Here is a 56,023-nt window from a genome sequence, read left to right as displayed (position 1 = left end):
TCTAACCGCGGTTTGACCGAACCAATCAATAAGTTTCGTTATTGAGTTCATTCTTCCTCTGCCAAGCTCCTCAACCAAAAACTCGGTCATCGCTTGTTGGAGGGAAATATTAATACTGAGACGGCTAGCGTTACTTCGGCCAATCGCAGGTTGCCAATCGACCCAATCGTAAGTGGCAAGCTTTTTCATCACAATAGAAACATTGCGCCTCGACGTGCAAATCACCGCTTCTAGCTCAGAAAGCGTAACAAGGTGATACTGGTGAGGTTCAAAGTGCTTTAACAGTAGATCCAGATACCTAAGATTGACATCGTTCACAAAGATTCCTAAGAGTTATTCCAAAGCAAAAAAATAGCACAGGACGCTTAGCAACTAAACTTCCTGTGCTATATCTAAACAAATTCAAAGCTTGGACTCAGCTCGACCAACAGAAGTCAAAAACGTTTACTAAGCCAAGAGGTAACTTGAATAAGTATTCTTAGAAACGGTAGCTCATACCTACAGAGAATACATTGATGTCTGCATCAACCGTTACTTTTTCATTGCCAAATTTCGCAATGTCTAGCTCAGGCATCATGTATTCCCATTCAACTTGTAGAGCAAAGTTTTCAGTAATAGCGAACTCTGCACCTAAACCGTACATGCCTGTTACAGTGCTGTCAGAAATGGTGGTATGGCCTGCGCTACCGTCAATCACAGAGTTGCTAATTTTGAATTCAGCATTGAAGTAAGAAAGACCAGCTTTAGCAAAAAGGTTGAAACGATCGCCAATCGGTAGAGTCGCTTTTGGCTGAATCGATAGATACTTCATATCACCAACAGTAACAACTTTGCCGTCTAAAGCATCGTAGCCACCAATGGCTGCTTCTAGAGAAATGTATTCGTTGAATTTGTAACCACCGAATACTTTGCCTGAAAGGCTTGAGTCATCTTCAAGTTTAAGTTTAGTGCTAGCGTTAGTACCACCACCATTGATAGAGCCATTAACATCACCAAACGATGCTTGACCTACAGATGCACCAACGTAAGGAGCTGCGTTTGCAACAGAACATGTTGCTAGAAGGGCTGTCATTAGCCATGTTTTTTTAAACATTGTATTTCACTGCCTGTTAATTATTGAGGTTGTGTTTTGCCCATCCTTAAGCATGCCATGCTGTCCATTTCACTTGGTTTCAAAACCAAGTGGATGTTAATGAATAAAAACTCAATAAAACATGAAATATTTAGACACAACTTTGCCACTTTCTTTCTTAATTTTGACAATTTAGTCATTTCACAAGCATTGCTGCTTCAACCAGTTAGTGAGCTTGATGATTTCCGCTTGCTTGGCTCGACTCTTTTTATGAATAAAATAAAAGCTGTCTCCGGTTTCCAATCCATGAGAAGGGATATACACCAAATCGTGCGCTTTATCTCTTTCATTGAGCATAAAATCATTCGCAAATGCGATGCCTTGGTCATAACGCGCCGCCTCTATTGCCAACAACATATGACTAAAATGTTGAACATCGACATCTTTCGGCAAGGTGTAACCGCCCGCTCTGCACCACTCAGCCCAGTCTTTTCCTCTCTCACGATAAATTGAGTCTGTCGACAAAATAGGGTATCGCCAAAGCGCTTCTGGAATCGGTTGATCTTGCAACTCTTTCCAAATTTTATGGCTGCAGACCGGATACAGCGTCTCCGCGTATAACTTTACCGACATGTAGTTTCGCTTTGGCTTTTCTACCGTGATAAAACAATCGCCAACGCTGTCTGTCTGTTCAGGATCACCAACGACCATATTGAGTGTCAGATCGATTTCTGGATGTAAGCGCTTAAAATCAGACAAACGCGGAATAAGCCACTTTACGGCAAGCGAGCTATAAATCGCCAACCGTATGCTGCCTTTGTCCCCTTCTCGCACCTTTTGGCTGGCCATCGCAATTGAGCTAATTGCTGGGCTAATATCCTCTAAATAGCGGGTGCCCGTATCGGACAAAGAGAGCTTTCTGCCTTGACGGATAAATAATGATTCACCCAAATAATCTTCTAATAATCGTATCTGGTGGCTAACGGCACTTTGCGTCACATTGAGTTCTTCAGCAGCAAGCGAAAAGCTAGAGTTTCTGGCAACAGATTCAAAACAGTGAACCGCTCTGAGTGGTGGCAATTTCATTATCTAAAAATCTCATACTTAAACTAATAAATATCACTTCACTTCATCCTATGACATCACCTACTCTTTGGCAAAGAAAGAGGAGAGGAAAAGTGAAAGTTACATCGGTCGGAGCAGCGATGCTGCTATTAATTGTTGGAAATCTCATTGCGGTGCTTTCGGACTCTTTAATTAAAAGTGTCGGAAATGAAGTGCCTATTTTTCAATTTGTCTTTTTCCGACAAATTTCAGCGGTGCTTTTCCTGCTGCCAGTCTACTTGCTAACAAAAAATGCGCCTTTTCTTGAAGGGTTTAAGTGGCATGCTGTTCGCGCTCACGTATGGTTACTTGGTGCAATATTCATGGTTTTGGCGATCTCATCTTTACCGCTCGCAACTGCGAACGCGATCTTTTACGCCGCGCCATTGATCATGTTGCCGCTTGCAGCAATCTTTTTTGGAGAACAGTTGTCTAAGCAATCGGTCGCCGCAGCGATAATGGGCTTTGCCGGTGTATTGGTCATCATTCGTCCAGACCAAATCGATTGGGCAGCGATTTCAGCTTTAGTTGTTGCAATTACTCTAGCAATCAATAACTTGCTCATTCGAAAACTGCCAAAAAATCAGTCTGTGATGCAAACGTTATTGATGACAAACTTGGCAGGTATTCCAGTAGCCTTCTTGCTTGTTCTGATCGAAGCAGAACCTTGGGACTGGAGTGCTTTCCCTGTTGCTGCTGGCTCAAGTTTGTTCATCATGATTTATGCAGCAACATGTGTCATCGCTTACCGCTCGATCGATAGCAACAAAATTGCCAGCGCTGAATACAGTGGCTTAATTGGTGCCGTGTTTGTGGGATTGATTTGGTTTGGAGAAGTGCCTGATATATTTATGGCAATAGGAACCATTATGATTGTTGTGCCTCTGGTTTGGCTTTCTAAACGAGAGCGTCGCAAGAAAAAGTTGCAAGAGCAACAAGAAGCGCACGTTACTTAAAGTTGTGCTCTAACCCAAAGACTAAAAAACCGAGCCGTAAGTGCTCGGTTTTTTTATGTGGCTCTAATCGGTTTTTACGTAAGCGACTACGTGAGATAAAAACTGCCTTGCAAAGCGATCATTAAACCGGATGCGATATTCATGATCGGCTTCCGACACTAGACGCCAGCCTTCAGCAAAGTATTCTTTGATATCATCAACCGCCTCTTCTTTATTTTTGATGTGTTTCGCGTTCCACTGATAAGTGCAAGAGACAACGATCAGCCCACCCACCTTGGTGGTTTTTTTTAGAGCATTGATCACGCTAAGTGGCGACTCACATTGATCAATCACATTTAAACATACGACTAAATCAAAGCGAGATTGGAGAGTATCAAGCTCAAAAGGCTGGTTAATTAGCGTCAAATCAACATGAGCACATTTCTGTACGATATCTCTATTCTCTACCTCTAAAGTGTTTAAGGTGTTCACATCGTGAAGGTAAGTAAGCTCGACGCGTTGTTCTTCTATTAATAGTTGCTTCAAGCCATCCATTAACCTATTTGAAGGCTCCACAAGCGTCGCTTCTCTAAGGTTAGGTAAGCGTTGCACTAACTCATAATAATTTCTTCCCAGCGCCGCCCCAACCTCAAGTAGGGAATACGGCTGAACGCTGCTTTCGATTACCGCCTGCGCAATAAAATCAGCAACTTGGGAGCAGTGAGGTGATGACAAAAAAGAAAGTGGGACTTGTTTTGAGCGACTGGTTATCATCTCAATCTGTTGATCCTCAATGAACTTGTCGAACCATTGCGCTTCGAAATAACCAGCCAAACCGTGCTCGGTCAGGTAAAAATCTTCCATGTTTTTTCCGTTCGTACTTTTAGAAAAGTGATTGTATCGAACACGGAAATTAACGGGTATTTCTGGCCGCACATTCCAATAGGAAAACAGATGAAAACGCCGCTTGTGTGAAAAAGCCCTTTCATCTCAAAGATAAAAGGGCTTGTTAATCGCTTCGGTTAAGTCGCTAACTATTGTGGTAGAACAACGTTACCATCTTGAATTGGGAACGTTTTTGTCGCTGGCTTGCTCGCCAAACGAACCGTCGTTGGTGCACCTGAAACTTCGTAAGTGACGTCGTAACCCACTACTTTATCAGATGTCGTATATTCTGTATGACACTGTTTTTTCGTCGTTGTTACTACATCACCTTTTTGCACATTCTCCTGGATCTTACGACCTGTCAGTGCACCAGCAATCGTACCAGCTGCAGTTGCAATCACTTTACCTGAGCCACCACCGATTTGGTTGCCCAGCGCTGCTCCAGCTGCTGCGCCACCAACCGTACCAATAATTTTATTGTCATCCGCAGGGGCAACTTGCTCGGTTACTACCACGTCTTTACATACTTGGTGCGGCTTTTTCACCGTTTCAGTCACCGCTTCAACCAAAGTAATGTTTGCTTGAGTTGGAGCTGGTGGCGTTTTGTCTTTACAGCCTGCTAGTACAGCAACAACTGCCGTTGCAATTGCGATAGATTTCATATTCATGATTTACATCCCAGTATGGTTTGCTTTGATGAGCGTTATGGTAAATCGCAAAAGGGAAATCACATCAGACGAAAACAAACCCTCTGTTATTAACAAGTAAAGAAACACTGTTTTATAAGAGGTACGTCAAGAAACACTCAGCAGAATGTCAACAGAGCTAAAACTGTATCACTACTGATTATGATTGGGCTGGACTAGTCTATGAGATTTATTTTTAAGCCAAGCTCAAAAATAGTTCGTCATCCGTTAAATACTTATGACGGTGGCTTAGATTACGCACGTGCATAAACATAAAATCAGGGAAACCAGGCGCTATAATGTTATTTGGTTCCCAGCATACACCGCCAACAAACACATATCGCCCCTGCTTGTCATCTTCGTGAAGGGGGTTATTAAGAGGAGAAGAAAACTCTGCTCGGCAACCTTCAACCACACAAACAATTTGTCCTTTAAAAAGGCCAATCACGCGCTTTACAAGATTTGCCTTGATACCACACTTCCATGCTTGGCGAGTGGCCATCTCATAGCCATATTTTCGGATCGCTTTCTTTTGCAAATGTACTACTAGGTTCATTTTGACTCCTGATTCAAGCAACTACGTGAAGCCCAAAGTCATAAAAGCAGATAGACGTCTATACCCGAGTGAGCTCATGGTACGTGGGAATAAACTACGTGATTAGACTGAGTTTAGTGTCGGATGAGATACACCGTCCACGATGCTGTAACGTATCGATTTACACCAATCAAAGGCAGATAACACATCAACTTTTGAGTGCTTTCCTGCGCTGTGTCTGGTTACTTCTGTATATTACTATAACGAAATCACCCTCCACGTTTACCTATATAAATTTGTCGTAACGATAGAGGGTGCTTATCATGGAGAGAGGATAACGCCTACGCGTCGATGAGATAATTTTGACCTTCAGTTTCTAAACGATCGATCATTTTACGACACTCATTTAAATCAAGAGGTTGTTCAAAGCGGCGCTTGAGATTCATCAAAAAGAAGATATCTTCACACATGGCTTTCTCAGGTTCGTCACTGATTTTGGCGACCGGTGAACCATTGCACGTGACCATTTTTATCACGATAGAAAGTGGCTGGTAGGCTTCACCATCTTTATTGACATAATCACCCATATCATTGGCAAGAAAAGTACCGATACCAAAACTCACCTGAATACGTCCTTGGAAATACTCGCAAATATCTAACGCTTGTTCGAAGTTAAGTCCGTCGGTAAACACCAGTGTTTTTGTTAATGGGTCTATATTCAGCGACTGGTAGTGTGCAATCATTTTTTCACCCCAGCTATAAGGGCAACCACTATCGTGACGTACACCGAAGTACGCGTTACTTAGTTCTTCATCAAAGTCTTTAAGGAAAGCATCGATACCAATCGTATCGGTTAACGCAATACCTAGTGCACCATTAAACATTTTTTGCCAACGTTGCAACGCCACTTTTTGCGAATCTCGCACATTCACCAGAGCTTGGTGTCCCATAAACCATTCATGAGCAACCGTGCCGATAGGCGTCAAGTTTAGCTCTTTTGCTAAGTGATAGTTGCTTGTTCCTGTCAAACATTCCGGCACTTCCTGGCACAAATATTCCAGCATAGTGCGCTGAGCTTGAAAGGAAAAACGTCGACGCGTCGACATGTCAGAAAATTTAAAGTTAGTAATGTTACGACGTTTTAGTTCCGACTTTAGGTGTCGAACTTTCTCTTCTAAAACAGTGGTAAATTGCGCAACAGGGATATCTGACCAACGCTGACGGCTACGAACTTCAGACACGATACTCATGATGATCGTTTCGTACAAGATGGTATCTCGCCACAAACCGTTAATGGTAATTCTTAACTGGCTTGAGCCATCAGCCATGGCTTTATTATGGAAAGAGACATCACTTTGTGGGTTGAAACGGAAATGGCGCAGTGCATCAACAAAGTCAGGATTCAGGTAAGGCGCGACACGCTTAATATATTCAATTTCTTCTTGCGTAAATTGAATATCTTGCAGTTTAAGGACTTCGGCTTTTACCTCAGGCAAAAGCTCAGAGAGGTCTTCCTCACTGCGCACGATAAACTTATATGACACCATCGCATCAGGGTAAAGCGCTGTTACAGCGCTCATCATATTGACTTTGTAGACATCGAAATCCAAAGCGCTTTGAATGATGCGGGAAGAAAATAGTTTGGTGGTCATTAGGTGCCCTTCTACATGCCCTTCCTGGGTATATAACTTTTTGTTACTAACTAATTTGCGTAAACAATAAACACCCATCTATAGTTTGTCAACTTTTGTTACTAACCACTCATTTTTATAAGGTTTTTTTGTCTAGAATTCGAGCAAGCATTGTGAATAAGTCAGAGTCATCCGTAAATTTATGCTCAAACCGTATTACGAACACTACCAAAAACGTTTCTAACAACTCGTTACTTACCCATTGATTGACCACTTGTTATGCGCTAGATTATTTACAAATCAATATTAGGACCCAACCATGATCGTATCTGTCGACATTATTCCATTCAGGCTATCTGGCTGTGCCGATAAGGGATTGGAAGTGTTGTTGATTAAACGTTCAAATCCAAATCGGCCATACCATGGAGTCTGGGCACTACCGGGCGGATTTGTCTTTGATAAAGACTTAACCAGTGAAGGCGGACGCCCGGCCGATGAAAACTTTGAAGCGGCGCGTCGCCGAATTTGCCGTGAGAAAATCCATACCTACCCTCGCCATTTTAGCGAAGCGTTTATCGACGGTGATCCAAAACGCGATCCAGAAGACTGGAGCTTAAACATTACGCACTACGCCTTAGTTGATCGTAACAATGTAGAGCAAATAAATAATGCAGGTGTACCGGAATGCCAACTTAAATGGTTTTCGCTACAGGCTATTCTCAATGGAGAAGAGACTCTCGCATTTGATCATCAAAAAACCATTGAAAAAGCGTGGCAAAAGCTTCGTGCATCCATTGAATACACATCGGTTCTTTTGTTTGCATTAGACAAAGAGTTTTTGGTTGCGGACATCATTTCTGCTTATCAAGAGTTTGGTATTGATATCAGCCGAATGACGATTAAGCGCCGCTTGATAGATTCAGGCGTACTAAAACCCACTAATAAAGTCGCTTCAACCAACAAAGGCAAAGGTGGAAAACCCGCAATGGTATATACGCTGACTAGCGACGAAGTAACCTTTTTTCAAAACTGTTTGCGTGGATAAACGCAGACAATCAGACAGACAAGGAGTCTGCCATGACTGTTCGAGTAAACTATCAAACTACAGCAGTGATCGACGTTGATCCAGAGAAAGGCTTTAGTGAGTTATGTCCAGATGAACTGCCCGTTGCAGGTGCGTTGGAAATCGTACCGGAACTTTTGAACAATCATGCCAAAGGCCGATTAAAACTGGTCAGTCGTGACTTACACCCACCAAAAGCAAAGTGGGATGCAGAATCGCCATCCAATATGCTTGAGCCCGTTGGTTTACCGAATGTGGATATAAAGTGGAACCGTCACTGTGTGCTTGGCACAACAGGTTCTGAGCTGCTAGATGGCTTACCACCCGTGTTGGACTATGATTTTCAAGTTAATAAAGGTATGGATCCTGACGCACACCCTTACGGTATTTTTTTCCATGATATTGCCGACACCAAAACGACAGGCGCGCATGAATTTCTAAAGTTCAACGGGATTGATACCTTAGTTATCGGTGGCCTTGCCTTAGACTTTTGCGTGAAAAAATCCGTCATGCAAGCGCTGGAACTTGGCTACAATGTGGTAGTTAATCTTGCTTCAACTCGTGCGGTGCTGCCTGATAATGTAGAGAATGTGCTGACAGAGCTCAGAGATAATGGCGCATTATTTGTCGAAAAAGCGGACGACATCATCGTAGAAAAGTTCGCTTAGAAACGATAGTAACCGAGAAGGATTTCACCATGCATCAACATGAAAAATTGAATTACGTTGAATTTGGTTCCACTAATGTCAGTGCGACCAAACAATTTTTTGAGCGTGCTTTTGACTGGAGCTTTACCGATTATGGTCCAGAATATTCTGCATTTTCAGGACAAGGGTTGGATGGCGGATTCTTCAAATCTGAGTTTATAAACCAAACCGCAAATGGTGGCGCACTTTTAGTATTTTATAGCTCAGACATTCAGGCCACTCAGACAAAAGTAGAGCAGTATGGTGGAAAAATTATCCGCCCTATTTTCGAATTCCCCGGCGGCTGTCGATTCCACTTCACTGAACCGAGTGGAAATGAATTCGCAGTATGGTCAGAGAGCCATTAAGTCATCACACATCAACAACACACCATCAACGTGAGCCCAAGCTAGCCAGATCCGGAACTGGTATTACATTTCTGGTTGACCTCATCCTTGGTTTAATTCACTGTTAGCGCAACAATTAATCGATGAGGCGCTAGACCTCGACCAAGGATGTCAAATGACTGCCGTCAGTTTTTTTCGCTTACTCTGCCTCGCTGCTATTTGGGGTGGCTCGTTTCTGTTTATGCGAGTCGCCGCCAACACATTCGGGCCGGCTTACTTAATCGAATTTCGAGTTACATTTGCCGCCGTCGCTTTGTTATTGATCGCCGTATATTTGAAGAAGAAACTCACGTTAACTGCGCATACTAAACACTTCTTTATTATTGGCTTATTCAATAGCGCAGTTCCATTTTTACTCTTTGCGTACGCAGCCCAGACACTGAATGCATCAACTTTAGCAATATTGAACTCAACCGCCCCAATATGGGGAGCACTAGTTGGCTTTGTTTGGTACCGCAGCCCACTCACAGCGAAATCTGTTCTCGGTATGCTAATAGGCATTGGAGGCGTTGCAGTCTTGGTCGGCTTAGATACTTCAACCATAGGTGAAGAAGCCATGCTCCCTATTGCCGCCAGTTTGATGGCTTCTTTCAGCTATGGCATTGCTACCAACTACACTAAAAATGCGCCACAAGTACCAGCTTTTGACAATGCTCACGGCAGCATGTGGGCGGCGGTTATTTGGGTACTGCCGCTGCTACCATTCTTACCAATGCGTGCAGAACCAAGTCATTTCGAATGGAGCTCTGTTGTCACGCTCGGCGTTGTATGCACAGGGTTCGCTTATTTGCTCTATTTCCGCTTAGTTTCTGATATCGGCCCAGCGTCAGCACTGACTGTCACTTTTCTTGTTCCTGTTTTTGGTATCTTATGGGGCTACTTGGTGCTAGATGAGCCCGTCGGCTCTAACACCATCATAGGAACAATTCTAGTGCTTAGCGGCACTATGCTAGTCACCGGTTTCTCCCCAACAGCAATGCTCGCGAAGCGAAAACAAAGCGTTGCTTAATCAGCCTAATATAACTTCCACACCTCGCTTTTTGATTTGTTCAAGGTCGCTTTTCGGAGCGGCTTTGTCAGTCAGCAGCACTGATATTTCGTCAGTCTTACCAATTGATGAGGGATAAATTTGCCCAAATTTACTAGAATCCGTTAGAACAATATTGCGCCTTTTTTTCGCAATGATGGTTTCTGCGATCTCAGCACGCATCATGTCGCGGCTAGTAAAGCCAGTGTCTTGATGGAAGCCGTCAATACCCAAGAAGGCTGTGCTGAAATGAATGTTCTCAATACACAACTTAGTCAGCGGTCCGACCAAGCTCTCGCCTTGGTGCTGATACACGCCACCAAGCAAGATAATGTTGGCAGAAGTGTTACGGATGAGATGGGCGATATACGCCGATGGCGTAATGATGGTCACATCGCCGCGCTCAGCCAAAGTCCGAGCCAACAACGCATTGGCACTGCCCCCTTCAATCAGCACTGTCTCATTCGATGCGACCAAATCCGCAGCTTGGTTTGCGAGCGATTGTTTAATATCGAAACGAACTTCCAGGCGGGCATCAATGTCATCACTTTGCAACGCGGTAGCTGCGCCGTGAACGCGCTTTAGGTAGCCCTGTTGCTCCAGAAAGTTCAAATCCTGTCTGATGGTCACGCCCGACACGCCAATGATGTCAGAAAGCTCCGTGACTTGAACGCGTTTACGGTCGTTCACTAATTGCAGAATTTCATTTTGTCTTGGGTTCACAGATTCGCTCCTTATTGATGAGCTTACAGTATACTCACCTGATGTTTCATATGAAAAGAACTTGAAAGTAAAAAGGAAAAAGCACGTGGTCTGATTAGCCAAGCTGCACCTTGCGAATATCGCTCCCATCAACAGATAATAGGGCAACGAAAATGGGATGGAAGAAGAGGGGTTAGCTCCCTACATCCCAACAACGGTAAAGACTAGGATAAAAGTGATGGAAGAAATTTACTTCGCTGGCGGCTGCCTTTGGGGCGTGCAAGAATTTATGCGCCACCTTCCGGGCGTAATCAACACAGAAGCAGGGCGAGCAAATGGCACAACGGATAACACTCAATCCGAATACGATGGCTACGCAGAGTGCGTGAAAACCCAGTTCGACCCTGAGCAAGTTTCGGTTGAAACTTTAATGGGGTATTTGTTTGAGATAATCGACCCTTACAGCGTTAACAAGCAAGGTGAAGACGTAGGTAAGAAGTACCGTACTGGTGTTTATAGCCAAAACGAACAGCATCTCACCATCGCGAAAGCGTTTATCGCAGCGCGACCGGACGCCGACAAGATCGCCGTAGAAGTACTGCCACTTACAAATTATGTGCCAAGTGATGATGAGCACCAAGACAGACTCACAAACTTTCCGAATGATTACTGCCACATCCCATTAGATTTACTACATAAATACAGGGATAACTCGTAACCATTCAGTCAGCATCGCTTTAAAAGGCAAGATGCATATCAGTTTAAATCGATGCCTTCCACTAATGACAATGTCATTTCTGCCGCCGATATTTCCTTACAACCCGACGAGTTTTGTCCGCACCACAACGGTGTGAATTCATCTCGGTTTTGCTTTTCCATAAGCGCTCTTAGTTGAGCCATTTCAATGGAGGCGTATGGGAATTTCGGCGCAAACTCACTGATGTAGCCTAGCTCCGACATCGCGCGATTCACAATGCCTCTCGCTGGTCGGCCCGAGAAAACATTGGTCACAGCGGTATGTTGCGCGCGTTCACTGGCAATGGCATATCGATGTAAAGACGATGTTTTCGCCTCATCACACAACAAATAGGCGCTGCCAACTTGAACGGCACTCGCTCCTAATCTCAACGCGGCTTCCACCCCTCTTCTATCAGCGATTCCGCCTGCAGCAATAACAGGCAAATTCACCCGTTTGGCGATTTGTGGTAATAACGCAATCAAACTTAATTGAGTAGTTAAATCATCCGATAAAAACATACCTCGGTGTCCACCAGCCTCCAAGCCTTGGGCGATAATACCGTCAACGCCTTTTGCTTCTAGCCAAAGTGCTTCGTCCACCGTGGTCGCTGACGAAAGGATCTTCCCTCCCCACCCTCTAATTCGAGCTAACAGATCATCGTCTGGCAAACCAAAGTGGAAACTGATCACTGGCGGTGCAAATGGTTCAATCGCGTCAGCAATATCATGATTGAAAGGCATCCTTGTCGGAGCGTTTGGCTGAGCCTGAACGGTTGCATCAACCTCGGAAAAATACGGTTGCAGCGTTTTTTGCCACTTTTCGTGCTTGTTGCCGTCATACTCCGGCATTTCATGGCAAAAGAAATTGAGGTTAAACGGTCGGTTAGTTGCCTGCTTGATAAGTTGAAGTTCTTTTACGATGGCGTCTTTGTTCAGCATTCCACAAGGTAACGAGCCAAGCCCGCCAACATTACTGACGGCTATGGTCATTTGGCTGTCTTGCACACCGGCCATTGGTGCTTGAATAATCGGTAACTCTGTTCCCAAAAGTGTATTAAATACCTTATTTATCATGATCTTTCCTTGAAAACTTAACCTTTACCTGTGATGGATTTGCGCCATCGTTATCCAGACTAGACTTTCACATGATTAAACACTTATAAAGTTAAAGTGATGCATTTGTGCGCTATGCACTTTTGATAGAAATGACAAAGGGAGCCTATGGCTCCCTTAATATGCTGAATAACAAGAATCAAAGTGACTATCGTACGACATCTGATTCAAGCTCTAGCTCTGCCACAGACAGCATGGCAAACTCTTCCTCGGCGGTTGCTGCCACCAATTTGTTGCGGCTGTATAACCCATAATAAACACCACCGATAAGAAACAATCCCATTGTCATGAAAAAGGCTGAGGGATCAAAAGCATAAACACCTGTCATTGCGATCAAAGAAAGCACCAGAGAAATACTCGAAGTAATTATCCCACCAGGCGTTTTATATGGACGAGTTAATTCCGGCTGTTTAATTCGCAATAAAATATGGCTCAAGGACATTAATGCGTACGATACAGTCGCACCGACAACAGCCATCGCCAAGATTAAGTCCCCCTCACCCGTAAGTGAAACCAAGAACCCAAAAACGCCCGGAACCAAAAGCGCACGAGAAGGCACTTTTTTGTCACTGGTTAATGACAAAGTTTGCGGTAAATAACCCGCGCGGGAAAGCGCAAACACCAAGCGACTGTAACCATAAATGATTGAAAAGAAAGAAGCGATAAGGCCAGCCAATCCAAGTAAGTTCACGGCCATTGCTACCGTTGAATTGCCCGTAAGCTTTAGGGCGTCAACTAATGGCACCGCGCTATCGCCTATGACCTTTGAGCCAACCGCACCAGCCAAAAGGAAGACTACGAGAGTTGCGGTTAGCAATAAAAACAGCATCGCACCAATGATGCCTTTGGGAACATCTTTTGCCGGATTTTTTGCCTCCTCTGCCGCTAAAGGCACACCTTCAACCGCAAGAAACAACCACATTGCAAATGGCAACGCAGCCCATACGCCATACCACCCAAACGGCAAGATTTCTGTTGCCTGAGCCGTCGCCGGAGCAATATCGAATAAGTTATTAACGTCAAAGTGACCAATAAGCACAGCAGCAGTAATTAGAATAGCTAGCACAGCCAAACCGCTGATGACCATCATTACTTTGAGAGCTTCGCCAACCCCTGCCATATGAATAGCGATAAAGACGGCGTAGAAAAGTGCGTAAACAACAGGACCATCGATACCAACCAATTCATTAACTGCTGAGCCAATAAAAATCACTATCGCAGCAGGCGCGAGCGCATATTCAATCAAAACTGATAAGCCAGTGAAAAAGCCACCTGTCGGCCCCATCGCCTGTCTTGCGAAGCTGTAACCACCACCCGCAGCAGGAATAGCCGCAGACATTTCAGCTAAAGACAATACTAGCGTGAAATACATTACTGCCATCGCGATAGCAGCAATAAGAAAGCCTCCCCATCCTGCTTGAGCGATGCCAAAGTTCCAACCGGCGAAGTCACCAGATATAACATACGAGACACCTAAGCCCGCAAGTAAAATCCAACCTGCGGTGCCTCTTTTTAGCTGCCTTTTGGCCAAGTACTCCTGATGTTTAGACATAGTAAATCCTTCTACTTTGATGAAATTAAAAAGTTGTCGCTGTGTTTATCTTCAACGCTTGCGCCACTTGGCTCATTGATATCTGAGCGATCTTTCAGATTCACTCCTGACAGTTGTAATTTTCGAGCCTCCTTGAGCAAGTAAAATGCGCGTTCACAGGCATCGTCATAGTTGAGTCCCTGGGGACGCACATTGGAAATGCAGTTTCTTTGGGAATCTTTAGAGCCTCGTTTAGCCCCCCAAGTGAGATACATACCCATGCTATCCGGAGAAGTTAGACCGGGTCTCTCTCCAATTAAAACCAGCACGGCCTTGGCGTTAAAACATTCACCAACATCATCCCCTACCGCTACTCTTCCTTGCTTTACGATTGTGATAGGTGCGAATTTCCATTGATGTTCATCATCAGCGCTTAAAAGAGAAATCAATCGAGTAACAACAGGCACGGCATGGTTTTGAATTGCGACGGAAGAAAGTCCATCAGCAATAACAATCGCAAGATCAATGTCAGTGTTATGCTCATTTGCTATCAAGTTGAGCGTTTGCCAAGAAGATTCATCGAGTTGCCTTCCTAAATCGGGCCTTTGCAGGTACATAAGCCGATCACTTACTCGGCTGCTCACTACCACTGGAGGCTCTAAGGTATTTTCAAGAATCGAGTAAGAGTCCGACAAACCAGCAACGAGAGACTCAATATTCAAACTGCAATGCACTGCATCCATAGCTTGGGCATGATCCAGCTGAAATGAGAGTAACTCGTTGGTTGGTACACTGTTCCCGCTACGACCCAGAGCGATCCGAGCAGAGGTGAAGTCACGTAACTTGCCCCACGGGTTGTATGTGACAACTTCAGACTCATCTTGTGGGGACTGAGCAATGGTGATTACTTTACCCATGAGAATACCCCTTATTCAGTTGGTTAATTGCTCCCGAAAACGAGCGAGAGATTTGCTCACTTAACCGAACGTCTTGCACGCTCTCGAAAATCTGCATCTCCATTAACCATTGTTCAAACTCTGGAGCTGGCTTCAGACCGAGTACTTTTCTTGCGTAAAGGGCATCGTGAAATGAGGTAGTTTGATAGTTGAGCATGATGTCATCAGACCCTGGAATACCCATGATGAAAGAGCACTCGGCCACGCCTAACAGTGTCAGCAAATTATCCATGTCATTCTGATCGGCATAGGCATGATTGGTGTAACAGATGTCGCAACCCATGGGTAAACCAAGCAGCTTCCCACAAAAATGATCTTCAAGCCCAGCACGAATGATCTGTTTGCCATCAAACAGATACTCAGGGCCAATAAACCCAACAACTGTATTAACCAACAAAGGATCGAACTGTTTCGCGACAGCATAAGCACGGGCTTCACAAGTCTGTTGATCGACCCCATGAAATGCATTCGCAGACAGCGCGGTACCTTGTCCGGTTTCAAAATACATCACATTGTTTCCTACGCTACCTCGATTCAAAGACAACGCGGCTTCATGGGCCTCTTTCAAAATCGACAAGTCGATTCCGAAGGTATCATTCGTCCCTTGCGTGCCGCCTATCGACTGAAAAACGAGATCGACTGGTGCGCCCATTTCAATGGCTTCGATCGTGTTCGTTACATGAGTTAACACACAAGACTGAGTCGGTATTTGATAGTGTTGAATCACCTCATCCATTAAGTTCATTAACTTGATAGCTTGAGGCACATTATCTGTTGCCGGATTGATACCGATAACCGCATCGCCATTTCCGTACATCAGACCATCAAAAATGGTCGCTGCGATACCGTTGAGAGAATCAGTGGGATGATTCGGCTGTAAGCGAGTAGACAGGCGACTCGGCAAACCTATCGTATTCCGAAAAGCCGTGACAACTTGGCATTTTTTAGCAACGAGAATCAAATCCTGGTTGCGCATAATCTTACTGACTGCGGCCACCATTTCTGGTGTTAAACCTTGACGAATTTTAGCCAACGTTTCACCATCGGCTTCTTCACTCAGCAGCCAATTTCGAAAATCTCCGACCGTCAAGTGCTCAATCTGCTTAAAGGCTTCAAGGTCATGCGTATCGATAATTAGGCGAGTGATATCGTCGCTTTCGTATGGAATAACCGCCTCGTTAAGAAACGTTTTAAGTGGTAACTCAGACAGCGCCATTTGTGCGACTACACGTTCTGCCGCTGACTGAGCACAAACCCCGGCTAACGCATCGCCTGAGCGCTCCGGTGTCGCTTTCGCCATCAAGTCAGCTAATGACTTAAAGGTATAGACTTTACTTCCTTGTTGCCGACGATAAGTTGCCGTCATTGCTCTTCCTCTTCACTATTTGGTTCGCTTTTTGCTGAACTATCAATAAGCTTTAAGAAAGTATTGCCAAATGTGTTCCGTAGCGTTATCAAAAACTGGCAACATTTATAAACCAATAATAAACAATGAGTTATGTAAATACTGCTCCAACATGACTCACAAAAAAGGAATGAGCATCACAAGGATGAGTAACCAAATGCCCCAAACTGCACCAATGCTGTGCATCCATCACACTAAGGATGCAAACCAACAAGCTGCGAGTCTGATAAACTGGCAACAGGAATATGACCAACTCAGCGATGGTCGATTTTTAGGTCAAATTCGAGAACGACGATTTCCCAATTTCCATGTGTTTCGTGAAGACAGTAACCGCTCGCTAAGACAGCAATGCAGGGTTGAAGAGGGAGGTATTTGGTTGGGTTTGAGTGCGGAAAATAAGCCGCTACACCTAAATCACAGTCAGTTTAATTCAAGCCAACTTTTGCTTAGGCAAGGTGGCGCTGATTTTGAGTTAATGACACCGGAGCAGTTTTCTATCTATGGAATAGTGCTCGACAAAAACTTCGTTCACATCATAGAAAATCAACTTGAGCTTGGGAGTATCCAAAACAACACATTACACTTAACGGGTTTGACGGAAAAACACATTCAACAACTTAAATACTACTTAGGCACGTTACTTGGTTCCGCCGAGCCAAGATGGTCTGAAACCACACATCAAGCAATCTTAAAAGATATTGTGCTGGAGTTGTTCTCACTCAGTTCACTGCACACGAGCCATCCGATATCAATCTCTCATCGTCAACACGTGATGCACCGTATAAAACAACAGCTACAGGATCTAGACTACCGTACACCGATAACCGTCAGTGAACTGTGTGACGCAGTACACGTCAGTCGTCGCACACTACAGTACACCTTTGAACATTGCTGTAATACTTCCCCAAAGCAGTTCATACATCGAATGCGCCTGAATCAAGTACGTAGAGTGCTACAAAACCCTGAAGATAATCGAACAATTGCAGAAATCGCTTTTGACTTTGGTTTTTTCCATCTCGGGCAGTTCAGTCAAAGCTACAAGCGGCTATTTGGTGAGACGCCAACTGAAACGAGAAAATGGGAGCCCAGCAAATAAAATGACAGGCAGTATATTCTTTCAGATCCTGCGTTGGGGCCATGTTATGCAGTCGCAATGATTTGCTGAAACTTAGCATGAAGCTCTTCAAGTGCCGCTTCAACATCCGGTTCTGCACGGCTCAAGTGCGAGATTAACGTCATAAAATAGCAGTCAAAAATCAGCGGTATTTTTCCCTCAAGGACGGAGCTTCCGTTTACAGATTGAAACAAAGCTTGGTTAAACGACTGATAATAATCCAAATCCCAAATCACTTCTTTCAACAAAGCTCGGCTCAGCTCAACGTTCGCAAAATAGTAGCGATAGTATTTCTCCGTCAGCGCCAAACCAATGTCGATATCGGTTTTACCTTCCACACTGACTAGCGTTTCTTGGCTGATCTGTTGCAGTTGCGCCAGCATCCCTTCGCGCAAAATCGACAGTTTAGTCGGGAAATGGCTAAACACTGTACCATCGGCTACTCCTGCTTCTCTCGCTATCTGCCTTGTGGTCGTCATGTCATAGCCATTTTGAGCAAAAGATGCCCATGCGGCTTTTAGAATTTTATCTCTGGTTTGTTGTCGCTTCGTCATTGATGTGTCTGCTTAATGAGCCTGAAAGGATCATACCTTGCGTGGTTGAGATTGACAAATTGAGCGCGCTCATTTATAAGATTGAGCATGCTCATTTTATATAAAAACAAAAGGAATCGCTCATGTACGTATTAAACAAACTAGGCCAAGGATTGATTTTCTTCCCGACCATCTTCTGCTTTTCGTATATTTTAAGACCGATATTAATGGTCATCCTTATTCCAGGAGGACTCGCACTTTTGGCGTTAATCGGTGGCGCAGAAGTCAGAGCGGAACTCAAAGCCATGCTGCTTGAGGAGTTTTTTGGCGTTAGCCCATCGCACACCACCTCGAAAAAGGCGTGAGTGCGCTACAAACGTTGGCAAGGCTAAGTAAAAAAGAAAACGCGCAGATATCGAGATCTCAATACCTGCGCGTAGATGCGGTGAAAATAAGACTGGCTTTAGTCAGTATTCATGTTCTGGCCAATTCGCCATAAAACGCCACTAGGGTCAAACAAACAACATTCGCGCATGCCCCAAGGTTGCTCGACTAGCTCTGTCAAACGCGAACCAAATTCCTCATGACCCACTTTGGATAAGTGTTGATGCCAACTTTCTGCGTCTTCTACGAGCAAGTGCATCATGAAGTTATTGCCGTGTTCTGGCTCATAAAAATTCTGTAAAAGAAACGCGCAGCTACCTTGAGAGAAGTATGCTACATCACCGAAGTCCGACGCCATTTCAAAGCCAATCGCCTCATAAAAGCGTTTTGATAGCGCGTAATCTTTCGCCGGAACAAATGATTTGATTTCAACAATATTGAGGTTTTCCATTTCCAATTTCCTAAGCCTTTTTCCATAAAACTGACTGACGTAATCTCGCTCTATGCCTTCTATTCGCCTTGCGTAATCTGCTGTGATGACAGTGGCACACACTCTGCCATTTGCGTTTGTAACCACGTGATAAATTTATGTTCGAGTTCTGTACGCTTTTTATCTTGACTCAATAAAACGTAATTGCAACTTGATGGAGAAAACCCAAATGGTGCGACCAAATTACCACGCTTAATATCGTCCATGACAAAAGGATACGATCCCATTGCGACGCCTAAGCCATCCACTGCGGCTTGTATGCAAAAATAAAAATGCGCGAATGATTGCTGAGTGTTGCCGTTGAAAGTTTCACAACGTGTTGATTGCTGCCAATCCGCCCAAGCATTCGGTCTGGTTTGGCTATTCAACAATCGAGCTGCTTTCAAATTGTCTTTAATGGATTGCCAATACTCAGGAGAAAATACCGGCCCCACCCACTCTTCCACAAGAATGGTTTTGTCGTAATCGTGATGCTGCGCAAAATCGTCTCGACGAATCGCCATCGAAAGCCCAGTTGATCCTAATGTTACCGGGCCACCAGCCGTCGACAAACGAACATCAGCACGGTGTTCATCATTAAACGCGGCCAACCTTGGCATCAACCAGCGCATGGTTAATGTCGGTTCACAAGACACTTCAAGATGCTGATGCTTCTCTTGAATAAGCGTATTCACGCCTGTTTCTAGCGTTTGGAATGCCGTTTCTGTGTATGTCTTGAGTAATTCGCCTTCTGCCGTCAACACGACTTTCCTGCCCTCTTTGAAGAACAAAGGTTGAGACAGATATTGCTCAAGTTGCTTGATCTGCTTACTCACGGCTCCGTGGGTAATGTTCAGTTTGTCAGCCGCTTCAGTGTAGCTTGAAGAACTCGCCGCAACGTGGAAGACATAAAAAGATTTCAGGTGACGCATCTGTGAGTTTTTCTCACCAATATGGGAATGTTTTTCGATTATAGTCAGTAATAAAGACGCCTACAATTCCGCTACATCCCAGACTTCATCATTCAAACAGGAAATCGATATGGAATTTGTAACTCTTGCGTTATTAGGTGTGCTTATTGTCATTAGCCCTGGCGCAGACTTTGTTTTGGTATTAAGAAATAGCTTAAATCAAGGACGAAAAGCAGGCGTATACAGTGCGATTGGTATCAGCATGGCGATCAGCATCCACATCGCTTACTCCATGCTAGGGATCAGTTACTTAATTTCACAAAATGAATGGTTGTTTAATCTCGTGCGCTATCTTGGGGCCGCTTATCTTGTCTACCTTGGGATTAAAGGAATATTCTCCTCGCAGCCTGCGTCAAACTCAGAAACCATTCAACAGAGCGAGTATTCAATGTGGCGATTTTTCATGCAGGGATTTCTGTGTAATTTACTCAATCCCAAGACGATGCTGTTTTTTCTGAGTATTTTTAGCCAAGTGATTTCTCCCGACTCTAGTCAGCAACACATCGCCTTGTTTTACGGGATTTATATGATTGCGCTGCATGGTATTTGGTTTTCTATCGTTGCTGTTTTATTCACGTCATCCCAGCTACAAGCTTTCTTGTTGAAGATTAAGCATCGACTCAATCAAGCATGTGGGGCGGGATTAATCATTTTCGGCGCAATGCTGGGCTTAAAGGTGTAGTGCGCTTGCGGTCCGATTACCCCAGTTCAAATTGATCATTGAACAAGTGGCAGTAATCAAATAAAAATCTACATTATCAATACTTTAAATTAGAAAAAAACAGCCAACGTGCGCTGGCTGTTTCGATACAGTTAATGGATGACCCGAGCGTCCCCTTTAAATAACTGAGACAGATCGATAGTGAATATCGTCACTGTCGGACGTTTAGGCAGAGCATTTTCGATCGAAAACTCTGGCCCAGCTGGAACGAGGGGGAAGTGAATAGCAGTCGGCCACGTTGACGAAGCTTCATTACCGCCCGGCTCAGATATTGAGAAAGAAAACGCAGGTAAACGGGTCATAACACTTACCTCAAATGACTGATTAGCGGGCTCAAGCGAGCCCGCTTAGGTTTTGCAATGTTATTGTTATTTTAACGCTTACTTAATCACTAACGATTGATGACGTTAGATATCAAGTTCTTTGTCTTCAACGTGGTTGGTGATCATCGCTTCAGTGGTGATCATCAAGCCAGCAACAGACGCTGCGAATTGAAGCGCTGAACGTGTTACTTTCGCAGGGTCCAAGATGCCCATTTCGATCATGTTGCCGTATTCACCTGTTGCAGCGTTGTAACCGTAATCGGAATCACCAGCTTTGACAGCGTTCGCCACAACAGAAGCTTCGTCACCTGCGTTAGTTGCGATTTGACGAAGAGGCTCTTCCATTGCACGTAGCGCAACTCGGATACCCACGTTTTGGTCATCATTGTCGCCTTTTAGATCCGCCAATTCTTTCGCGATCTTAGTTAGGGCAACACCACCACCAGCAACAATACCTTCTTCAACCGCTGCGCGAGTAGCGTGTAGCGCATCGTCCACGCGGTCTTTCTTCTCTTTCATCTCAACTTCGGTTGCAGCGCCGATCTTGATCACCGCTACGCCGCCAGATAGCTTCGCAACACGTTGTTGAAGCTTATCTTTGTCGTATTGAGAAGTGGTTGTTTCGATTTGTTTTTCAATCGAAGCCACACGATCAGCAATCGCGCTTGCTTCTGCTGCGCCACCCACAATGGTTGTTGTGTCTTTGGTAATGGTCACTTTCTTCGCACTACCTAGTTGCTCTAACGTTGCTTTTTCGAGCTCTAGGCCGATTTCTTCAGAGATGACCGTACCAGCAGTTAGTACCGCAATGTCTTCCATCATCGCTTTACGGTTGTCACCAAAGCCAGGCGCTTTCACCGCGGTCGCACGCACGATGCCGCGCATGTTGTTCACAACCAATGTCGCTAACGCTTCACCTTCGATGTCTTCAGCAATGATCAATAGCGAGCGAGAAGATTTCGCTACTTCTTCTAGTACAGGCAATAGCTCGCGGATGCTGCTGACTTTTTTGTCCACCAATAAGATGTATGGGTTGTCTAGCTCGACGCTGCCATTTTCTTGGTTAGTGATGAAGTATGGCGACAAGTAACCGCGGTCAAATTGCATACCTTCAACCACAGACAATTCGTTGTCTAGACCTTGGCCTTCTTCCACCGTAATCACTCCATTGCGACCCACTTTTTCCATCGCTTCTGCAATGATTTCACCGATCGCGCGATCGCTGTTTGCAGAAATGCTACCCACTTGGATGATGGATTCTTTGTCGCTGCATGGCTTAGACATTTCACGTAGTTTCTCAACCGCCGCTTCAGTGGCTTTGTCGATACCACGTTTTAGGTCCATTGGGTTCATGCCAGAGGCTACCGCTTTAAGACCTTCATTGATGAAAGATTGCGCCAGTACGGTAGCCGTCGTTGTACCGTCCCCCGCTTCATCATTCGCTTTGGACGCCACTTGTTTCACCATTTGTGCGCCCATGTTTTCGAACTTATCTTTCAGTTCGATTTCTTTCGCTACAGACACGCCATCTTTGGTGATGGTTGGCGCGCCGTAAGATTTATCAAGCACAACGTTGCGGCCTTTCGGGCCTAGTGTCACTTTTACTGCGTCCGCCAGTAAGTTCACACCTTTCAGCATTTTTTGACGTGCGTCATTAGCAAATAATACGTCTTTTGCAGCCATGGTTATCTCCTCAAAAAACTACTACAAAAATAATTACTCAACGATTGCTAACACATCAGATTCGGACAGAATTAAGTATTCTGCGCCGTCAATTTTCTCGGTTTTCACGCCGTAACCGTCATTGAAAATGATTTGGTCGCCCACTTTGACTTCCATCGCAGCGCGTTCGCCATTTTCAAGACGTTTACCTAAACCAACAGCAATGACTTTCCCGCGGTTTGATTTTTTCACCGACTGAGAAGTTAAAACGATTCCCCCTTCAGATTTATTTTCCACCTCTTGTCTTTCAACAATTAGCTTGTCATTTAAAGGACGAATTTTCATTTTTAAGTGCCTCCTACTTGGAACCAAAAAATAAAAGACAAAATAAACATCAAGATGGATTTGCGAGTCGACAGCTCGCTTTCGATGAAAATAATAAGGTCGAAAAATGAGAGTTCAAGAGGTGAATTTGATAAAAATTTTTTATTAAATTAAATAAAATTTTCTATCGAATTATCGCATTCACAACCACTTAGCATCTCTTTATGATAGAAAATGTGCTCAATCAAATCTAGAGTGGTTACGTACTCTTAAAAAGGATAATCAAACAATGAAAAAGGCCGTATCTCTATTTCTTGCAACGTTATGCGTTGGCTTCCTCTCACCCAACGTGTCAGCTTCTGAACGCGCTGAACAAGGTTGGCAATTGATTGACGAGGGCGCGATGATTGTCGATGTGCGCACGCCGCAAGAGTTTTCTGAAGGGCATTTGGATAATGCCGTCAACTTCCCTTTATCTGAACTTGATAAACATTTTCAAGACGTCGATAAAGATCAAGCTATCGTGTTGTACTGTCGCAGTGGTAACCGCTCTGGCAAAGCGTATCAATACTTACAATCGCAAGGCTTTACGAATCTGCACAATGCAGGTGGCTTTGAAGAACTACAAGACGCCAAATAGTCGTCTCCGTTCTAATATACAAAGTAAAAGCACAGAGCGCGTCGCAAGCGTATTGTAACGCGCTCTGTTTCTAAATACTTATCTACAACAACTCTACTATCTGGGCCCTGCATCAAATTGAGTCAGGTTATCCGATATCTCGATCCATGGCGCTTTCGATGCGACAAAAATATGGAAATCAGGCTTGTGAGAAGGTGTGTCATCCAAGATACCAAGGCGAATATTGACGATCCCATTGTTCTTTTTCGAATACAGGCTCGATCCGCAGTGGCGACAAAAGCATAGCATGGTATTTTCGCTTTTCTGATAAGTTTGAATATCTTCTTTCCCTTGGATAATAAGCAGTTTATCCAACGCAATACCACCGGCAGATGAATAGTCAGAACCTGTGAACTTGCGGCATTCAGAGCAATGGCAATTTCCCATGTACTTAAATTCATCTGCCACTTCCAACTTTACCTTGCCGCACAGACATGAGCCTTTTAGTACTTCCATTTGAATTCCTTTTTGTTATGAATCTAATTGAATTAGATGGCTATCTCGACACCATGCCATTGCAATACGAAAAATTAAAGACAGGCAATACAGGTTTTCAAAAATGAAACGAAAATGTAAAACTTTCCATTCAGAGGGAAGTGCGCTGACACGTGAAAAATAGAGCTATTTTAGATACAAAAACACCAAGCAATAACGCTTGGTGTTTACCTCACAGAATGTCGCCTCAGAAAAGGCGCTTTCCGCTGTGCTTAAAAAATGCAGTGTTTAGTAAAGCTGGTCGCTTCGTTTGCAGTCCAGTCACCTTTCGGCTTATCTTTCAGGTTTTCACACCATTGCTCGCTGCCGACACCATCTTGCAGAACACAATGCTTTGCAAAGTCTACCGCGTTGTCTGCTGTCCATTCTGTTTTTGGCTTATCGCGCATGTCGTTACACCAGCCTTCAGTGCCCACTTCATCACTACAAGCGGTCAAAGCAGAAGCCGCCAACATCAGCATGACTAGTTTTTTCATAAATTTAAGGTTCCAGTTGCAAACAATAGTAAAATTAAACTCAATCTCTTCAACACGTGCCCATTCAAGTGTCTGAATAAAGGCGTCACTAGCTGAAGTGACTTTTGTATCAACTATAACGAAATTATCAGTCTACGTGTTAAGACATCGAAAAATTATTGAGCGACTCTGTGTAAAGCGCGCCATTCTAAAAGCTATAGGCAGCGCGCTTTTGTTAGCTCACCAACCTTAAAAGAGCCAGTACCAAAGCACGTTAAACGCAGCTCTAATGCCATTTGTTCAAAGTGATCGACGACAGACTGCGTGCTGATCGTCGCAGCTTTTAATACCGCACCAGCTTGCCCAATGAGATTAGCCCCCAAATGAATGGCTTTCGCCGCTTCAAGTCCGTTATGAACACCTCCCGAGGCGATCAAGGGTAATGTAGGATGCAGTGCGCGGATTTGAGCCAAACATGTTGCTGTAGGGACACCCCAATCGCGGAAAAGCTCGGCTGCACGCTGCATTTTCGGATTATCTTGGCAATACCCTTCAACCGCACTCCAGCTTGTGCCACCCGCGCCCGCAACGTCAATTGCATCCACACCAGCATCAATTAATCGCTGCGCAACGTGTCCGCTAATACCAAAACCGACTTCTTTGATAATGATAGGAACCTTCACGCGAGATTTAAGCATCTCAATTGCCTGGAAAACACCAACCCAATTGTGGTCGCCATTTTTCTGAAACGCTTCCTGCATTGGATTAACGTGCACAAACAAGGCATCGGCTTGAATCGCCTCAACCGCACGTTGCGCATTATCGAGTTTACCTTTATCGAGCAATTGAGCGGCTCCAAGATTGGAATACAACGGTACTTCTTTCGCCAACTCACGAATGGTTTTACCCAAGCCCGAATGCTGACTTTCTTCTAAGCTAATCCGTTGCGAGCCCACACCCATGGCAATACCTAATTCACTTGCTGCTTCAGCTAAACGACAATTGATCGTTTCTGCGTCTTTTGCTCCGCCAGTCATCGAGCTAATCAAAAACGGTAGCGCTAATTGATGACCAAGAAACTCTGTCGATAAATCGATCGCGTGAAAGTCACATTCTGGCAGCGCACAGTGTTCAAACTCGACAGACTCAAAACCCGCCGTTTTATGCTTCATGCTCATATCATGATGTAAAACAGCATCTAGGTGTAAATCTTTTCGGTTAGTTTGCGGAGCCATAATGTCACCCTAAAGTAAAACAGTCGCGCAGTATTGCGATCCTTATCAGTAACGTCAATGCGAATTTTGTGAATTTGCCGGATTACTTTTCCGAAACGAGTAATGAATCTCGACTGCCCCTGACATTATAAGAAAAGAAACTCGCTTTCCGTTTTAAACAAGCCGGCAAGTTTCTCTTCAAATTGAGATAATCAGCGTACGATACCCATGATGAAAATGGATCACATTGCTCTGTAGTTTACTTTACGCTGTCCGACAGAATTAGCGACACAACAGTGCTTGTCGTCGTTGGTTCAAACTGTTCGGGATCATCACAGAATTGAATTTTTCCTTTTTCTTCTACATGGAACAGCGGTACAACTGAACTACCTTTGTGATGCGCTAAATAATCTTGATACGTGAAGTTATCGCTCAATTTCGTGTGTTTAACCTCTGCACCACGACTTAACATACTGGCTAGCTGGGTATAGCTTACATTGCCGCCCATCAGCAATTTACCATGGTACTCCTGAGCCACGGAGTGCTTCTCGCTGCCATTGCCGTTGGTTTTCACTTTTTGTAAGCAGTGAACTTTATCTTCCCCAAACTCGTCGACGAATTGCATGCAAGCCATAATGTTGAAATGCTGATCGGGCGTTAATGCAACCACTTGTCCAACTCCTATCAAGTTCAAGTTGTCGTCCGCGTGACTAGAAATAGGGTTGCCGTAATAGTAATCCAACCCCAACATACGAACCTGACTGATGTACTCCCAGTTTGAGTCAGTCATTAATACGCGGCGGTCATAACGCGCCAGCGCCTGCCCTATTTCTCTTGCTACTCGGTTAGCACCAATCAACAAGAAGCCGCGTGGTGCTGGCTCTGCAACGCCCAACGTCAGCGCTACAGGACGTGCCGTCGCACTTTGTAACACGACCGTTCCTATAATCACCATGAAGGTCATAGGGACCAGTAAAATCGCTTCATCAATGCCGTATTCGGTCAATTTGATCGCGAAAAGAGACGAAATCGAAGCAGCAACAATACCGCGCGGTGCAACCCAAGACAAAAACAGCTTATCTTTAAGACGCAAGTTGCTGCGGAAGGTTGAAAGAAAAATCGATAACGGACGCGACACTAACTGCATAAATACAAACAACAATAACGCACCGCTACCTAGCGCAGCAAAATCATCCAGACTGATTCGAGCCGCAAGGAAGATGAACAATCCGGTGATCAGTAAAATGGTTAAATGCTCTTTAAAGTGCAGAATTTGCTGAATATTGATGTCTTTAGCGTTTGCGAGCCACATACCCATTACGGTGACGGTTAGTAACCCAGCTTCAGACTCAATGTGGTTAGAGACCGAAAATACACCTAGAACCACCATCAAAACCGCAAATGGCTGCAAATATTCCGGTAGCCAAGAGCGACGCATGATCGTCGCAACTGCATAGCCTGAGGCCGCACCTAGCATGACACCGACAGCAATGATCGCCCCAAACACTTCGACGCTATTTATCGCGCTGTGAGATACGATAAACTCGTAAACCATCACAACAAAAAGCGCACCGAGCGGGTCAATCAAAATCCCTTCCCATCGCAAAATGTTAGCAAGCGTACTGTTAGGTCTTACGGTTCGTAGAAGTGGCACGATGACCGTCGGCCCTGTTACTACGGTTAAGCTGCCGAACAACATGGCAAGCTCCCAAGTAAAGCCGAGGAAATAGTGTGTTGCGATACTGGTCGCCGCCCACGAAATGATCGCCCCGATGGAAACAATGCTCCATACCGAACCACTCACGCCACGAATTTCTTTAAAATTTAAGGTCAAACTGCCTTCAAATAAAATCACTGCCACCGCCAAAGAGACCAACGGAAAGAGCAAATTACCTAATATCTCATCAGGATTTAACCACTGCATAAATGGCCCGACGATCAGCCCTGCCAACAACAAAAATAAAATCGCTGGCAAACGCAATCGCCAAGCTAACCATTGGCAACCTAAACCAATAACCCCAACCGCTGACAGCACCAGCGCTTCATTACCCACTTGCATCAATAATTACCTGTTTTTGTCTTTTTTCGCGTGAATGCGCTATACCCGAATACATTCAGCCTTACGGTCAAATAGAAACAACCGAACGTGCAAATCAAACGACTGACCTTCGATGACATCGCTACGAAACGCACATGTTTGAAGTCCTTTGGCGATCGCATCAGAACTATGAATATAGTTGACCCCCAATGACTTAACGACTCATTTTTGTTCATCAGGTCTTAAAGTGGCACACAAGTGTGCGACTTTGTCGAATTCATCATTACGCATTGAGTTTCATTATGTAGAATGATTTCTGAAGAAAGCGCGGAACCTAGCACTATATGAGGCTAAGGCATAGAGCATGAACTAAGCTTTAGCGTAAGTGCTCAAAGTTAAGAATCGTGGGTCACGCGACGTACGCAAGGAGAAATGGATTGTACGTAATACTAGCACTGTTCATGGCGTGTCTCGCCATCCTCATCGGAGTGAAAGCCGCCAACCGAGCTGCACTTTTAGAAAAAGAACTAGCCAAACTTCGTGAGGAAGTCACATCACTACGAGCCAGTGTCCATGGGGGCTCAAACCCACAAGTGCACCAACAATCCAGCATCGAAAAAGACACACCATCTGTAGCGACGTCACCTCACATAGAATCACAACAGAAAAATGTCTCATCCTCTGGGGAACATGATCCAGCTGCCAACTTAGACTTGGACCAGAGCGCTGCGAATCAAGGGCACGCCCAGACAAGAGAAATGCAACTGGATGTTTTTAGTCAAGAAAATGAGTCATTCCTTCAGAGTAAAGTTCAGAGCCTGCTTAGCAACATCCAAGAAAATTGGTTGGTTTGGGTAGGCGCATTGGCCATGCTGATCGGTGGAGGTTATCTCGTACAGGTGATTGGTAGCCACATCCAGTTTTCGCCATTTATGCGAGTGTCCTTTGCCTTTGTGCTCTCATTACTTATGGTGCTTGTTGGCGAGTGGTTTCACCGTAAAGAACAACAGAATCCGCAACGGGCAGCACGAGCCCAAGGCTTTACGTATGTTCCTGCTGCCGTTACCGGTACGGGATTAACGGGCATTTACTGCACCGTCATTTTTGCCTTTGTGGTTTATCAAATGCTAACGCCAAGTATCTCGTTGATCATTTTGGCTTCAGCGGCATTTTTCAGTTTAGCATTATCATTGCGACAAGGGCCGTTAATGGCCGTGCTTGGCTTAATTGGTGGCTACACAGCACCACTGTGGATTGGAGGTAGTGAACCCAACTACTTTTTGTTAGCCGGATACATCTGCGCGATTTCGTTCGCGGCGACCTTATTGATGCAAAAAGTGCGTAGGGCATGGATTACGCCAAGTATCGCGATTCCACATGTCATTTGGATGTTGCTGTTGATTGAGAGTGTACCAACAGAACTGTTGTTCTCGTGGCTCGCGATTTATCTCTCCATCACTTTGTATCTCATTTTCGCGGTTCCGAGAATGGGTTGGATGCTCAATCCTCGCTTTCGTCACTATCAAAGCAAGTGGACAAACTCGCCGACCGCTACCGCTCTCGCAATTGTATTATTGACCTTTTCTGCCGTCACCAGAATGCCGGAGCTGAACACTCTACAAATAGCGTACTGTTATACGCTGCTTGTTGCGATCATCTGGCTACCAGCACTTCGTACAGGCTGGTCATTACGTGTATTTTTGCCATCCATTCTCGTCTCGGCAACCGCGCAGATTGTTCTTACTATCGCTTTTGATGCGCTGTATATGTTAGAGCGAGAAGCTAGCATCCTATTCGCATTGGCGGTGAGTATTGCGCTGATCTGCTATCGAACATATTGCCAATCACTTAGTGACCGTTCGCAACTCAGTGGGCTGCTTCTGCTGGTACTGGCTCCCGCGATGAGCTTAATTACGTTGTTTTATATTGACGAATTTATGCAAGGCTACCTGTGGTATTGGACTGCATTCTGCGCATTGATGGCCACTTACTACGTTGTGCTTGGTCAGCGTGCACGTTCGTTGGCATTAGAATGCTGTGCCGTTATGCATGCTTTAATCGTAGGTATCGCTTTTGTTTGGTTGAGCGATACTTGGTTAACAACAGCAATCTCAATACAAGTTGCGATAATGGCCTTACAGGCTCAAGTCGGGTTATTTCGACCTGCGAGTTGGGCGATTAAAGTGGCAATGGGAATACTGGTTATCCGACTCACGCTGCTACCTTTCATCCCCGAATGGCAACCGGTAGAAGCTGGGCATTGGGCTTGGGTTCTTATGAGTTATCTGCCTTCTCTCTTCATCTTGTCTTATGCTCGTTCAACACTAAAACAAGTGGACCGAGAACTGACCAACTGGTTTGAAGGGGCGTTTTTACATGTATTCTTAATGGCATTGTTCACCCAAACTAACTACTGGTTAACGGGGCAATATGGTTACTTGGGGCACATCGACTTCACAAGTGCGGCAGTCTTTGCCAATCAAGCATTAGTTATGGGTTTGGTATACAGCTACCGCAGCCAATTTGCGCAACGCTTAAGTCGTATCTACGAAATCTATAGTTACTTGCTTTGGTGCGCGTTCGCTATATTGATTATTTTGCTTAATACGGCAGAATCGCCGTTGGTGACTGATAACGTCTCGGCACAAGCACTTCCCATCTTTAACATGCTGAGTATCGGCTGGCTGTTACCAGCTTGCATCCTGCTTATCGCAACATTTAAACGCTGGAATACGTTGCAAGTTCATCGATTTGCGATTGCTAGTCTAGGCTTTTTACTTGCAGCCATTTGGTTGGGGATGTCTATCCGTCAATTCTGGCAAACCACATCGATGATGCTGTATCAGCCAACCAGCATGGCAGAGTTGTTCAGTTATTCAGTGGCTGGCTTGCTCGTAGGTGGATTGCTGACTTGGCGCGGCGTGACCCAACAGGGGCTGATGATGCAGCGTGTCGGTCTAGTGGTCCTTGCCGGTGTCGCACTGAAAGTATTCTTATGGGATGTGAGCTCTCTGGATGGGTTCTGGCGAGCAATAAGCTTCTTAGGCTTAGGTGCATCTTTGATAGCACTTGGATGGCTATTCCAGAAATTGAATCGTTCGGTGGCAAAAGCACTCGAGCCCTAGACGAGTCAAAGAGAGATTCCCGACAGTGCGCTGTTTTCGTTATTGGGGGACGATAACAGTGTAAAGCCGGGAATCATTGGAGTGTTCGTTACTTCAGTAAAGCGACCACGGTATGACGACGCACGTTTGCTTGCGCATTCAATGCCTGAAAAGTCGAAGTAAACTCGCCAGACTTTTGCATGAATCCATCCAGTTTTGCATTCACCTCATTGACTGAAAGCTGTGCGGTTTTGGTTTGGATAGAACGCATTTGAGTATTCAGTTCACCATGAAAAGCTTTCGCTTCCTGCAAGCTCGTTTGAACTTGTTTCAGATGCTGATTTACTTTGGCAATCGTCTGCTTGATGCCGTCGCGTGAGCCTAGATCAAACCCGAGCTCCGCAATACCATCTGGCTCAGACTTTAAGTTCAAAACGTTAGGCTGTCCCGCAGGGAATCGGTGCCCTTCCCCCGTTACCATCACCTTTTGCTGCATTTGTTGATAAGCGTTGTCTCTGGCTTCAAATAAAATGCTGCCATCATCGGCTAATGAGGCTCGCATTCCTAACGCAATCAAGCTGCGATCCAGCATTTTGACCGTTCGCTCACCGTCTGATTGTCCATCAAACTGAATCATCACCGCTTGACCTTGAGGAAAATCCAAACGGATTTGCTCGGCCTTGTCGCTTAAGCGATGAACATTCAAACCTGGAATAGAAAAGCGACGAATGTCCGCTTTATCCAGTTTTAAGTGCAGTTCGTTATTTAGGACTTTCTGGCCATCGAAACGTGCTTGCTCAACGACTTTTTGGATGGTGGCTTTAGAACGAACCAATGTATCCTGCAAACCAGGAACATTTTGTACGCCTTGATTAATAGCTTGCGTCAAACCACGTTTAATTTGCGTGAGCTCTTTGCCAATCACCTGCAGCGATTTGGACGCGATCTGAACCGCCGTGGCTTGCTGCTGACCCTGCGTAAGCTGAATACCAGATACAGAGTAGGCTGACGCAGTGTCAGCCTGAATTTGCGCCGGGCGCGGTTTAATTGCCGTACTTGAGTCTGCAGAACGGGTCGGCATGATAGAGGCTTGTTCTTGTCCACCTAAGCGTATGCTATGGGGTCTAACCTCTACTGTACTCATTACCATAAAAAGAACTTCCTAACCTTATAAACGGTCAAACAGCGACAAACCATCGATCTTCACATAGCTTGCTTGCGTTGCTTGCAAAGCGGCCATGTAATTACTCAATCGTACCGACGCTTCACCATAGTCCAGAGCAGAGAGGTCTCCAGATACCTTGTCAACGAACAGCTTGTTTTCACTGTGCGCGCCACCAACAAGATCTAAGTTGTTGTGTCGACCACCAATCTCAGTCATGGTCCCTAGTACGTTTGAAAAAGTATCGTCGATAGCGCTGATACTCGCCTCAACTTCAGCTCTGAAGTTGGCGGTAGGGCTCTCAAACTCTTTGATCAGCGCATCAATTTGGTTAAGCACGTTATGGCCTCCCCCAAGGTCCAATATTTCTTTTGCAGTCATATTGGAATCCATCGTGACGCCTTTAGCAATTGTTACTACGCGCTTGTCACTATTACCTTCAATTACGTAGCTGCCGCTCGCTTTACTTACAGCCGCAGTATCCGTTTTAGTACCAGAGAAAAGGTAGTGCCCTTCTTCATCCTGCGCGTTAAAAGACGACTCAATAGAATCACGGTAACTCTTAAGCTCTGTAATCATACCGCCACGACTTTCGTCAGTAAGAGAGCCGTTCGCACCCCAAAGCGCGATGTCTCGCATGCTTTTTAAGCTTTCTTTGATCGAATCTAAATGGGTTTCTTGACTCGATAGCGTCGTTTTTACGTTTTCAATGTTGTTTTTGTACTGAGCAATCGCACTGGTTTCTCGGTCTAAGTTAAGCAACTTGATCGAAGCCATTGGATCGTCAGACAGCTTGGTTAAGCGCTTGCCAGTAGACATCTGTTGCAGAGCTTCGCCTAATCCCGAGCTATTGCTCTGCAAGCTGTGCAACATCATTTGACTAAATTGATTGTCACTAATTCGCATCTAAACTTTCCTCTTAGAATAACTGCAGAATAGAATCGAGCAGTTGATTTGCTGTGCTGATCACTTTCATGTTGGCATTGTGCGCATTAGCAAACATCATTAGGTTAGCCGCTTCTTCATCGCTGTTTACGGAACTAACATTATCGCGAGCTGCGTGCGCTTGCTTGTTCATGGCTAACTTCGCTTGATAATCAGCATTAGCTTGGCGTGCTTTAATTGCGGTTTGACCCACCATTGAACTAAAGGCATCGTTCAAGCTTACTGAGCCGTAACCTGATACCGCCACTGGCTTGTTGCTTAACTCGATCAATGATTGCAACGCATCTGCGTTACCAGGTGTTCCATCACTTGAGAACGCAAGCTCATCTGGAGTTAGCTTGGTAATATCCAAACTGGCTGCAGGGTTTGCTGGGTCATAGCTGAACAAAGGTTTACCTGGGTTGCCATTTAAGTCTTTGCCAGTTGCAAGCACGGCGTTGTATTCATCCGCGAGAGCTTTCGCCATGTCATTCAGAGCCAGTTGGTTTGGTTTCAACACTTCGGTTTGATAGTCATTAATCGCACCTAATTTGCCACCAAGCGAGTCACCAATCGCAAAGCTTTGATTCGAGAACGTGACGTGTAAGTCCGCTAAGTAAGGATCACTCGGGTCAGGAATGGCTTCCAGTTTGCCATGGTCCGTACCCATCACAAGCGGTTGACCAGAGGTTAGTGTGACCTGAACACTGCCGTCATGCTGCTGTGTTGTTTTGATTTCAATGGTTTGAGATAACTCACCGATTAACCTATCTCGTTCATCCATTAACTGTGATGGATTACCACCTGTACCTTGCATCTCTACCAGTTGCTTGTTCACCTTCGCGATATTTTCCATAAGGCTATTCGCGTGGTTAAGCGCTGCATTACGTTGGTCGCTCATGTCTTTATGTTGATTGTATAAAGACTCGGTAAGCGTATTAAAGCGGCGGGCCAAAGCTTCAGATTCGTTAATGATCTGCTGGCGGTAAGGTATGGATTCCGGCTTAACGGTCGCATCGTTAAGCGCAGCGTTTAGCGAGTCCAAGCCAGCCGATATACTGAAACCATCGGCACCAAGCGTATTCTCCAGCTGACTCATGTTACTGGTGTATCCAGATGCGTATGCCGCCATACTGTTAGTCGACCACGTTTGCTTAATCAGAAATTGATCAGTAACGCGGCGAATGCTAGTGACTTCTACCCCTAAACCTGGACTTAAGCGATTGGCTTTACCATCATCGACAGACGCCATCAACGCTTGTTGACGACTGTAACCCACGGTATTCACGTTTGCCACGTTTTGCGCGGTTACGTCTAGGGCCACACGGTTCGCGCCTAAACCTGAAAGGGCAATATTAACTAGGTTCATTTACAGCTCCATTTTTCTGATCAACGGCTGAGAAAACGCGGTAGTCATACCGGCCTCACCGAATACCTGTTTAACAGAGGCGACGGCTTGAGAAGCGGTATTAAATAGGCTTGAATTCTTCTCCACCTCTTTAGAATCTACTTGTGAGATAGATTCAGAATTCGAAGCTTTACCATCGTTAGCGGATGAGATGTTGCGCGCAGCATCGAAAGCAACCTCACGCATAGACGGGCTCAGCTGCTGGATGAGCATATTGGCAATGCCTGAGCTCTGTTTCTTTGCTAGTTCCATCGCCAGCTGACCGTCATACATATCACGGAATACCCCTTGTTGCTGACTGGCGAACGGGCTGTCTTTATCAGCAAGAGCATCACTACTGCTGCGCATTTGGCGTAACACCATTTGTAGGAACATTGCCTCAAATTGACCTGCGACGACTTCAAGTGCGCCTTCTTGATCACGACTATGCTTGATGTTAGCCAATGCACTATTGTCGTGATAAAGCATCGAATTTAACTGAGTTTGTTCATTGGTACTGTCTAGCTTCATCCTTAACTCCTTATATCACGACCAATTCAGCGTTCAATGCACCCGCTTCACTCAAAGCTTGCAGGATAGACATCAAGTCTGTAGGCGTGGCACCTAAACTATTTACCGCATTAACTATGGTGTTAAGTTCCGTGCCTGGAGGCCAAATCACCATCTGAGCGAGATCTTCATTCACATCAAGGTCCGTTTGGTTAACGACTTTCGTATCGCCATTTGCAAACGCATTAGGCTGACTAACTTGTTGTGATTCAGAAATTCGCACGGTCAAGTTACCGTGACTTACTGCTGCTTCACTCACTTTGACACTCTTACCGATCACTACGGTGCCAGTGCGAGAGTTAAAGACAATACGAGCAGGTTTACGGCCTTCAACGACGCTCATTTCTTCAAGCATCGACATCATGACGACACGCTGCTGTGTATCTTTTGGTGCACGCATATCAATGCGCGCTTTATTGATCGCAACTGCAACTTTAGGTCCAAAAGTGTTGTTAATTTCACGCGCAATATTTTTTGCTGTAGTGAAGCTAGGCTTGCGCAGGTTTAGGGTGATTTCATCACGTTGGTTGAAATCGGTTTTGATTTCTCTCTCTAAAGTCGCACCATTCGGAACGCGACCCGCCGTTGGTGTGTTTACTTCTACTTTGGAGCCACTTCGCCCCTCTGCAGATAAGCCGCCCACAACCACGTTACCTTGCGCAATCGCGTACACTTCGCCATCAATACCACGTAAAGGCGTTAGCAATAACGTACCACCGCGAAGGCTCTTTGCATCACCGATTGAAGACACAACCACATCCAACGTTTGTCCTGGGCCTGCCATTGGGTCAACGGACGCTGTCACACTCACAGAAGCCACATTTCGTAGCTTAGGGTTCATACTGTCATCAATTTGAACCCCAAACTGACGTAGCATGTTGGTAATAGATTGAGAGGTAAATTTCACTTGGTTTCGGTCACCTTGGCCGGCTAAGCCAACTACCAAACCATAACCAACCAGTTGGTTTTCTCGAATGCCGCGAACATCGACCAAGTCCATGATCGGAATTTCCGCTTCAGCACGTGAAGTGCCTGGTAGTCCCAAGGTCAACACCAATAGGAGAGACATAAAGAAAGATTGCATTGTCTTCATTAGAAAGGTACCCATGGGCTGTTGAAGAACTGAGTTAGCCACCCGGCTGCGTTGCTGTCAGCTAGCGCTCCGCGACCTGCGTAGGTAATTCTTGCATCAGCAATTCGTTGAGAAGAAACTTGGTTACTGCGGTTAATATCATCCACACGGACGATACCGGTTAGACGAATAAACTCGTCGCCTTGATTCAGACGAAGCCATTTTTCACCGCTGATACGCAATACGCCATTAGGTAATACTTCGTGTACCGTTACCGTAATGGCACCTTGAAGCTTGTTGCCTTGTGAACTTGATGCACTGCCATCGAAGTTACGTTTGCCATCCACGCTAACCCCTAACTCATCGATAGTTTTCGTGCCTATGGTCGGCGCCACAAAGTTAATTGCTGAACTTTTACCGAACTTAGTACCCGCATTTTTACTCGATGAGGTTTCTTCTGATAATTGAACCGTTAATACATCGCCAACTCGGTAAGCACGACGATCCTGGAACAGAGTCATCGTGTATTGGTGACGATAAAGGCTACCAGATTGGGTTTCCGGCAGCGTGTAATCGAGCGTTGGTGGTGCATATTCCTCAGCATTCGGCTCAGGCGGAATAAATTCCTGACGGCCAGCACATCCCACCAGCAACACGGCGGCTACTGCCCAACTCTTAGAAAGCCATTTCATTGCTTTTTCCTTCATCATCACCAATTTCATACTTACATTGATTGCGAAACAAACTTCAGCATGTCATCTGCAGCAGAGACCACTTTCGCATTCATCTCATACGCACGTTGAGTGGTGATCATGTCGACCATCTCTTCTACTACTTGTACGTTTGACCCTTCCAGTGCACCTTGCTTGATAATGCCGGCACCATCAGCTCCTGCAATCAGCTCATCAGCTGGACCGCTGGCTTCCGTTTCACGGAATAAGTTGCCACCCATGGCCTCTAAGCCGGCTGGATTGATGAATTTTGCAAGTGTAATTTGACCAAGCTGCTGAGGTGTTGGATCGTCTGCTGTTGTTGTAGTCACGGTGCCATCAACACCCACAGAGAAAGAGACCGCATTGTCAGGGATCTGGATTTGAGGCTCTAAAGGCAGGCCCTGACTGTTCACCATTAAGCCTTCTGAGTTTCGATGGAACTGACCATTACGTGTATACATGATCTGTCCGTCCGAGTTTTCTATTTGGAAGAAACCCTGACCCATTACAGCAAGATCCAACTCTTGCGTTGTGTTTTGGGTATTACCTTGCGTGAACACTTTTTGTGTGCCAACAACGCGAACACCGCTACCTAGCTGAATACCACTTGGTAGTTCGTTAACTTGGTCTACTTGAGCGCCTGGTTGACGCTGAATGCTGTAGAAAAGATCTTCAAATACGACTCGGTCACGCTTAAAGCCAACCGTGTTTACGTTTGCTAGGTTGTTAGAAATGGCAGTCATCTTCGTGTCTTGCGCTGCCATGCCTGTCTTACTTACCCATAATGCTGAATGCATTTTTTACTCCTTGCGGGGCGAGACTTAGCTCGCCGCCATTAATTTGTTACCAGCTTTTGCTAGAGTTTCCGCCGTTTTCATCATGCGAACTTGCATTTCAAAGTTGCGCGTCAGCGACATCACACTAACCAATTCATCAATAGCAGATACGTTACTGCCCTCAATGTGCTCAGGAGAGAGTTGCACGGTTTCATCTGCCGCGAATGGCACGCCATCTACGCTGTGCAGCAAGCTATCGCTCTCTTTTTGCAGTTGATTAATTTCCGGTTTAACCAACTTCAAAGTGCCTGCCACAATTTCTGCGCCGCCACCTGGTGGGATCACTGAGACTTGACCACGCTCGCTGATTTCAATCTTTTGATAATCCGGCACAACCAAAGGACCATTGTCACCGAGGACAGGGAACCCATTGATTGTTAGAGCGCCAAAAGTATCGACCTGAATATTGCCTGCACGGGTGTAAGCTTCGTTACCCGCTGGGGTTTCTACAGAGAGATATCCCTCCCCCATAACCGCAACGTCCAACGGACGTCCTGTTTTCACAATATCGCCAGCGTCGAAACGTGTTGAGGCAGAGTTGGTCACAACCATAGTGCGACCATCAAAACCTGGGCCTTGCATCTCTACACTACGCACACGCTCCATATCCGCTCGAAAACCCGCAGTATCAGCATTTGATAAGTTGTTTGAACGAACGTGCTGCGCTTTAAGAACTCGGCTGGCACCCGACGTTGCCGTAAATAACAAACTATCCATGCAAAACTCCCATTACACCGCGTTAAACAAAGCTTGAGTAAGCTTGTCGCTGGTAGAAATTGTCTTTGCGTTTGCTTGGTAGTTGCGTTGTGCAGTCATTAGAGCAACAAGCTCGCTGGTTAAGTCAACGTTAGAACCTTCTAATGCACCCGGAGTTAGGTCACCCATCGTACCTGAACCCGGAACACCCATAATTGGAGCACCTGAGCTAAAGCTTTGAGTCCATGATGTTCCACTCACTTTCGCTAAGCCTTGTGTGTTTGCAAAATCAGCAAGAACAACCTGACCTTGTAGCTGTGATTGGCCGTTAGTGTAAGTCGCGTAAACCATGCCGTTACCTTCAACGCGTACACCTGCAAGTTCACCTGATGTGTAACCGTTAGGACTATTAGTACTTACGCCAAAAGCTGCACCAAATTGCGTGCTGCCTTTCAGGTTAATGTCTACACTCATCGCGTTCGCGCCTGCAGCAGGGAATGAAACATTAAACGGCGCAGTTGGTGCTGAAAGCGAGCCGTCTTTACCAAACGTTACAGGCACAGTTGCTACTGGCGTCGTACCGCCATCTACTTGAACGTTCACTTCCCACGAGTTAGAAGCAGTCTTAGTAAAGTACTGAGTTACCGTGTGCGAGTTACCCAGTGAGTCGTAGACTTTTGTTGTGTAAGACGAGTTAAATGAGCTTGGATCTTTTGGATTGAATGGCGTTACGGCTTTATCAATAACAGACGCGCTTGCGTCGAAGTTCGCAACAAAATCTAAGCTGTCTGTTGCTTTAGCATTCAGTGAGGAAGTCGATACCTGAATATTACCCACAGAACCTGTCATTAGGTTGTTGTTGCTATCGACACTGTAACCTTGAAGCTTTGCACCGCTGTTAGCCGTAACAAAGTTGTTCTTATCCGTTGAGAACACACCTGAACGTGTGTACAACATTTGACCCATATTATCTTTAGTAACAAAAAAGCCACCGCCATTAATAGCTAGGTCCATCGCACGGCCAGTTCCTGTGATACTGCCGTCTTTGTCGAAGTTCTGTGAAATTGACGCGACTTCCACACCACCAGGTTGCATGCCGTTATATACAGCGGAGAATTCTGTGCGGCCACCTTTAAAACCATACGTTGATGCGTTGGCAATGTTGTGACTGATTGTGTTTAGCTCTGTGTTGGTCGCGTCCAGACCACTTAGTGCGATGTTAAAACTCATAAATAGACCTCTGATTTCCGTATTTGGTTAAGCACCAAACTGAGTGATTTGATAGAAAGGAACGTTGCCAACGCCATGGACATTGACTAATGCTGCGCCACCGGTATTAGGAATGCGCACTTGCTCAACAGTGCCTGCCATCAGCACATTTGGACTTGCTTGCCCTTCTTGCACTTCTACGGCCACTGAGTATTTGCCTGGTTTAAGACCAAGTTCTTCAGGATTAATTGAAAAGTCGACGTCACCTTTGCCGTGAGCACCTAGTGGCACTTTAGTTGATTGACCAAATTCATCTTTAACAACTAACGTGACTTGGTTTGAGCTATGAGCGAGTTCGATTTTTCCGTTTTGTACGTCTTCACCAAGCTGAAATTCATCCGCATTGACGTAAACCGTTTGCCCAACAAGGCCCGCTGTTGATAGCACTTGCATGTTGTCCAGTAACACCATGCTCTGTTGCATTGTCTTAGACATATTCTCGGTACTTTGTACCTGCGAGAACTGAGCCAATTGACCAACGTATTCCGTACCATCAAGGGGATTAAGTGGGTCTTGGTTTTGAATTTGAGCCACCATCAAAGAAATAAACTCATTCTCCAATGAAGAAGCACTGTTCATGTCTTTAGGGTTTGGTGAGATACCGTTGCTGTCTTTTGCTTTTGTATTTACTGGAGCGTCAGACGATAAAGGGGTGTATTGTGCAATACTCATTAGCTGCCCTGCCCTAATCTAAGCAGACCTTGCTGCATACTTTTTACATTGGCTAATACTTCAACATTCGTTTCGAAGCTGCGTGTTGCGGACATCATGTCTGCCATTTCAGCAACTACATCAATATCTGGGTAAAACACATAGCCTTCATCATTAGCCAGTGGGTTGTTCGGCTCAAAACGCTTCTCTGCATCTCCAGCATTTTTAACAACGTCAACAATGCGAACTTCTGCATTGGGATAAGCTCCATTTTCTGTTGTCATTTGCGTTTTTTGGTACACAGTCGCAAATACTGGCTTAAGCGCTTTATAAGCATCTTCTGGATTTGCAGATACTGCATCTGCGTTTGCTAAGTTACTGGCTACCGTATTCAGACGCACAGTTTGTGCTGTCATCGCGGAACCAGTGATCGAGTAAATATCAGTGAATGACATAATTAACGTCCCTCAATCGCTTTCGCTAAGCCATTAAATTTCATGTTGAGAAACGTCAGGCTAGTTTGAAAGTCCATGTTGTTTTGCGTGAATTTTGCTTGTTCAACACCAAGCTCTACGGTGTTGCCATTTTTGCTATTCTGGTAAGGCACCGAGTATTGGGCCTGAACCTGGAACTTTGGCACCGGTTTGTTCACACCACCTGCCGTTACTTGGTTCATTACGGTGGTGAAACTTAGGTCTTTCGCCAAATACCCAGGGGTGTCAACATTTGCTAGGTTACTGGCGAGGACTTTGGTACGCTGAACGCGAAAATTAAGTGCCTCTGGATGTACTCCTAAAGCATTTTCAAATGTGATCGCCATGCATCTTCCTTACAGTTGGCTCGAATACGCCAACATACAAACAAGATACGTGCCATAAAAAATAGCTATATATATCAATGACTTACAAACAAGGATGGAAGCCAAACTTCCGGTTCTCGGAAAGCATTAAAAACAAGAGGAAAGTGTCCACTTCCTCAACAATAATGCTGACGTTACTCGCTTTGACATCAGAACAAGCATTCGCCAACACCAATGACAAAACCCTCAGCGTTGAAGAGATAAAATCCGTTGTAGCAACGGATTTCGAACAAGAGGTGGATCGCGTAGCGCTCTCCAATCAGTGGGGGGAGTACAAACTGGACTTCGACATGTGGGTGCCCGGTTCTGCCAATCACTTGCCAGAATGTCAATCGCCTTTAGTTATCACAGGTCGTGACAACAACACGTTGCCAGTCGGTAACCTCAAGCGCTCAGTCAGCTGCGACAATATCGCATCACCATGGCGAATTAACGTTACGATAAAGTCTTCGCTGACTCTGCCTGTTTTAGTCGCGACAACCACGGTTGGCCGAAATGAAGTCGTAACGGCTAAACACATAAAGCTTGAAACCCGAACCATCTCTCGCCAAGACGATTTTTATACTCGCCCCGAGCAAGCAGTAGGCTTAGAAACCTCTCGTCGTTTGAGGGCTGGACAAGTGGTTAATCCATCCAATTTGTCGGCCCCACCTCTAATCGAGAAAGGCAATGAAGTCATAGTCATTGCGAGCAAAAATGGATTTAGTGCCAGCACAAAAGGAGTCGCCTTAGAAGATGGAGCGAAAGGGCAACAAATTGACGTGGAAAACCCAAGTTCGGGCAAGGTCATAAGAGCAGTCGTAACTGGATTAAACCAGGTTCATACTCAATTTTGATTTTTTGACTCGGGGTAACATTTTTTAATTTTGGCTCTCGTCAGTAACACTGAACTTCGAGTACAAAAAAAATATTTAATGTTTATCACATTCTAACCGCCTACTTAATTTAGAACATGATGATGAGGACCACAGCATGAAAATCGACAAAGTCGCGGGCGGTCATGTCCCACAAACAAAATTACAGCAAGCAAGCAAACAGCCTGTCGACGTCGTCGAACAGAGCAAAGTACACGAGCCTGCATTTCAAGCGAATACCGTAGCGATAGATCGCGCTCAAGCTGAAATGGCATCACTACCTGATGTTGATATGGAAAAAGTAGAACAAGTACGCAACGCATTAGCGCGTGGTGAACTTAGCCTAGATACAAAAGTGCTATCCAAGGCAATCATGCAGTTCCATACAGGTCACGAGTAATAAAACGCTAGGAAGACATCATGGCAAGCGCAGTATCGCAGCGAATTCAACAATTTGTTCGCTCTATATCTGAGGATATTAAGCTTTATCAACAACTGCTTCCTTTGCTTCAGCAGCAAAAGGTATTGTACTTAAAGTTTGATGGAGAGGCACTGAACGACAATGTTCAGAAACAAATGCCGATACTCAATAAACTCAGCCGCTCCGCCAATGACAGAAGCCAGTGTATGCGAGCGCTGGGGTTAGCGTGTAATGACGCCAGCGTAAAACGAATTTTCAATGCTTTGCCTGCCCAAATAGGTATGCAAGCTAGAAAACAATGGGCGCTATTGGAAACGTTGGTAAGTCAGTGCCAACAATACAATCAGAGCAATGGCCACAGCTCTGCGGCGTTCCATGAGTTGGTCAGTCAACTCAAACAACCTGTGCAACACACTTATGAAGATAAATCGTTCTAAACGATGTTCGTCTTGCCTACAGATTCAGTCGCCATCTCGGCTGAGTACTGTAGGCCTTTTTATTTTTATTGCCTTTCTGTCCTACCTTCCATTCACATGCCAGGCAAAACCAAATGCTGTCGATATTCAAACGCAGTATCAAGTATTAGCCCCATACAAACCACAAATTGCCAAGCGTCTCGATTCATCCAAACCGGTAATTAACCACATTTTCAAACAGCTTCAAAACCACTCATTACCAAATAGCCTAGCCTTAGTGCCAATGTTAGAATCTTCTTACAACCCCAAAGCCGTTTCTCACGCTAACGCCGCCGGACTTTGGCAACTGATACCAGCCACAGCGAAACGTTTCGGATTAACGATAAATACAAAACAAGACGATCGCTTTGACACAGAAGCTAGCACAACGGCCGCGCTCAAGTACCTGGCGTTTTTATACAACAAATTCGATCAAAATATGGCTCTCACTTTAGCTGCATACAATGCCGGAGAAGGACGTGTTGCACGTGCTATTCAGCGAGCAGGAAGTCGAGATTTCCAACAACTCACGCTGCCTAACGAGACTCGCCAATATGTCAGCCGCTTCTATGCATTGGAAAAGTTGATAGATATCGGTCAGTTACAATCCTCATCATTTCAACCTTTACTCTTATTTGCTCCAGACGCTCCTATGATTTCACAACCGCTGGTCGACTTTAGCCGACTGCCTCCGCTAGTTAATTTGTGATAAAAGCTACGACAGAGCTCAATGTCAGAGAAACGTAAAATCACAAGATCCTGTTCGGCGGATTTGAAAACTCGTGATCTCTATGCAAACGTGTGCAAAAAAGTTGAGGTAAGGTATCTCAAAGATAAGAAAGAGTAGTGGTTTACTAAAAAGCGCCCCAATTGCGCTTGGCAATTGGGTAGATATGCGTCACATTGCGTTTGCAAAAAAACATGAAAACCAATGGTCAGACCTAATAATTATTTACACACTAAATGTAAAACAGCTATTGTTTTCATAGTTCGAAACAAATCTAACATATCAAGATGACGCTTCGCTTGCGCGTCTGGAATAAGTCCGGGTTCCGGGGGGGAGTCCGGACTTTTTTATTACTCTAAAATCTTTGCCAACAATAGCGCCAACAGATGCTAAGTCGTAATGATGCAAGCTAGCTGTTTATAGTAATTCTTTAGAAATCAACTGAAGCAAAAACGTTTCGCGCTCAATGCTCATGCCTTTTTTCGGGCTTTCTGCCATCGTTTTTTCATTGTGTGCAATTGCTTCGTGAATGTTCATCCATACCGGGCGCATTCCATTTTTAACTTCGTAATCTTCATACGCCGTTTCGCCTAGCTCACGTTCGATTTTACATGTATAACAATACGACACCATGTGCATCACGTCAGCGTCATCCTTGTACCACGGACGAAACTCCTCAAAGATTCCGAAAGGCTTAATACCATGTATATTTTGGGCGCCCGTTTCTTCCTCTAATTCACGGACTAATCCAGCAATGACATCTTCACCATCATCAATACCACCGCCTGGTAGCGTGTAGTCATGGTAACGTTCTGTATAGAGCAACAGCACATCTTCACCATCAAGTACAATGGCTCGCGCTGCATTGCGCTGAAAAACAATTTTGTCATCCAAATGCTCTATGTCTGGATGAACGGTCGATTTTAAATGTCTCATCGAAAATACCACGGTCAATGTTTTGTGCGCATATTACCGAATTTCACACTTTAAATCATTGTTGTAGGCCAAGTACGTTCGAGCGCTTGTCAGGAAGTGATTGATATGACCTTCACAACAATACGCCAAGAACAGAAGTGTGACGTGCTAATCAGCAATAAATGAGAATATCTAAATTCTTATACGTCCCTCTTACTTTTAACATCGATAAGACAATAATCTCTTAAAGTTGCCTATAATCAATACAATACTCGCCCACCCCATGCGGAGATAAAGAATGAAAAAGACAAATTTAATGATGGCTATGGCTGCAACATTGGTACTGGCTGGTTGTTCAACTTACGAGGGAGCGACCCGATCAACTGAGTATACCTCCGTTGCAAATCCCGCAGCCGTATACTGTGTTCAGCAAGGTGGTGAGCTGGATACCGTGTCGGAAAACGGCGAACGTGTCACTTACTGTGTGCTGTCGGACAATGAACGCGTCGAGCAATGGGAATACTATCGCGAGAATCACAAAGAAAATGAGGGTGACAACTACTAATTATTTTTGTCGATACGTCACCTTCCCTCTATCACTTAGGAGCCTTGGGGCTCCTTTTTTATTTGATTTATCAAAGTGTTCTTACGTTGTTTTTACATATCTCTGACTTTACCGCACATCGACCCTATATCGAACAGTGTTCTATTCTTGACATTCCCCTGACATAACTTTCCACTTGGACAATAAAATTCCAAACACAGATCACACTAATTCACATTTCTTCCACATTTTCTGGGACAGGTGAGCAAGATGAAAACACAAATAGTAAAAGAAGCCGAGTCAGCCCCAAGCAACGTTGTCACTGAAAAATCAAAGCGCATTATTTATAAATCGAGTTTAAACGCCTTGATGATTGTCGCTATAAGTATTCTCGTTAACCTTAGTCTTCGTCTTGATTATGTCGTGTTGGGATCAAGCCTTGGCGAGCTTTCCGTTACAGAAACGCTCCAGCTTGTGATGCTTGCTATTGCATCATGGTCGTTTTTCAGCTTATCGAAACAACAGCCTCAGCTAAAGCATGCGGCTATTTTGATTGCAGGATTTTTTGCAGTACTGATTATTCGCGAAACGGACTATTGGACAGACATGATTCATCATGGCTCTTGGGTTTTCCCAGCACTTGCTGTCACCGCACTGGCTTGCGCCAAAGCTTACCAAGGTGGTAAAGGTACCATGAACGAAATGGCGACCATTTTAACGGTGCCACATATGAAGCTATTAGTTGGCGCTGTGATGCTATTATTAGTCTTCTCTCGTTTGTATGGTATGGGCAGTTTTTGGCAACAAGTGATGGACGAAAATTACATCCGTGATGTTAAAAATATCTCAGAAGAAGGTATAGAACTGCTTTGCTACTGTTTGATAGCATTAAGCGCCGTCCGCACAAAACGCGAGCTTAATGAATAGACTCAGGATCAAAGCGACGGTTCAATGCCGTCAGTATCGGATGGAAGATACTTAATGCCTTTTCCGCAGCACCTACAGATTCATCCAAGGCCGTCATTTCGACGGCCTTTTTCATTTCTTCAATATGTTGCAAAGCCTCTTTATCGAGCGGTAAAGAGAGCAATTTGTGAATAGCATCTCTTGCGATCATAAGTGGCTTTTTTCGGACAATTGATAAATCTCGGAAAAATGCGCCATGCTTGACCCCTTCTAAATAAACTCGGTAGGTTGTGAGTTCATCGAGTAGCAAGAATGTCTCCGCCATAAGCCCTTTATGTGGGTATGGCACGCTAATATGTTTGCTGATATCCAGTGGAATATTGAGAGTCACCCCCATGGATTCGCAATCGGATTTAAGTACTCGTAATAAGCCTTGCTCATCCATCAAATTCTGGATATCAATGATTCGTTCGAGGTGGTAGTCATTAGATAGCAAGATAACCTCAACCAGATGCCCCGACCATAACTCGAACAACCCACTTTTGCACAAAACTTGGGAAACATAACGCATGTTTTGAAACGTGTTCAACGACTCCGTTTCTAAGAGTATATGACGTTCAGGGAACGGATTCACAGAGTCTGCGTTTAGGGTTCTAAAATACGCGTACATCGCCTCTGCTTCAGAAACACTTTGTCCTTGCGTTACTCCGCCACAAAAAACAATCACCGTTCGCTCTATCGGTAGTGATGCAGTCCTACAAGACAAAGCTTCGACTCTGGTTATGCCCTCAGAGGTCAACCTGTTATTGACGAGGCGTTTACCTAAAACGATGACGATGTTGTCTAACTTCATTTTAAAATCTCGCGCTTAGTTGGCAGTGTTACAAAAATCTTCTTTCACTCCCGACCCACAAGCTTTAACATCTAGTTAACAACACTGTTCTAGAGACCTTTATAAAGGTTCACTGCTAAAGGAAGTCAATTATGCTGTCGATTTTCGATATATTTAAAATTGGTGTCGGGCCATCCAGCTCCCACACTAATGGTCCTATGCTTGCCGGATTCCATTTCACTCAGCTAGTTAGCGACTCTATGGCGAAAGTGCATCGGGTGCAAGTGGACCTTTATGGCTCATTGTCACTGACAGGTCGAGGGCACCATACAGACCGAGCCACGGTCCTTGGTTTGATGGGAAATAAACCTGATACCATCAAAATGAGCAGTGCCAAAAGTGCGCTACAAAATACCATAGACAATAATACGCTCATGCTCGCCGGTACACACCAGATTGAGTTTAGCTACGACCATGACATCGTCTTTCATAGCGACAACCTTCCCCTGCATGAAAATGGTATGACGATTACGGCATTAGACGCAGCTGGAGATCAAGTAGCGTTTGAAATTTATTACTCCATTGGAGGCGGATTCATCGCCACCGCCGACGAACTAGAGAACGGCACGCAACAAAATGAGGTCGCAGTACCATTTCCGTTTACATCCGCAGATGAGATGCTGGAAAAAGCCGAGACGAACGGTTTCAGCTTGGGAGGCATGATCCTCCAAAACGAACTCGCATTTCGCTCAGACGAAGAAATTAACCAAAGAGCAGAGCAAATTTGGAAAGTGATGTCGCTCTGCATGCAACGTGGCTTCGATACGGAAGGGATTTTGGAAGGTGGTCTAAATGTCACTCGTCGAGCACCAAACCTTTTGAAAAAGCTCGAAGCCAACGCTGCAGTTGAAAACGATCCGATGGAGATCATGGATTGGATCAATCTCTTCGCCTTTGCGGTTAGTGAAGAAAATGCAGCAGGAGGGCAAGTCGTTACTTCTCCAACGAATGGCGCAGCAGGGGTGATTCCGGCGGTATTGATGTACTACCATCGCTTCATCAAAGAGCTCGATGTTAAACAGCTAAAAGACTTTCTCGCAGTCGCCGGCGCTATCGGCATCTTATATAAAACTAACGCGTCAATTTCTGGTGCAGAAGTGGGGTGTCAGGGAGAAGTTGGGGTTTCTTCATCCATGGCTGCCGCTGGCTTAACAGCGCTAAGAGGGGGCAGTAACGAGCAGATTTGTATTGCTGCGGAAATTGCGATGGAGCATTCATTGGGTATGACTTGTGACCCGATTGGCGGCTTGGTTCAAGTACCTTGTATTGAAAGAAATGCCATGGGAGCAATGAAAGCGATTAATGCATCGCGTATGGCATTAAAGCGCACAAGTAAATGCTTAATTTCGTTAGATAAAGTTATCGAAACCATGTATCAGACTGGTAAAGATATGAATAAAAAATACCGTGAAACTTCTTTGGGGGGCTTAGCTGTCATTCATATGGCACCGCCATGCGAATAATGGCAGGTGGTCATTGCGCTTAGCTTCTCACCATACGCTTATCTGGTAATTATGATCTGATGATATTACATATAGAAATGCCGCGAAGAACGCGGCATTTTCTTAACAAGAAACTATTCGATTAATCACGTCGACCACGAAGTTCAATTTTTTGAGTTGCAGCATCCGAATGGATTGTTACACCGCCATAGGCCATTTCATTGCGACCCTTCAGCGTCAATTGAGAATCTGCACGCTCTACGTCAACCTGATTTTTCGTTGCCATCGTCATATCAATCGTGCCCGTGTATGACCCATCGCCAGCAAATGCTACGTTTGTTGAGCAAACCATCAAAACAAGTGCGATTAGTTTTTTCATACATCACCTCTATTAGCGTTCTTACTTTCTGTCGGTGGAAAAACTGTAACAACAGAAACGCGCTCATACGAGGAAAGCCATTATTTACCAAATGGAAATCCATGCTAATAAACTGATGTAACCAAGAATAACTTATCGTTACCTTCAATAAATCAGGGATAAGGCAGCAACTTAAATTGACCGAGCGTTGTCTTTTCTTAAGAAATTCAGCGATATGATTTGTCGACAAAAGCCAAGCGAGACAATGTATGAGCGTTAATCTGGATATTCAAAATATTTTGGTATTAAAACGGATGTATGAGTTACGTAACGTCCGGTTAGTCGCAGAATCACTCGGTAAAACGTCAGGAGCAATCAGCAAAAATCTGACAAAGATGAAAACTCAGCTCAATGATCCGCTATTCGTTCAGACCAAAAATGGCTTTGAACCAACAGCTTTTGTGGAAGCGAACATTGCGCATTTTGAGCAAATAATCAACAGTATTGATTCCATCAAACCACAGCATTTTTCACCAGCTCATTTTGACGGTTCAATCACTATTTATGCCAACACATTGTTTTGGGAGTACTTTGGTGACAAGTTTTACTTGGAGTTACTAAAGCACGCCCCAAACGCAAAATTCTCATGTTTGCGCTGGGGTAGAGAAGCAAAAAAACGATTAATTAACGGTGAAAACGCCATTGCGATTCATTACTTTGATGAAGATCTGCCACAGTCAATTGTTCAGACCGAACTAGGGCGAGGAAAAGCGGTATTTTTTGTTCGAGAAGATCATCCCGCTCAAAACTCCCAAGAACTAGAAGAATACCCTTTTATACTTTTTAAAACGCCGGGATGGAACGACTACCGATACCCTGTGTTGGAAAGGCTCAAACATATGGGTTTTAGAACCACACCTAAAGTGGAAATTGAGCATCCAGCGATGATTCAAAAAGTGCTTCTGCAAACGAATCATTTTGGCATAACGATGAGTGGACATGTTCCTAAGGGTTGCCGAAGTATCGCGCTTCCTGCTGGGCTAGAGCTTGATGTTCGCTACGTGATGAGCTGCCGTCGCTCTCAACAGCAAGCTCCGGTAAATCAGTGGTTATTAGATGTCATTAAGCATGTCGCTCAGTCCTAGACTGATGACTTGCCATTGCTAATAAGAGCCAAACCACACATGCGCTCTACTCACTCGCTGAACGAACATTAAAGACTCTGTATTAACCATTGAGCAAAGGTGTTTACGTGTGATTTTTCGGATGCTCGAACCATCATATAATGTGCACCAGAACTTGGCATATGCCAATTTCCAACCTGGACTAATACGCCCTGTTGCAGCTCATCCTCAACAAGAAAGTCTCTTACCAGCAACACGCCAAGTTGATTAATCGCAGCATGAATAGCAAGCAATGAATGCTCAAACTCGGCGACGACTTTGCTCACCTTCCCTTGATAACCTTGGTGCGCAAGCCAGTCTTGCCAAGATTCATGATAACCGCTAGTACAGATTTTAGGCACTTTAGCTAACTGCAAGAGGTCATTTATCGGGTTTAAATGCATAAAGCCCGGGCTTGCGACAACGATCCAGTTTTCTTGGGTTAATCGTATGGCTTCTTGCTCTTGCCAATCTCCATCTCCGTTAATAATTTCGATATCCGCAATCGCACTGGCGTTTGGAACTGTATTAGCAGTTGTCGAGACTTTAAAGGAAATGTCTGGGAATTGTCGCTGAAAATCAGCCAATCTTGGCATTAACCACTGAGAGCAAAAGCTGTGAGCGACATGTAAGTTAACTTGCGTATTCTTGGGACGAGTAAATAAATGCTGCGTCGTGGTCGATAATGTTTGAAGCACATGATTAACCACAGGCCAGTATTCTTGTGCGGAGCAGGTCAGCGTAAGGTGAGTGCCCTTACGCTCGAATAACGTCGCATCGAGCTGTGACTCTAGCGATTTCACCTGTTGGCTGACGGCCGCACGAGTCACATTTAGCTCCTCTGCGGCTTTTGTAAAACTCTGTAGTCGCGCCGTGGCTTCAAAAGCTCGGAGCAAATTGAGCGGCGGTAAACTTTGCATATCATTCTCCCAAACACTTGGCTGTCATGCTATGAACTGGTGATGACAAATTGATGAAGGTGCTGAGTTTACGTATGTTGAGCACATGTCAAAGCGTCCCGATATAACTATGTTTCTACACAACTACTTAGTTTGTTAAGCGGGATCAAAAAAGCCAGCGTGATACACGCTGGCTTTTGGAACTTTATCTTAAGCAGGAATTATTCTGCTTTTTCAGTTGTTTGGTATTCAAACGCAGGAACAACCACTTCAACACGACGGTTCATTTGACGACCTTGACGTGTCTCGTTGCTTGCCACTGGGTTAGCTTCACCCATGCCTTTCACTGTCATACGCTCAGCCGCAATACCTTTTGCTTGGAACTCGTCAGCAACGGCTTTCGCACGTTTTTCTGTGAGTTGTTTGTTGTAAGCAGCAGAACCTGTCGTATCGCTGTAACCCGTGATCTCAACTTGAGCTTGTGGGTAAGTATTCATCAAATCAACGGTACCAGAAAGGTTCGACGTGTCTTTCACTTCTGCACTTTCTAAGTCGAATTGTACTGTCGCTGTTGTTTGAGCAGGGTAAACGTGATCTACAATGCGTGTTGCAGGACGTGCTTCTACCACCTCTTCAACGGCTTTTTCTTGAACGACTGGCTCAGAACCAAACTTGTAGTTGAAACCGATACCGAAGAAATCTGAATCCATGTCTTCAATTACATCATCAGACATATCTTGGTAGCGTTGGTATTCAGCACGTAGGCTCCAGTTGTAGTTGATTTGGTATTCAGCACCCAGAGAGCCAGTTGGTACGAAATCTTTCTCGTCACCAGCCATCATGTATGCAGCACCAACTTTCGCGAATAGATTCCAAGAATCCGTTAGCGGTAGGTTAAATTTAGGAGCAAGCGTCAACGCCCAAAGATCACCATCAACGGTGTTTAGGCCAGGCTTTTTGAAGTTTGCAGTGAAGTCACCAAGGTAATCAACACCATACTCTGCTGCAACGTACTTGTTGAAGCTGTAGCCTAAGTGCATAGATGCTGCAAAACTGTCGTCGTCACAAGGTTCGTTTAGGTAACACGCATCGTTTAGAGAGTTGTAACCTATTTTACCGCCCATGTAAGTGTCAGCAAGTGCAACGTTTGAGATCACACCACCAGCAAGTACAGTAGCCACTGCTATAGCGATTTTTTTCATTATTCTTTTCCTTTTTCTTGTACACAAAGCAACACATCGCGGCAGCATACTGCCGTAAAATATGAAGCCGTAACTTTCTCTTTTCTTCGAATAGAAATAGCTAAATAGCGTAGGAAAGAATCAAAAATGATATTCAAACGCCAATGACGTAAAACGGAAAAAGGTAACCTCAAGACCATCTATTCATGAGCTTCATCCGCATACCCAACCGAAAAACAAAGTTCGTTGCGTTGGTTTAGCCATAGTCAATTCGTTGCGGAGAATATCACAAAGAAGCCAACTTTCTGTGACGCAAATCACCATAAAAAGCCACTTTCTCAAATTTAAGAATCATCATTTAAGCTTGTGAATGGCAACAAATTTTTACAGGGGAGCGTGGATCTGGAGAGCACAAAAAAACAGCTCATTTAAATGAGCTGTTTTCGAAATAATGAAAAAGCGTTAACTCGTCGCGCTAAATTTTATCCGCTACGGTTAACGTTGCAGCTAATACATCTTGCCCAAACAAGACACTACGCTCAGGAGACCAACCGTAAAGTGGATCTGGGTGATTGTTGTTATCTTTAAATGGCATTTCGATTGTGTAAGACAAGCATTTGAACTGCTCTGCAACCCAATTTGAACCCACCGTCAAATTCGCTTTACCAGGCTCATCTTTATCGTAACCAATCTCATCTTGGAACTCTGGCGTAATAGTCAGTAACGCTTGCTTAAATGATGTCTCTAAAGCGGCAAGATTTTCATCGTAAGAAGGAATACCTTCTGAGCCAGCGACGAAGTTATACGGAATCGCTTCATCGCCATGAATATCTAAAAACATGTCAACACCCGTTTCCAGCATGCGCTGACGCACAAGGTAGACTTCTGGGCTCTTTTCCATTGATGGCGTTTGCCATTCACGATTTAGGTTTACACCTACTGCGTTGGTACGCAAGTGACCGCGAATACCACCGTCTGGGTTCATATTTGGTACGACGTAAAGCACCGCTTTTTCAAGCAATGCACGCGCAACCGTGTCGTTTTCATCTAACAGACGTTGGATCATACCTTCCATGAACCATTCCGCCATGGTCTCACCTGGGTGCTGACGTGCAATCATCCAGATTTTCTTTTTGCCTTCTTCTGGCTCACCGAAAGTAAGCAAGCTCATGTCATTGCCATCTAGCGTATGACCAAGCGTCTCTAGTTGGCAGTGGTGCGCGCTTTGTGCCATGTGTAACAAGTCTAAATGACGATCGTACGTGTATGGCGCAAAGTACGCGAAGTAAATTGAGCTGCGCTCAGGGATTACAGTGAAAGTCAGCGTGTCGCCATCGAACTCTGCCGGTACTCGGAACCATTCTTCACGATCGTAAGACGCAACCACATCGTAACCTTGCCATCCTTCTGGATAAGCCGATTTAGCCAAATCAAGCAATTTGATGGTGTGTGATTGCTCGGCTTCTGTCTCAAGACGGAAGTGGAACCACTGGTAGAATTCCGACATATTGTCGTTAGGAATTTTGAGTTGGATGTCGTTTTTGTCGTCCGCTTTCACTACGTGAATGCTGCCGCTATCGAAGTTGCTGAATACTTTCATTTTATGACTCACCTTTTAAATCTGAGCTTGAAAGACAGAGGCTAACACAAGGCTTCATCGCGCCCCAATGACTTTCACTGCAAACTGTCTCGTTTGTGGCTAAAGTCTTCAGTTTAGTCAAGCTTATCCGCTTTGCCTGCTGGTCCCGCGAGTTTTGCTAGCCACTTATCCCAGATAAACGGCGTTTTCTCGTTATCTTCTGCTTCCTCTTTTCGACGTACCGCGTTGCGCACTATCATAGCCCCGGTCCAGCGAAGCGGTTCTGGTGGGAAATACCCCAACGGTCCTTTGGCTAAACCACTGTTCGTCCACTCGTTATCGATTCCCAATATCAATGAAGATAAGATCTTTCCGCCCATTCGAGTCTGCGCTACACCATTGCCTGAATAACCAAATCCGTAAAAGATATTGCTCTGTTTATCTAGCTCGCCGAAAAAAGGGAAACCAGTAGCAGAACGATCAGAGCCCCCCGTCCATGAATAAGCAAACTCCTCTCCTCTCAAATGAGGAAACAACTTATCGAACGACTTGCGCAGTAGACCTTGGTAGCGTGTTGGCTTGTTAAACATTGCGTCGACTTGGTTATTGAAAGAAAACTGATTGCCGCCTTTCCCCAACATCAAACGGCCATCTGGCGTATCTCGGTAATAGTGGACGAAGATACGTGAATCCAACACGCTAGAACCTGCCTGCCAACCAGATAGAGGTAGTGCGTCACCAAGCGGCTTGGTGATCACCATGTCGGAAGAGACCACCACGATACTGTTTTTGAACTGTTTAAACTGCTCCACCATCCATGCATTTAATGCCAATACCACCTGCTGCGCTTGAACATTTCCTTTAGGTGTACAGACAGTGGCAGGTTTTCCATAATCTAGACGCGTCATCGGCGTGTTCTCATAAACTTCTACACCCAGATCAATAGCAACACGGCGTAACCCCCTCACTAATAATGCAGGTTGAACGCTGGCTGCAACTGGAGAGTGAAAGCCTTCTATATGTCGAGGTGAACCCGCATTGGCACGCAGTTCCTCCACCGAGCAACGACGCCAACTGTTCACTTCTAATCGCTTTAACTCGTCCACAACTGGCTGCATTCCCCCAGTTTGAGCCTGATTGGTTGCAGTGTAATAAACCCCTTTCAACGATAAGTGCGCATCAATGTTGTGCTGCTGACAAAAGTCGTCAATCTCTAGCACTGCTTGTTCCGACTCTTTTACTAACCAAGCAGCATGTTCTTCACCGAATAACCGTTTCAATGTCGGAAACTTGGTAGACCAAGTCAGCATACAACCGCCGTTTGCGCCCGATGCACCACTGCCACAAAGGCCTTTTTCAATCACGACTACCTTTTTTTCCGGAGATTGCTGCTTAATCATAATCGCGGTCCAAAGTCCGGTGTATCCGCCACCAACAATCGCAACGTCAGTATTAATGTTCTGCTGTAACGGTTGTGGCGTTTCTGGTTGCTCAGCTTCAATTGCCTGCTTGAACCAATATGAATGATGTGTCATCGGGTATCCTCGTTAGTGCGTTACATCCATTTCCGCAAACACTTTACAAACGATGATGACAATCAACGAGCAAGAAAATCTAACGCTGAGCGATAGAAAATGTTGCACTGAGAGTGTGCGAATTTTCGCTTCCAACAAAAACAAAATGGGGAGCTCGTGGCTCCCCAAAACAAACAGCAAAAAATATTAGTGGTAAACAATTCGAGTCCGTCTTACTGGTTAGTATTTACCGGTATCACGCATGCGGTACTCGTATTGAACATTGAGAATAGGCTGGTAAACAACTTGCCCGTCACTTTGCAAGAACTCATTTACCATGACTTTTGAGTCAGTGATAGAAAACGATTGGCGATCAACATACGTTGTAAGGCTCGTAAACTCATCACGGAGTTGTCCAGATGATTTATTTTGGTAGCTTTGGATCATGTCTCGGCCCATTTCATAAGCCGCTTGTTTGCTATCCATTACGTCGCCATGGATAGTTTCGGTATCGTTTGTCCACTGATAACCACCAGCAAGAGCCATAGAAGGTGCAGCAATCAGAGCAATCGTACTTGCTAAAGTTGTTAAGCGTTTCATAAACCTCTCCTTACTTACCTTTACATCGGGCCAAAATTGGCTCGATACTTATAAGGTACGTATAAAGACCTAAAACACGTCAAAACAATTTCAAATAATGTTCAATTTTCGTTCAACTTATTTCACATTAACTTAGCAACTCAACGTCATATTCAGCCGACATTCGCATTTTCTTCATTTTGAACAATGGGTTTCAACCTGACACTTCCTTACCAAACCATACAATACCTAAGGTCAATTTTCTCTTAGAATTCCAGCAAAAGAACAGTGTTCAAAACCTTACAAAAACGTCGGACACAGCAAAAACCACCTCTTTTCAGTCGTGCTTTGCATTCCTCCTTTTCGGGTTCTTCGCTGCTCGTCCGTCGGTTCTTAATTGTCGCTATTGAGCACAAGTTAATCTGGAGTGAAAATGACCGCGAACAAATCCATTTTTTACCATAGCAAATCGATTTACTCAGATGATTATGCT

62 protein-coding genes (2 of these 62 only partly in view) are annotated in these 56,023 nt (G+C 44.9%); 20 read left to right on the top strand and 42 right to left on the bottom strand.

Going from position 1 to position 56,023, the window contains the following annotated elements; all coding sequences use genetic code 11:
• The 3 genes from KJB35_RS13805 to KJB35_RS13795 form a co-directional block, all read right to left on the bottom strand.
• Positions 1-318, bottom strand: partial view of an ABC transporter substrate-binding protein gene (locus tag KJB35_RS13805; protein WP_238843201.1) — the 5' portion only. The gene continues 1,350 nt to the left of window position 1, outside the view; only the first 318 of its 1,668 coding nucleotides appear in the window; its start codon is at positions 316-318; its stop codon lies beyond the left edge, outside the window.
• A 160-nt stretch (positions 319-478) separates the two neighbouring features.
• Positions 479-1,093, bottom strand: coding sequence for an outer membrane beta-barrel protein (locus tag KJB35_RS13800; protein ID WP_005373936.1), 615 nt, complete (start codon positions 1,091-1,093; stop codon positions 479-481).
• 180 nt (positions 1,094-1,273) lie between these two features.
• Positions 1,274-2,158, bottom strand: coding sequence for a LysR family transcriptional regulator (locus KJB35_RS13795; protein WP_005387224.1), 885 nt, complete (start codon positions 2,156-2,158; stop codon positions 1,274-1,276).
• A gap of 92 nt (positions 2,159-2,250) precedes the next feature.
• Here KJB35_RS13795 and KJB35_RS13790 point away from each other — a divergent pair, with 92 nt between their 5' ends.
• The gene (locus KJB35_RS13790) at positions 2,251-3,132 is read left to right on the top strand and encodes a DMT family transporter (protein WP_005373940.1); all 882 of its coding nucleotides are present in this window, start codon (positions 2,251-2,253) and stop codon (positions 3,130-3,132) included.
• Between the two features lie 63 nt (positions 3,133-3,195).
• On the opposite strand, the gene KJB35_RS13785 is transcribed toward KJB35_RS13790, so the two are convergent.
• The 4 genes from KJB35_RS13785 to pncB form a co-directional block, all read right to left on the bottom strand.
• Positions 3,196-3,975, bottom strand: coding sequence for a methyltransferase domain-containing protein (locus KJB35_RS13785; protein ID WP_025768005.1), 780 nt, complete (start codon positions 3,973-3,975; stop codon positions 3,196-3,198).
• A 170-nt stretch (positions 3,976-4,145) separates the two neighbouring features.
• Positions 4,146-4,664: a glycine zipper 2TM domain-containing protein gene (locus KJB35_RS13780; RefSeq protein WP_005373945.1), complete on the bottom strand. Its 519-nt coding sequence runs from the start codon at positions 4,662-4,664 to the stop codon at positions 4,146-4,148.
• 214 nt (positions 4,665-4,878) lie between these two features.
• Positions 4,879-5,238, bottom strand: a complete 360-nt coding sequence (locus tag KJB35_RS13775) for a hypothetical protein (protein ID WP_005373947.1) — start codon at positions 5,236-5,238, stop codon at positions 4,879-4,881.
• Positions 5,239-5,558: 320 nt separating this feature from the next.
• Positions 5,559-6,869 (bottom strand): nicotinate phosphoribosyltransferase, encoded by a 1,311-nt coding sequence (gene pncB / locus KJB35_RS13770; protein WP_042523435.1) that lies wholly within the window; start codon positions 6,867-6,869, stop codon positions 5,559-5,561.
• Between the two features lie 298 nt (positions 6,870-7,167).
• Here pncB and KJB35_RS13765 point away from each other — a divergent pair, with 298 nt between their 5' ends.
• The 4 genes from KJB35_RS13765 to KJB35_RS13750 all read left to right on the top strand — a co-directional run bounded on the left by KJB35_RS13765 (position 7,168) and on the right by KJB35_RS13750 (position 10,013).
• On the top strand, positions 7,168-7,893 hold the full coding sequence (locus tag KJB35_RS13765; RefSeq protein ID WP_005373953.1) for an NUDIX domain-containing protein: 726 nt from the start codon (positions 7,168-7,170) through the stop codon (positions 7,891-7,893).
• A 32-nt stretch (positions 7,894-7,925) separates the two neighbouring features.
• Positions 7,926-8,579 carry an isochorismatase family protein gene (locus KJB35_RS13760; RefSeq protein WP_053307171.1) on the top strand — a complete coding sequence of 218 codons (654 nt, stop codon included), beginning with the start codon at positions 7,926-7,928 and terminating at the stop codon, positions 8,577-8,579.
• Between the two features lie 29 nt (positions 8,580-8,608).
• Positions 8,609-8,965 carry a VOC family protein gene (locus KJB35_RS13755; protein WP_171344253.1) on the top strand — a complete coding sequence of 119 codons (357 nt, stop codon included), beginning with the start codon at positions 8,609-8,611 and terminating at the stop codon, positions 8,963-8,965.
• A gap of 154 nt (positions 8,966-9,119) precedes the next feature.
• Entirely contained in the window at positions 9,120-10,013 is an 894-nt protein-coding gene (locus KJB35_RS13750; RefSeq protein ID WP_064354514.1) for a DMT family transporter, read from the top strand.
• On the opposite strand, the gene KJB35_RS13745 is transcribed toward KJB35_RS13750, so the two are convergent.
• Positions 10,014-10,754 (bottom strand): DNA-binding transcriptional regulator YciT, encoded by a 741-nt coding sequence (locus KJB35_RS13745; RefSeq protein ID WP_054865466.1) that lies wholly within the window; start codon positions 10,752-10,754, stop codon positions 10,014-10,016.
• Positions 10,755-10,971: 217 nt separating this feature from the next.
• Between KJB35_RS13745 and KJB35_RS13740 the strand changes: the two genes are divergently transcribed.
• A complete protein-coding gene (locus KJB35_RS13740; protein ID WP_017635126.1) occupies positions 10,972-11,451 on the top strand; it encodes a peptide-methionine (S)-S-oxide reductase in 480 nt (159 codons plus the stop codon).
• Positions 11,452-11,489: 38 nt separating this feature from the next.
• Here the strand turns inward: KJB35_RS13740 and KJB35_RS13735 are convergent, their stop codons facing one another.
• The 4 genes from KJB35_RS13735 to KJB35_RS13720 form a co-directional block, all read right to left on the bottom strand.
• Positions 11,490-12,545: a nitronate monooxygenase family protein gene (locus KJB35_RS13735; RefSeq protein WP_017635125.1), complete on the bottom strand. Its 1,056-nt coding sequence runs from the start codon at positions 12,543-12,545 to the stop codon at positions 11,490-11,492.
• 187 nt (positions 12,546-12,732) lie between these two features.
• On the bottom strand, positions 12,733-14,136 hold the full coding sequence (eat, locus tag KJB35_RS13730; RefSeq protein WP_171342651.1) for an ethanolamine permease: 1,404 nt from the start codon (positions 14,134-14,136) through the stop codon (positions 12,733-12,735).
• A gap of 11 nt (positions 14,137-14,147) precedes the next feature.
• The gene (gene eutC, locus KJB35_RS13725; protein WP_017635123.1) at positions 14,148-15,032 is read right to left on the bottom strand and encodes an ethanolamine ammonia-lyase subunit EutC; all 885 of its coding nucleotides are present in this window, start codon (positions 15,030-15,032) and stop codon (positions 14,148-14,150) included.
• Positions 15,025-16,437, bottom strand: coding sequence for an ethanolamine ammonia-lyase subunit EutB (locus tag KJB35_RS13720; protein ID WP_005373972.1), 1,413 nt, complete (start codon positions 16,435-16,437; stop codon positions 15,025-15,027). Before KJB35_RS13720 ends, eutC begins: the two co-directional genes overlap by 8 nt.
• Positions 16,438-16,621: 184 nt before the next feature.
• On the opposite strand from KJB35_RS13720, the gene KJB35_RS13715 reads away from it, so the two are divergent.
• Positions 16,622-17,572 (top strand): helix-turn-helix domain-containing protein, encoded by a 951-nt coding sequence (locus tag KJB35_RS13715; RefSeq protein WP_161440815.1) that lies wholly within the window; start codon positions 16,622-16,624, stop codon positions 17,570-17,572.
• A gap of 44 nt (positions 17,573-17,616) precedes the next feature.
• Here KJB35_RS13715 and KJB35_RS13710 read toward each other — a convergent pair whose 3' ends face one another.
• Positions 17,617-18,144: a TetR/AcrR family transcriptional regulator gene (locus KJB35_RS13710; RefSeq protein WP_005373975.1), complete on the bottom strand. Its 528-nt coding sequence runs from the start codon at positions 18,142-18,144 to the stop codon at positions 17,617-17,619.
• Between the two features lie 122 nt (positions 18,145-18,266).
• On the opposite strand from KJB35_RS13710, the gene KJB35_RS13705 reads away from it, so the two are divergent.
• Positions 18,267-18,488 (top strand): hypothetical protein, encoded by a 222-nt coding sequence (locus KJB35_RS13705; RefSeq protein WP_017635120.1) that lies wholly within the window; start codon positions 18,267-18,269, stop codon positions 18,486-18,488.
• A 98-nt stretch (positions 18,489-18,586) separates the two neighbouring features.
• Here KJB35_RS13705 and KJB35_RS13700 read toward each other — a convergent pair whose 3' ends face one another.
• A complete protein-coding gene (locus tag KJB35_RS13700; protein ID WP_005373979.1) occupies positions 18,587-18,958 on the bottom strand; it encodes a VOC family protein in 372 nt (123 codons plus the stop codon).
• Positions 18,959-19,017: 59 nt separating this feature from the next.
• Positions 19,018-19,908 (bottom strand): LysR family transcriptional regulator, encoded by an 891-nt coding sequence (locus KJB35_RS13695; protein WP_005388706.1) that lies wholly within the window; start codon positions 19,906-19,908, stop codon positions 19,018-19,020.
• Positions 19,909-20,017: 109 nt separating this feature from the next.
• Between KJB35_RS13695 and KJB35_RS13690 the strand changes: the two genes are divergently transcribed.
• Positions 20,018-20,629 carry a LysE family translocator gene (locus KJB35_RS13690; RefSeq protein WP_017635118.1) on the top strand — a complete coding sequence of 204 codons (612 nt, stop codon included), beginning with the start codon at positions 20,018-20,020 and terminating at the stop codon, positions 20,627-20,629.
• Positions 20,630-20,760: 131 nt separating this feature from the next.
• Here KJB35_RS13690 and KJB35_RS13685 read toward each other — a convergent pair whose 3' ends face one another.
• From KJB35_RS13685 to KJB35_RS13675, 3 genes are all read right to left on the bottom strand, one after another.
• Entirely contained in the window at positions 20,761-20,970 is a 210-nt protein-coding gene (locus KJB35_RS13685; protein WP_005373984.1) for a hypothetical protein, read from the bottom strand.
• 105 nt (positions 20,971-21,075) lie between these two features.
• A complete protein-coding gene (gene groL, locus KJB35_RS13680) occupies positions 21,076-22,674 on the bottom strand; it encodes a chaperonin GroEL (RefSeq protein ID WP_047102791.1) in 1,599 nt (532 codons plus the stop codon).
• A gap of 33 nt (positions 22,675-22,707) precedes the next feature.
• Positions 22,708-22,998, bottom strand: coding sequence for a co-chaperone GroES (locus KJB35_RS13675; protein WP_005373989.1), 291 nt, complete (start codon positions 22,996-22,998; stop codon positions 22,708-22,710).
• Between the two features lie 268 nt (positions 22,999-23,266).
• Here KJB35_RS13675 and KJB35_RS13670 point away from each other — a divergent pair, with 268 nt between their 5' ends.
• Positions 23,267-23,617 carry a rhodanese-like domain-containing protein gene (locus KJB35_RS13670; RefSeq protein ID WP_025768015.1) on the top strand — a complete coding sequence of 117 codons (351 nt, stop codon included), beginning with the start codon at positions 23,267-23,269 and terminating at the stop codon, positions 23,615-23,617.
• Between the two features lie 96 nt (positions 23,618-23,713).
• On the opposite strand, the gene KJB35_RS13665 is transcribed toward KJB35_RS13670, so the two are convergent.
• The 4 genes from KJB35_RS13665 to KJB35_RS13650 form a co-directional block, all read right to left on the bottom strand.
• On the bottom strand, positions 23,714-24,112 hold the full coding sequence (locus KJB35_RS13665) for a GFA family protein (RefSeq protein WP_005373991.1): 399 nt from the start codon (positions 24,110-24,112) through the stop codon (positions 23,714-23,716).
• Positions 24,113-24,363: 251 nt separating this feature from the next.
• Positions 24,364-24,627: a DUF3012 domain-containing protein gene (locus KJB35_RS13660; RefSeq protein ID WP_005373992.1), complete on the bottom strand. Its 264-nt coding sequence runs from the start codon at positions 24,625-24,627 to the stop codon at positions 24,364-24,366.
• A gap of 194 nt (positions 24,628-24,821) precedes the next feature.
• Positions 24,822-25,841 (bottom strand): type 2 isopentenyl-diphosphate Delta-isomerase, encoded by a 1,020-nt coding sequence (gene fni / locus KJB35_RS13655; protein ID WP_005373993.1) that lies wholly within the window; start codon positions 25,839-25,841, stop codon positions 24,822-24,824.
• A gap of 238 nt (positions 25,842-26,079) precedes the next feature.
• Positions 26,080-27,879, bottom strand: a complete 1,800-nt coding sequence (locus KJB35_RS13650) for a sodium:proton antiporter (RefSeq protein WP_213907745.1) — start codon at positions 27,877-27,879, stop codon at positions 26,080-26,082.
• 440 nt (positions 27,880-28,319) lie between these two features.
• Here KJB35_RS13650 and KJB35_RS13645 point away from each other — a divergent pair, with 440 nt between their 5' ends.
• Complete coding sequence (locus KJB35_RS13645) at positions 28,320-30,983, top strand: DUF2339 domain-containing protein (protein WP_373417403.1); 2,664 nt, start codon at positions 28,320-28,322, stop codon at positions 30,981-30,983.
• Between the two features lie 88 nt (positions 30,984-31,071).
• Here the strand turns inward: KJB35_RS13645 and KJB35_RS13640 are convergent, their stop codons facing one another.
• Genes KJB35_RS13640 through flgB form a run of 12 tightly spaced genes read right to left on the bottom strand, consistent with a single transcriptional unit; the run spans position 31,072 to position 41,062 of the window.
• On the bottom strand, positions 31,072-32,112 hold the full coding sequence (locus tag KJB35_RS13640) for a flagellin (RefSeq protein WP_005373996.1): 1,041 nt from the start codon (positions 32,110-32,112) through the stop codon (positions 31,072-31,074).
• An 18-nt stretch (positions 32,113-32,130) separates the two neighbouring features.
• Positions 32,131-33,030: a flagellar hook-associated protein FlgL gene (flgL, locus tag KJB35_RS13635; protein WP_213907742.1), complete on the bottom strand. Its 900-nt coding sequence runs from the start codon at positions 33,028-33,030 to the stop codon at positions 32,131-32,133.
• 13 nt (positions 33,031-33,043) lie between these two features.
• Complete coding sequence (gene flgK, locus KJB35_RS13630; RefSeq protein WP_005374000.1) at positions 33,044-34,417, bottom strand: flagellar hook-associated protein FlgK; 1,374 nt, start codon at positions 34,415-34,417, stop codon at positions 33,044-33,046.
• A complete protein-coding gene (locus KJB35_RS13625) occupies positions 34,418-34,966 on the bottom strand; it encodes a rod-binding protein (protein ID WP_005374002.1) in 549 nt (182 codons plus the stop codon).
• Between the two features lie 10 nt (positions 34,967-34,976).
• On the bottom strand, positions 34,977-36,113 hold the full coding sequence (locus KJB35_RS13620; protein ID WP_139831986.1) for a flagellar basal body P-ring protein FlgI: 1,137 nt from the start codon (positions 36,111-36,113) through the stop codon (positions 34,977-34,979).
• Entirely contained in the window at positions 36,098-36,769 is a 672-nt protein-coding gene (gene flgH, locus KJB35_RS13615; protein ID WP_017635111.1) for a flagellar basal body L-ring protein FlgH, read from the bottom strand. Before flgH ends, KJB35_RS13620 begins: the two co-directional genes overlap by 16 nt.
• Before the next feature lie 32 nt (positions 36,770-36,801).
• Complete coding sequence (flgG, locus tag KJB35_RS13610) at positions 36,802-37,587, bottom strand: flagellar basal-body rod protein FlgG (RefSeq protein ID WP_005374008.1); 786 nt, start codon at positions 37,585-37,587, stop codon at positions 36,802-36,804.
• Between the two features lie 24 nt (positions 37,588-37,611).
• Positions 37,612-38,343: a flagellar basal-body rod protein FlgF gene (gene flgF / locus KJB35_RS13605; protein WP_005374009.1), complete on the bottom strand. Its 732-nt coding sequence runs from the start codon at positions 38,341-38,343 to the stop codon at positions 37,612-37,614.
• A 12-nt stretch (positions 38,344-38,355) separates the two neighbouring features.
• On the bottom strand, positions 38,356-39,552 hold the full coding sequence (gene flgE / locus KJB35_RS13600) for a flagellar hook protein FlgE (protein ID WP_005374010.1): 1,197 nt from the start codon (positions 39,550-39,552) through the stop codon (positions 38,356-38,358).
• Positions 39,553-39,579: 27 nt separating this feature from the next.
• The gene (flgD, locus tag KJB35_RS13595) at positions 39,580-40,263 is read right to left on the bottom strand and encodes a flagellar hook assembly protein FlgD (RefSeq protein ID WP_005384410.1); all 684 of its coding nucleotides are present in this window, start codon (positions 40,261-40,263) and stop codon (positions 39,580-39,582) included.
• Complete coding sequence (gene flgC, locus KJB35_RS13590; RefSeq protein WP_005374012.1) at positions 40,263-40,697, bottom strand: flagellar basal body rod protein FlgC; 435 nt, start codon at positions 40,695-40,697, stop codon at positions 40,263-40,265. Before flgC ends, flgD begins: the two co-directional genes overlap by 1 nt.
• A gap of 2 nt (positions 40,698-40,699) precedes the next feature.
• On the bottom strand, positions 40,700-41,062 hold the full coding sequence (flgB, locus tag KJB35_RS13585; protein ID WP_005374013.1) for a flagellar basal body rod protein FlgB: 363 nt from the start codon (positions 41,060-41,062) through the stop codon (positions 40,700-40,702).
• Positions 41,063-41,139: 77 nt separating this feature from the next.
• Here flgB and flgA point away from each other — a divergent pair, with 77 nt between their 5' ends.
• The 4 genes from flgA to KJB35_RS13565 all read left to right on the top strand — a co-directional run bounded on the left by flgA (position 41,140) and on the right by KJB35_RS13565 (position 43,540).
• Positions 41,140-41,937: a flagellar basal body P-ring formation chaperone FlgA gene (gene flgA, locus KJB35_RS13580; protein WP_031777223.1), complete on the top strand. Its 798-nt coding sequence runs from the start codon at positions 41,140-41,142 to the stop codon at positions 41,935-41,937.
• 136 nt (positions 41,938-42,073) lie between these two features.
• Entirely contained in the window at positions 42,074-42,355 is a 282-nt protein-coding gene (gene flgM, locus KJB35_RS13575; protein WP_005374016.1) for a flagellar biosynthesis anti-sigma factor FlgM, read from the top strand.
• A gap of 20 nt (positions 42,356-42,375) precedes the next feature.
• Positions 42,376-42,813 (top strand): flagellar export chaperone FlgN, encoded by a 438-nt coding sequence (gene flgN, locus KJB35_RS13570; RefSeq protein ID WP_005374018.1) that lies wholly within the window; start codon positions 42,376-42,378, stop codon positions 42,811-42,813.
• On the top strand, positions 42,794-43,540 hold the full coding sequence (locus KJB35_RS13565) for a lytic transglycosylase domain-containing protein (RefSeq protein WP_042523341.1): 747 nt from the start codon (positions 42,794-42,796) through the stop codon (positions 43,538-43,540). The genes flgN and KJB35_RS13565 overlap by 20 nt, the downstream gene beginning before the upstream one ends.
• Before the next feature lie 435 nt (positions 43,541-43,975).
• Here KJB35_RS13565 and KJB35_RS13560 read toward each other — a convergent pair whose 3' ends face one another.
• Positions 43,976-44,494 carry an NUDIX hydrolase gene (locus tag KJB35_RS13560; protein WP_005374021.1) on the bottom strand — a complete coding sequence of 173 codons (519 nt, stop codon included), beginning with the start codon at positions 44,492-44,494 and terminating at the stop codon, positions 43,976-43,978.
• Positions 44,495-44,771: 277 nt separating this feature from the next.
• On the opposite strand from KJB35_RS13560, the gene KJB35_RS13555 reads away from it, so the two are divergent.
• Entirely contained in the window at positions 44,772-45,038 is a 267-nt protein-coding gene (locus KJB35_RS13555) for a DUF333 domain-containing protein (protein WP_005374023.1), read from the top strand.
• Positions 45,039-45,287: 249 nt separating this feature from the next.
• Positions 45,288-45,944: a hypothetical protein gene (locus tag KJB35_RS13550; RefSeq protein ID WP_005374025.1), complete on the top strand. Its 657-nt coding sequence runs from the start codon at positions 45,288-45,290 to the stop codon at positions 45,942-45,944.
• Here the strand turns inward: KJB35_RS13550 and KJB35_RS13545 are convergent.
• A complete protein-coding gene (locus tag KJB35_RS13545) occupies positions 45,934-46,776 on the bottom strand; it encodes a YdcF family protein (protein ID WP_213907741.1) in 843 nt (280 codons plus the stop codon). The genes KJB35_RS13550 and KJB35_RS13545 overlap by 11 nt on opposite strands.
• A 131-nt stretch (positions 46,777-46,907) precedes the next feature.
• Here KJB35_RS13545 and KJB35_RS13540 point away from each other — a divergent pair, with 131 nt between their 5' ends.
• On the top strand, positions 46,908-48,278 hold the full coding sequence (locus tag KJB35_RS13540) for an L-serine ammonia-lyase (RefSeq protein WP_005374028.1): 1,371 nt from the start codon (positions 46,908-46,910) through the stop codon (positions 48,276-48,278).
• Positions 48,279-48,399: 121 nt separating this feature from the next.
• Here KJB35_RS13540 and KJB35_RS13535 read toward each other — a convergent pair whose 3' ends face one another.
• Positions 48,400-48,636, bottom strand: coding sequence for a hypothetical protein (locus KJB35_RS13535; RefSeq protein ID WP_005374030.1), 237 nt, complete (start codon positions 48,634-48,636; stop codon positions 48,400-48,402).
• Between the two features lie 248 nt (positions 48,637-48,884).
• Between KJB35_RS13535 and KJB35_RS13530 the strand changes: the two genes are divergently transcribed.
• Positions 48,885-49,760 (top strand): LysR family transcriptional regulator, encoded by an 876-nt coding sequence (locus KJB35_RS13530; protein ID WP_213907126.1) that lies wholly within the window; start codon positions 48,885-48,887, stop codon positions 49,758-49,760.
• A gap of 68 nt (positions 49,761-49,828) precedes the next feature.
• Here the strand turns inward: KJB35_RS13530 and KJB35_RS13525 are convergent, their stop codons facing one another.
• The 5 genes from KJB35_RS13525 to KJB35_RS13505 form a co-directional block, all read right to left on the bottom strand.
• Complete coding sequence (locus KJB35_RS13525) at positions 49,829-50,698, bottom strand: LysR substrate-binding domain-containing protein (RefSeq protein WP_213907740.1); 870 nt, start codon at positions 50,696-50,698, stop codon at positions 49,829-49,831.
• A gap of 200 nt (positions 50,699-50,898) precedes the next feature.
• Positions 50,899-51,879, bottom strand: a complete 981-nt coding sequence (locus KJB35_RS13520; RefSeq protein ID WP_054579230.1) for an outer membrane beta-barrel protein — start codon at positions 51,877-51,879, stop codon at positions 50,899-50,901.
• A gap of 454 nt (positions 51,880-52,333) precedes the next feature.
• Positions 52,334-53,458 carry a M14-type cytosolic carboxypeptidase gene (locus tag KJB35_RS13515; RefSeq protein ID WP_017819760.1) on the bottom strand — a complete coding sequence of 375 codons (1,125 nt, stop codon included), beginning with the start codon at positions 53,456-53,458 and terminating at the stop codon, positions 52,334-52,336.
• A 113-nt stretch (positions 53,459-53,571) separates the two neighbouring features.
• Positions 53,572-54,972 carry an FAD-dependent oxidoreductase gene (locus KJB35_RS13510; RefSeq protein WP_042523350.1) on the bottom strand — a complete coding sequence of 467 codons (1,401 nt, stop codon included), beginning with the start codon at positions 54,970-54,972 and terminating at the stop codon, positions 53,572-53,574.
• A 219-nt stretch (positions 54,973-55,191) separates the two neighbouring features.
• Positions 55,192-55,551: a DUF3316 domain-containing protein gene (locus KJB35_RS13505; protein WP_017819758.1), complete on the bottom strand. Its 360-nt coding sequence runs from the start codon at positions 55,549-55,551 to the stop codon at positions 55,192-55,194.
• A gap of 412 nt (positions 55,552-55,963) precedes the next feature.
• Between KJB35_RS13505 and KJB35_RS13500 the strand changes: the two genes are divergently transcribed.
• Positions 55,964-56,023: the 5' end (the start) of a VirK/YbjX family protein gene (locus KJB35_RS13500; protein ID WP_005384371.1), read on the top strand. The gene runs 867 nt beyond the window's last position; 60 of the gene's 927 nt are visible here — the first part of the coding sequence; the start codon lies at positions 55,964-55,966; its stop codon lies off the right edge, out of view.

Source organism: Vibrio sp. D431a (assembly GCF_030248655.1).
GTDB classification, from domain to species: Bacteria; Pseudomonadota; Gammaproteobacteria; order Enterobacterales; family Vibrionaceae; genus Vibrio; species Vibrio alginolyticus.
Note: the sequence above shows the minus strand (reverse complement) of the source record. Positions and strands in the feature narration are given on the sequence as shown.

Bases quoted from the DNA above. Each gene is read 5' to 3' on its own strand.
- KJB35_RS13520 (WP_054579230.1), bottom strand. From the start codon at position 51,879: ATGAAAAAAATCGCTATAGCAGTGGCTACTGTACTTGCTGGTGGTGTG.
- KJB35_RS13755 (WP_171344253.1), top strand. From the start codon at position 8,609: ATGCATCAACATGAAAAATTGAATTACGTTGAATTTGGTTCCACTAAT.
- KJB35_RS13715 (WP_161440815.1), top strand. From the start codon at position 16,622: ATGAGTAACCAAATGCCCCAAACTGCACCAATGCTGTGCATCCATCAC.
- KJB35_RS13675 (WP_005373989.1), bottom strand. From the start codon at position 22,998: ATGAAAATTCGTCCTTTAAATGACAAGCTAATTGTTGAAAGACAAGAG.
- flgF (WP_005374009.1), bottom strand. From the start codon at position 38,343: ATGGATAGTTTGTTATTTACGGCAACGTCGGGTGCCAGCCGAGTTCTT.
- KJB35_RS13545 (WP_213907741.1), bottom strand. From the start codon at position 46,776: ATGAAGTTAGACAACATCGTCATCGTTTTAGGTAAACGCCTCGTCAAT.
- KJB35_RS13625 (WP_005374002.1), bottom strand. From the start codon at position 34,966: ATGAAGCTAGACAGTACCAATGAACAAACTCAGTTAAATTCGATGCTT.
- KJB35_RS13780 (WP_005373945.1), bottom strand. From the start codon at position 4,664: ATGAATATGAAATCTATCGCAATTGCAACGGCAGTTGTTGCTGTACTA.
- KJB35_RS13525 (WP_213907740.1), bottom strand. From the start codon at position 50,698: ATGCAAAGTTTACCGCCGCTCAATTTGCTCCGAGCTTTTGAAGCCACG.
- flgL (WP_213907742.1), bottom strand. From the start codon at position 33,030: ATGCGAATTAGTGACAATCAATTTAGTCAAATGATGTTGCACAGCTTG.
- KJB35_RS13735 (WP_017635125.1), bottom strand. From the start codon at position 12,545: ATGATAAATAAGGTATTTAATACACTTTTGGGAACAGAGTTACCGATT.
- KJB35_RS13510 (WP_042523350.1), bottom strand. From the start codon at position 54,972: ATGACACATCATTCATATTGGTTCAAGCAGGCAATTGAAGCTGAGCAA.
- flgM (WP_005374016.1), top strand. From the start codon at position 42,074: ATGAAAATCGACAAAGTCGCGGGCGGTCATGTCCCACAAACAAAATTA.
- KJB35_RS13555 (WP_005374023.1), top strand. From the start codon at position 44,772: ATGAAAAAGACAAATTTAATGATGGCTATGGCTGCAACATTGGTACTG.
- flgN (WP_005374018.1), top strand. From the start codon at position 42,376: ATGGCAAGCGCAGTATCGCAGCGAATTCAACAATTTGTTCGCTCTATA.
- flgK (WP_005374000.1), bottom strand. From the start codon at position 34,417: ATGAACCTAGTTAATATTGCCCTTTCAGGTTTAGGCGCGAACCGTGTG.
- KJB35_RS13620 (WP_139831986.1), bottom strand. From the start codon at position 36,113: ATGGGTACCTTTCTAATGAAGACAATGCAATCTTTCTTTATGTCTCTC.
- KJB35_RS13540 (WP_005374028.1), top strand. From the start codon at position 46,908: ATGCTGTCGATTTTCGATATATTTAAAATTGGTGTCGGGCCATCCAGC.
- KJB35_RS13740 (WP_017635126.1), top strand. From the start codon at position 10,972: ATGGAAGAAATTTACTTCGCTGGCGGCTGCCTTTGGGGCGTGCAAGAA.
- flgC (WP_005374012.1), bottom strand. From the start codon at position 40,697: ATGTCATTCACTGATATTTACTCGATCACTGGTTCCGCGATGACAGCA.
- KJB35_RS13670 (WP_025768015.1), top strand. From the start codon at position 23,267: ATGAAAAAGGCCGTATCTCTATTTCTTGCAACGTTATGCGTTGGCTTC.
- flgH (WP_017635111.1), bottom strand. From the start codon at position 36,769: ATGAAATGGCTTTCTAAGAGTTGGGCAGTAGCCGCCGTGTTGCTGGTG.
- flgB (WP_005374013.1), bottom strand. From the start codon at position 41,062: ATGGCGATCACATTTGAAAATGCTTTAGGAGTACATCCAGAGGCACTT.
- flgD (WP_005384410.1), bottom strand. From the start codon at position 40,263: ATGAGTATTGCACAATACACCCCTTTATCGTCTGACGCTCCAGTAAAT.
- KJB35_RS13505 (WP_017819758.1), bottom strand. From the start codon at position 55,551: ATGAAACGCTTAACAACTTTAGCAAGTACGATTGCTCTGATTGCTGCA.
- KJB35_RS13665 (WP_005373991.1), bottom strand. From the start codon at position 24,112: ATGGAAGTACTAAAAGGCTCATGTCTGTGCGGCAAGGTAAAGTTGGAA.
- KJB35_RS13705 (WP_017635120.1), top strand. From the start codon at position 18,267: ATGTACGTATTAAACAAACTAGGCCAAGGATTGATTTTCTTCCCGACC.
- KJB35_RS13695 (WP_005388706.1), bottom strand. From the start codon at position 19,908: ATGCGTCACCTGAAATCTTTTTATGTCTTCCACGTTGCGGCGAGTTCT.
- KJB35_RS13775 (WP_005373947.1), bottom strand. From the start codon at position 5,238: ATGAACCTAGTAGTACATTTGCAAAAGAAAGCGATCCGAAAATATGGC.
- KJB35_RS13640 (WP_005373996.1), bottom strand. From the start codon at position 32,112: ATGGTAATGAGTACAGTAGAGGTTAGACCCCATAGCATACGCTTAGGT.
- fni (WP_005373993.1), bottom strand. From the start codon at position 25,841: ATGGCTCCGCAAACTAACCGAAAAGATTTACACCTAGATGCTGTTTTA.
- KJB35_RS13750 (WP_064354514.1), top strand. From the start codon at position 9,120: ATGACTGCCGTCAGTTTTTTTCGCTTACTCTGCCTCGCTGCTATTTGG.
- KJB35_RS13645 (WP_373417403.1), top strand. From the start codon at position 28,320: ATGGCGTGTCTCGCCATCCTCATCGGAGTGAAAGCCGCCAACCGAGCT.
- KJB35_RS13660 (WP_005373992.1), bottom strand. From the start codon at position 24,627: ATGAAAAAACTAGTCATGCTGATGTTGGCGGCTTCTGCTTTGACCGCT.
- eutC (WP_017635123.1), bottom strand. From the start codon at position 15,032: ATGGGTAAAGTAATCACCATTGCTCAGTCCCCACAAGATGAGTCTGAA.
- KJB35_RS13565 (WP_042523341.1), top strand. From the start codon at position 42,794: ATGAAGATAAATCGTTCTAAACGATGTTCGTCTTGCCTACAGATTCAG.
- KJB35_RS13685 (WP_005373984.1), bottom strand. From the start codon at position 20,970: ATGACCCGTTTACCTGCGTTTTCTTTCTCAATATCTGAGCCGGGCGGT.
- KJB35_RS13720 (WP_005373972.1), bottom strand. From the start codon at position 16,437: ATGACGGCAACTTATCGTCGGCAACAAGGAAGTAAAGTCTATACCTTT.
- KJB35_RS13785 (WP_025768005.1), bottom strand. From the start codon at position 3,975: ATGGAAGATTTTTACCTGACCGAGCACGGTTTGGCTGGTTATTTCGAA.
- KJB35_RS13795 (WP_005387224.1), bottom strand. From the start codon at position 2,158: ATGAAATTGCCACCACTCAGAGCGGTTCACTGTTTTGAATCTGTTGCC.
- flgA (WP_031777223.1), top strand. From the start codon at position 41,140: ATGACTTACAAACAAGGATGGAAGCCAAACTTCCGGTTCTCGGAAAGC.
- KJB35_RS13700 (WP_005373979.1), bottom strand. From the start codon at position 18,958: ATGGAAAACCTCAATATTGTTGAAATCAAATCATTTGTTCCGGCGAAA.
- KJB35_RS13710 (WP_005373975.1), bottom strand. From the start codon at position 18,144: ATGACGAAGCGACAACAAACCAGAGATAAAATTCTAAAAGCCGCATGG.
- KJB35_RS13535 (WP_005374030.1), bottom strand. From the start codon at position 48,636: ATGAAAAAACTAATCGCACTTGTTTTGATGGTTTGCTCAACAAACGTA.
- groL (WP_047102791.1), bottom strand. From the start codon at position 22,674: ATGGCTGCAAAAGACGTATTATTTGCTAATGACGCACGTCAAAAAATG.
- KJB35_RS13690 (WP_017635118.1), top strand. From the start codon at position 20,018: ATGGAATTTGTAACTCTTGCGTTATTAGGTGTGCTTATTGTCATTAGC.
- flgE (WP_005374010.1), bottom strand. From the start codon at position 39,552: ATGAGTTTTAACATCGCACTAAGTGGTCTGGACGCGACCAACACAGAG.
- KJB35_RS13765 (WP_005373953.1), top strand. From the start codon at position 7,168: ATGATCGTATCTGTCGACATTATTCCATTCAGGCTATCTGGCTGTGCC.
- KJB35_RS13650 (WP_213907745.1), bottom strand. From the start codon at position 27,879: ATGCAAGTGGGTAATGAAGCGCTGGTGCTGTCAGCGGTTGGGGTTATT.
- KJB35_RS13515 (WP_017819760.1), bottom strand. From the start codon at position 53,458: ATGAAAGTATTCAGCAACTTCGATAGCGGCAGCATTCACGTAGTGAAA.
- KJB35_RS13760 (WP_053307171.1), top strand. From the start codon at position 7,926: ATGACTGTTCGAGTAAACTATCAAACTACAGCAGTGATCGACGTTGAT.
- KJB35_RS13800 (WP_005373936.1), bottom strand. From the start codon at position 1,093: ATGTTTAAAAAAACATGGCTAATGACAGCCCTTCTAGCAACATGTTCT.
- flgG (WP_005374008.1), bottom strand. From the start codon at position 37,587: ATGCATTCAGCATTATGGGTAAGTAAGACAGGCATGGCAGCGCAAGAC.
- KJB35_RS13550 (WP_005374025.1), top strand. From the start codon at position 45,288: ATGAAAACACAAATAGTAAAAGAAGCCGAGTCAGCCCCAAGCAACGTT.
- pncB (WP_042523435.1), bottom strand. From the start codon at position 6,869: ATGACCACCAAACTATTTTCTTCCCGCATCATTCAAAGCGCTTTGGAT.
- KJB35_RS13560 (WP_005374021.1), bottom strand. From the start codon at position 44,494: ATGAGACATTTAAAATCGACCGTTCATCCAGACATAGAGCATTTGGAT.
- KJB35_RS13530 (WP_213907126.1), top strand. From the start codon at position 48,885: ATGAGCGTTAATCTGGATATTCAAAATATTTTGGTATTAAAACGGATG.
- eat (WP_171342651.1), bottom strand. From the start codon at position 14,136: ATGTCTAAACATCAGGAGTACTTGGCCAAAAGGCAGCTAAAAAGAGGC.